This is a genomic window from Kitasatospora sp. NPDC059648, from assembly GCF_042734825.1.
GTDB lineage: Bacteria > Actinomycetota > Actinomycetes > Streptomycetales > Streptomycetaceae > Kitasatospora.
In genome coordinates this window covers 1-56111 of sequence record NZ_JBHWDU010000032.1, presented here as the reverse complement: position 1 = coordinate 56111, position 56111 = coordinate 1, and the positions used below count along the sequence as shown (strand labels likewise).

Annotated in this window: 51 protein-coding genes and 2 pseudogenes (1 of these 53 running past the window's edge); 26 read left to right on the top strand and 27 right to left on the bottom strand. The window is 74.3% G+C overall.

The genetic code is table 11. The annotated features are described in order from the left end of the window. Window positions 1–1310, bottom strand: partial view of a hypothetical protein gene (locus ACFV1W_RS20510; protein ID WP_380418500.1) — the 5' portion only. The gene continues 226 nt to the left of window position 1, outside the view; only the first 1310 of its 1536 coding nucleotides appear in the window; it begins with the start codon at window positions 1308–1310; its stop codon lies off the left edge, out of view. 194 nt (window positions 1311–1504) lie between these two features. Here ACFV1W_RS20510 and ACFV1W_RS20505 point away from each other — a divergent pair, with 194 nt between their 5' ends. The 3 genes from ACFV1W_RS20505 to ACFV1W_RS20495 all read left to right on the top strand — a co-directional run bounded on the left by ACFV1W_RS20505 (window position 1505) and on the right by ACFV1W_RS20495 (window position 4191). Further along, on the top strand, window positions 1505–2539 hold the full coding sequence (locus ACFV1W_RS20505; protein WP_380418457.1) for an IPT/TIG domain-containing protein: 1035 nt from the start codon (window positions 1505–1507) through the stop codon (window positions 2537–2539). Window positions 2540–2746: 207 nt separating this feature from the next. Then, a complete protein-coding gene (locus ACFV1W_RS20500) occupies window positions 2747–3271 on the top strand; it encodes a hypothetical protein (protein ID WP_380418455.1) in 525 nt (174 codons plus the stop codon). 143 nt (window positions 3272–3414) lie between these two features. After that, entirely contained in the window at window positions 3415–4191 is a 777-nt protein-coding gene (locus ACFV1W_RS20495; protein ID WP_380418454.1) for a LamB/YcsF family protein, read from the top strand. Window positions 4192–4423: 232 nt separating this feature from the next. Here ACFV1W_RS20495 and ACFV1W_RS20490 read toward each other — a convergent pair whose 3' ends face one another. Continuing rightward, a complete protein-coding gene (locus ACFV1W_RS20490) occupies window positions 4424–5191 on the bottom strand; it encodes an alpha/beta fold hydrolase (protein ID WP_380418452.1) in 768 nt (255 codons plus the stop codon). Window positions 5192–5309: 118 nt separating this feature from the next. On the opposite strand from ACFV1W_RS20490, the gene ACFV1W_RS20485 reads away from it, so the two are divergent. The 3 genes and pseudogenes from ACFV1W_RS20485 (at window position 5310) to ACFV1W_RS20475 (ending at window position 7390) form a co-directional block, all read left to right on the top strand. Beyond that, entirely contained in the window at window positions 5310–5843 is a 534-nt protein-coding gene (locus ACFV1W_RS20485) for a PadR family transcriptional regulator (protein ID WP_380418450.1), read from the top strand. Window positions 5844–6035: 192 nt separating this feature from the next. Further along, window positions 6036–6758, top strand: coding sequence for a class I SAM-dependent methyltransferase (locus ACFV1W_RS20480; protein WP_380418499.1), 723 nt, complete (start codon window positions 6036–6038; stop codon window positions 6756–6758). Between the two features lie 15 nt (window positions 6759–6773). Beyond that, window positions 6774–7390: pseudogene (locus tag ACFV1W_RS20475) on the top strand (undecaprenyl-diphosphate phosphatase). Window positions 7391–7494: 104 nt separating this feature from the next. Here the strand turns inward: ACFV1W_RS20475 and ACFV1W_RS20470 are convergent. After that, window positions 7495–8994, bottom strand: coding sequence for a HEAT repeat domain-containing protein (locus ACFV1W_RS20470; protein ID WP_380418449.1), 1500 nt, complete (start codon window positions 8992–8994; stop codon window positions 7495–7497). Window positions 8995–9408: 414 nt separating this feature from the next. On the opposite strand from ACFV1W_RS20470, the gene ACFV1W_RS20465 reads away from it, so the two are divergent. Then, window positions 9409–9816 (top strand): hypothetical protein, encoded by a 408-nt coding sequence (locus tag ACFV1W_RS20465; RefSeq protein WP_380418447.1) that lies wholly within the window; start codon window positions 9409–9411, stop codon window positions 9814–9816. Window positions 9817–9883: 67 nt separating this feature from the next. On the opposite strand, the gene ACFV1W_RS20460 is transcribed toward ACFV1W_RS20465, so the two are convergent. Next, window positions 9884–11365, bottom strand: a complete 1482-nt coding sequence (locus ACFV1W_RS20460; protein WP_380418446.1) for a hypothetical protein — start codon at window positions 11363–11365, stop codon at window positions 9884–9886. 472 nt (window positions 11366–11837) lie between these two features. Between ACFV1W_RS20460 and ACFV1W_RS20455 the strand changes: the two genes are divergently transcribed. Continuing rightward, on the top strand, window positions 11838–13049 hold the full coding sequence (locus tag ACFV1W_RS20455; RefSeq protein WP_380418444.1) for a phosphotransferase: 1212 nt from the start codon (window positions 11838–11840) through the stop codon (window positions 13047–13049). A gap of 94 nt (window positions 13050–13143) precedes the next feature. Here ACFV1W_RS20455 and ACFV1W_RS20450 read toward each other — a convergent pair whose 3' ends face one another. The 4 genes from ACFV1W_RS20450 to ACFV1W_RS20435 form a co-directional block, all read right to left on the bottom strand. Then, on the bottom strand, window positions 13144–14454 hold the full coding sequence (locus ACFV1W_RS20450) for an acyl-CoA dehydrogenase family protein (RefSeq protein ID WP_380418442.1): 1311 nt from the start codon (window positions 14452–14454) through the stop codon (window positions 13144–13146). Window positions 14455–14624: 170 nt separating this feature from the next. Further along, entirely contained in the window at window positions 14625–14708 is an 84-nt protein-coding gene (locus tag ACFV1W_RS20445) for a putative leader peptide (RefSeq protein WP_380418497.1), read from the bottom strand. Window positions 14709–14773: 65 nt separating this feature from the next. Continuing rightward, window positions 14774–15268 (bottom strand): hypothetical protein, encoded by a 495-nt coding sequence (locus tag ACFV1W_RS20440; RefSeq protein ID WP_030288620.1) that lies wholly within the window; start codon window positions 15266–15268, stop codon window positions 14774–14776. A gap of 851 nt (window positions 15269–16119) precedes the next feature. Continuing rightward, complete coding sequence (locus ACFV1W_RS20435; RefSeq protein WP_380418495.1) at window positions 16120–16365, bottom strand: DUF397 domain-containing protein; 246 nt, start codon at window positions 16363–16365, stop codon at window positions 16120–16122. Between the two features lie 340 nt (window positions 16366–16705). On the opposite strand from ACFV1W_RS20435, the gene ACFV1W_RS20430 reads away from it, so the two are divergent. Beyond that, a complete protein-coding gene (locus ACFV1W_RS20430) occupies window positions 16706–17251 on the top strand; it encodes a PTS-dependent dihydroxyacetone kinase phosphotransferase subunit DhaM (protein ID WP_380418440.1) in 546 nt (181 codons plus the stop codon). Window positions 17252–17258: 7 nt separating this feature from the next. Here ACFV1W_RS20430 and ACFV1W_RS20425 read toward each other — a convergent pair whose 3' ends face one another. Both ACFV1W_RS20425 and ACFV1W_RS20420 read right to left on the bottom strand, forming a co-directional pair. Further along, on the bottom strand, window positions 17259–17747 hold the full coding sequence (locus ACFV1W_RS20425; RefSeq protein ID WP_380418438.1) for an NUDIX domain-containing protein: 489 nt from the start codon (window positions 17745–17747) through the stop codon (window positions 17259–17261). 211 nt (window positions 17748–17958) lie between these two features. Beyond that, window positions 17959–18228 carry a hypothetical protein gene (locus tag ACFV1W_RS20420; protein WP_380418436.1) on the bottom strand — a complete coding sequence of 90 codons (270 nt, stop codon included), beginning with the start codon at window positions 18226–18228 and terminating at the stop codon, window positions 17959–17961. Between the two features lie 342 nt (window positions 18229–18570). On the opposite strand from ACFV1W_RS20420, the gene ACFV1W_RS20415 reads away from it, so the two are divergent. Beyond that, a complete protein-coding gene (locus tag ACFV1W_RS20415; RefSeq protein WP_380418435.1) occupies window positions 18571–19851 on the top strand; it encodes a polysaccharide deacetylase family protein in 1281 nt (426 codons plus the stop codon). Window positions 19852–20217: 366 nt separating this feature from the next. Here ACFV1W_RS20415 and ACFV1W_RS20410 read toward each other — a convergent pair whose 3' ends face one another. Then, window positions 20218–20988: a glutamate racemase gene (locus ACFV1W_RS20410; RefSeq protein WP_380418433.1), complete on the bottom strand. Its 771-nt coding sequence runs from the start codon at window positions 20986–20988 to the stop codon at window positions 20218–20220. Window positions 20989–21045: 57 nt separating this feature from the next. Here ACFV1W_RS20410 and ACFV1W_RS20405 point away from each other — a divergent pair, with 57 nt between their 5' ends. Next, complete coding sequence (locus ACFV1W_RS20405; protein ID WP_380418431.1) at window positions 21046–22194, top strand: glycosyltransferase; 1149 nt, start codon at window positions 21046–21048, stop codon at window positions 22192–22194. 161 nt (window positions 22195–22355) lie between these two features. Then, complete coding sequence (locus ACFV1W_RS20400) at window positions 22356–23102, top strand: SAM-dependent methyltransferase (protein WP_380418430.1); 747 nt, start codon at window positions 22356–22358, stop codon at window positions 23100–23102. 18 nt (window positions 23103–23120) lie between these two features. Here ACFV1W_RS20400 and ACFV1W_RS20395 read toward each other — a convergent pair whose 3' ends face one another. From ACFV1W_RS20395 to ACFV1W_RS20385, 3 genes are all read right to left on the bottom strand, one after another. Beyond that, complete coding sequence (locus ACFV1W_RS20395) at window positions 23121–23996, bottom strand: alpha/beta fold hydrolase (protein ID WP_380418428.1); 876 nt, start codon at window positions 23994–23996, stop codon at window positions 23121–23123. Window positions 23997–24076: 80 nt separating this feature from the next. Next, window positions 24077–24751: a thiol:disulfide interchange protein DsbA/DsbL gene (locus ACFV1W_RS20390; protein WP_380418426.1), complete on the bottom strand. Its 675-nt coding sequence runs from the start codon at window positions 24749–24751 to the stop codon at window positions 24077–24079. 185 nt (window positions 24752–24936) lie between these two features. After that, window positions 24937–26139 (bottom strand): glycosyltransferase family 4 protein, encoded by a 1203-nt coding sequence (locus ACFV1W_RS20385; protein ID WP_380418424.1) that lies wholly within the window; start codon window positions 26137–26139, stop codon window positions 24937–24939. A 445-nt stretch (window positions 26140–26584) separates the two neighbouring features. Between ACFV1W_RS20385 and mscL the strand changes: the two genes are divergently transcribed. The 5 genes from mscL to ACFV1W_RS20360 all read left to right on the top strand — a co-directional run bounded on the left by mscL (window position 26585) and on the right by ACFV1W_RS20360 (window position 32506). Continuing rightward, window positions 26585–27034: a large conductance mechanosensitive channel protein MscL gene (mscL, locus tag ACFV1W_RS20380; protein WP_380418423.1), complete on the top strand. Its 450-nt coding sequence runs from the start codon at window positions 26585–26587 to the stop codon at window positions 27032–27034. A 388-nt stretch (window positions 27035–27422) separates the two neighbouring features. After that, complete coding sequence (locus ACFV1W_RS20375; RefSeq protein WP_380418421.1) at window positions 27423–28220, top strand: DUF6643 family protein; 798 nt, start codon at window positions 27423–27425, stop codon at window positions 28218–28220. Window positions 28221–28470: 250 nt separating this feature from the next. Then, window positions 28471–29346: an MOSC domain-containing protein gene (locus ACFV1W_RS20370; protein WP_380418419.1), complete on the top strand. Its 876-nt coding sequence runs from the start codon at window positions 28471–28473 to the stop codon at window positions 29344–29346. Between the two features lie 277 nt (window positions 29347–29623). After that, window positions 29624–32119: a right-handed parallel beta-helix repeat-containing protein gene (locus tag ACFV1W_RS20365; protein ID WP_380418417.1), complete on the top strand. Its 2496-nt coding sequence runs from the start codon at window positions 29624–29626 to the stop codon at window positions 32117–32119. Window positions 32120–32155: 36 nt separating this feature from the next. After that, window positions 32156–32506 (top strand): DUF6191 domain-containing protein, encoded by a 351-nt coding sequence (locus tag ACFV1W_RS20360; RefSeq protein ID WP_380418416.1) that lies wholly within the window; start codon window positions 32156–32158, stop codon window positions 32504–32506. A 58-nt stretch (window positions 32507–32564) separates the two neighbouring features. Here ACFV1W_RS20360 and ACFV1W_RS20355 read toward each other — a convergent pair whose 3' ends face one another. Both ACFV1W_RS20355 and ACFV1W_RS20350 read right to left on the bottom strand, forming a co-directional pair. Continuing rightward, window positions 32565–33695, bottom strand: a complete 1131-nt coding sequence (locus tag ACFV1W_RS20355) for a PLP-dependent cysteine synthase family protein (protein WP_380418414.1) — start codon at window positions 33693–33695, stop codon at window positions 32565–32567. A gap of 128 nt (window positions 33696–33823) precedes the next feature. Further along, window positions 33824–35098, bottom strand: a complete 1275-nt coding sequence (locus ACFV1W_RS20350; protein WP_380418412.1) for an ROK family protein — start codon at window positions 35096–35098, stop codon at window positions 33824–33826. Window positions 35099–35115: 17 nt separating this feature from the next. Between ACFV1W_RS20350 and ACFV1W_RS20345 the strand changes: the two genes are divergently transcribed. Together ACFV1W_RS20345 and ACFV1W_RS20340 are read left to right on the top strand one after the other, a co-directional pair. Then, window positions 35116–36396 carry an MFS transporter gene (locus tag ACFV1W_RS20345; protein ID WP_380418411.1) on the top strand — a complete coding sequence of 427 codons (1281 nt, stop codon included), beginning with the start codon at window positions 35116–35118 and terminating at the stop codon, window positions 36394–36396. 123 nt (window positions 36397–36519) lie between these two features. Further along, on the top strand, window positions 36520–37110 hold the full coding sequence (locus ACFV1W_RS20340; RefSeq protein WP_380418409.1) for a HutD family protein: 591 nt from the start codon (window positions 36520–36522) through the stop codon (window positions 37108–37110). A 116-nt stretch (window positions 37111–37226) separates the two neighbouring features. Here ACFV1W_RS20340 and ACFV1W_RS20335 read toward each other — a convergent pair whose 3' ends face one another. Then, entirely contained in the window at window positions 37227–38186 is a 960-nt protein-coding gene (locus tag ACFV1W_RS20335) for an esterase/lipase family protein (RefSeq protein WP_380418408.1), read from the bottom strand. 147 nt (window positions 38187–38333) lie between these two features. Here ACFV1W_RS20335 and ACFV1W_RS20330 point away from each other — a divergent pair, with 147 nt between their 5' ends. Then, complete coding sequence (locus tag ACFV1W_RS20330) at window positions 38334–39800, top strand: PucR family transcriptional regulator (protein WP_380418406.1); 1467 nt, start codon at window positions 38334–38336, stop codon at window positions 39798–39800. A gap of 60 nt (window positions 39801–39860) precedes the next feature. On the opposite strand, the gene ACFV1W_RS20325 is transcribed toward ACFV1W_RS20330, so the two are convergent. Then, complete coding sequence (locus ACFV1W_RS20325; protein WP_380418494.1) at window positions 39861–40082, bottom strand: peptidoglycan-binding protein; 222 nt, start codon at window positions 40080–40082, stop codon at window positions 39861–39863. 19 nt (window positions 40083–40101) lie between these two features. Next, window positions 40102–40857, bottom strand: a complete 756-nt coding sequence (locus ACFV1W_RS20320) for an acyltransferase (RefSeq protein ID WP_380418404.1) — start codon at window positions 40855–40857, stop codon at window positions 40102–40104. 174 nt (window positions 40858–41031) lie between these two features. On the opposite strand from ACFV1W_RS20320, the gene ACFV1W_RS20315 reads away from it, so the two are divergent. Next, window positions 41032–41814: a maleylpyruvate isomerase family mycothiol-dependent enzyme gene (locus ACFV1W_RS20315; protein ID WP_380418402.1), complete on the top strand. Its 783-nt coding sequence runs from the start codon at window positions 41032–41034 to the stop codon at window positions 41812–41814. A gap of 135 nt (window positions 41815–41949) precedes the next feature. Here ACFV1W_RS20315 and ACFV1W_RS20310 read toward each other — a convergent pair whose 3' ends face one another. Next, the gene (locus ACFV1W_RS20310; RefSeq protein WP_380418401.1) at window positions 41950–42723 is read right to left on the bottom strand and encodes an enoyl-CoA hydratase family protein; all 774 of its coding nucleotides are present in this window, start codon (window positions 42721–42723) and stop codon (window positions 41950–41952) included. A gap of 197 nt (window positions 42724–42920) precedes the next feature. On the opposite strand from ACFV1W_RS20310, the gene ACFV1W_RS20305 reads away from it, so the two are divergent. Further along, window positions 42921–43718 carry an ATP-grasp domain-containing protein gene (locus ACFV1W_RS20305; RefSeq protein WP_380418399.1) on the top strand — a complete coding sequence of 266 codons (798 nt, stop codon included), beginning with the start codon at window positions 42921–42923 and terminating at the stop codon, window positions 43716–43718. A gap of 82 nt (window positions 43719–43800) precedes the next feature. Continuing rightward, complete coding sequence (locus ACFV1W_RS20300; RefSeq protein WP_380418397.1) at window positions 43801–44205, top strand: RidA family protein; 405 nt, start codon at window positions 43801–43803, stop codon at window positions 44203–44205. A gap of 28 nt (window positions 44206–44233) precedes the next feature. On the opposite strand, the gene ACFV1W_RS20295 is transcribed toward ACFV1W_RS20300, so the two are convergent. Continuing rightward, window positions 44234–45640 (bottom strand): MFS transporter, encoded by a 1407-nt coding sequence (locus tag ACFV1W_RS20295; protein ID WP_380418396.1) that lies wholly within the window; start codon window positions 45638–45640, stop codon window positions 44234–44236. A 145-nt stretch (window positions 45641–45785) separates the two neighbouring features. Here ACFV1W_RS20295 and ACFV1W_RS20290 point away from each other — a divergent pair, with 145 nt between their 5' ends. After that, a complete protein-coding gene (locus tag ACFV1W_RS20290) occupies window positions 45786–46769 on the top strand; it encodes an ArsR/SmtB family transcription factor (RefSeq protein ID WP_380418394.1) in 984 nt (327 codons plus the stop codon). Window positions 46770–46856: 87 nt separating this feature from the next. After that, window positions 46857–47079, top strand: a pseudogene (locus ACFV1W_RS20285) (hypothetical protein); the annotation flags it as partial. A gap of 116 nt (window positions 47080–47195) precedes the next feature. Here the strand turns inward: ACFV1W_RS20285 and ACFV1W_RS20280 are convergent. Continuing rightward, window positions 47196–48437, bottom strand: a complete 1242-nt coding sequence (locus ACFV1W_RS20280) for a geranylgeranyl reductase family protein (protein WP_380418392.1) — start codon at window positions 48435–48437, stop codon at window positions 47196–47198. A gap of 167 nt (window positions 48438–48604) precedes the next feature. On the opposite strand from ACFV1W_RS20280, the gene ACFV1W_RS20275 reads away from it, so the two are divergent. Continuing rightward, window positions 48605–49969: a dipeptidase gene (locus ACFV1W_RS20275; RefSeq protein ID WP_380418391.1), complete on the top strand. Its 1365-nt coding sequence runs from the start codon at window positions 48605–48607 to the stop codon at window positions 49967–49969. On the opposite strand, the gene ACFV1W_RS20270 is transcribed toward ACFV1W_RS20275, so the two are convergent. From ACFV1W_RS20270 to ACFV1W_RS20250, 5 genes are all read right to left on the bottom strand, one after another. Further along, window positions 49945–50772: a DUF4184 family protein gene (locus tag ACFV1W_RS20270; protein WP_380418389.1), complete on the bottom strand. Its 828-nt coding sequence runs from the start codon at window positions 50770–50772 to the stop codon at window positions 49945–49947. The genes ACFV1W_RS20275 and ACFV1W_RS20270 overlap by 25 nt on opposite strands. A 203-nt stretch (window positions 50773–50975) precedes the next feature. After that, window positions 50976–52043: an NUDIX domain-containing protein gene (locus ACFV1W_RS20265; protein ID WP_380418388.1), complete on the bottom strand. Its 1068-nt coding sequence runs from the start codon at window positions 52041–52043 to the stop codon at window positions 50976–50978. A gap of 824 nt (window positions 52044–52867) precedes the next feature. Continuing rightward, the gene (locus ACFV1W_RS20260) at window positions 52868–53797 is read right to left on the bottom strand and encodes a C40 family peptidase (protein WP_380418386.1); all 930 of its coding nucleotides are present in this window, start codon (window positions 53795–53797) and stop codon (window positions 52868–52870) included. Between the two features lie 330 nt (window positions 53798–54127). Continuing rightward, window positions 54128–55549 (bottom strand): acyl-CoA synthetase, encoded by a 1422-nt coding sequence (locus tag ACFV1W_RS20255; RefSeq protein ID WP_380418385.1) that lies wholly within the window; start codon window positions 55547–55549, stop codon window positions 54128–54130. A 178-nt stretch (window positions 55550–55727) separates the two neighbouring features. Beyond that, window positions 55728–56111, bottom strand: a 384-nt coding sequence (locus tag ACFV1W_RS20250; RefSeq protein ID WP_380418383.1) for an electron transfer flavoprotein subunit alpha/FixB family protein, incomplete at its 5' end; no start/stop codon positions are given.

Here is a 56111-nt window from a genome sequence, read left to right as displayed (position 1 = left end):
GCGTCGGCGAGCAGGCCGGAGAGCCGGCGGGGGGCGTCCGGGGGCAGGTCGAGCAGTTCCAGGGCGGATTCGAGCTGGGCCTCGGAGAAGCGGCTGTCGTCCGGGGTGGCGACGAGGTCCGGGTCGGGCAGTTCGGCGCCGAGGTGCTCGCGCTCGACCGGCGGGGTGAGCAGCAGGTCGACCAGGTCGGCGACCCGGACCGAGACGGGCGTGCGCAGGCCGGCGCCGTGGGCGAAGAAGGCGCCGGTGGGGCGGACGGCCTGCTCCACCGGCAGCCGGAGCACGGGGGCGAGCAGCTGCCCGTAGAGGTCGATGCCGCTGCGGGCACCGGGGGTGGCGAAGGCCTGCCGGTCCTGTTCGGCGCGGAACAGCGGGCCGGCCTCCAGCAGCCGGGTCTGCAGCTGGGTGTGGCGGCGGATGCAGTCCTTGACGATGTCGACCAGTTCGGCGGCGCGGCGCTTGTGCTCGGGGTCCTCGGCCTCGTCGCGGGCCTTGCGGATGTTGGTGAGAATCGCGTTCTCGTGCCGGTAGCGGTCGGCGATGTGGTCCAGCGCCTCGTCGATGAGATCCGGGACCGCCTTCATCCAGTCGACCGCGCGGACGTTGCGGCGGGTGGCGTCGAGGGCGCGGCGCAGCGTCTCGGCGTACTGGACGGTGCGGTAGCGGGCCTGTTCGGCGGCCAGCTGGGCGTCGGCCAGGCGGCCGCGGCGGATCAGTACCTCCAGCTTGACCTCGGCGGCGATCTGGGCCGAGGTGACGTCGGTGTCGAGCGCGCCGACCAGGACGTTGACCGCCTCGTCGGTGGTGCGAAGGTAGACGCCGCCGTCGGGGCCGGGGACCTCCTCGATCAGCTTGAAGTCGTAGTCGCGGCGGACGTACTCGCCGTCCGCGCCGAAGGTGCCGTAGACGGCGCGGAAGCCGCGGTCCACGCTGCCTACGTTGATCAGCGACTCCAGCACCCAACGGGCGACCCGCTCGTGCTCGGGGGCGTGCCGGTGCGGCGCCTGGGCGGCGACCCGGGGCAGCATCCGGGCGAGCACCGTCTCGCGGTCGGCCCCGGTGTCGAAGTCCATGTTCAGGGTGACCAGGTCGATCGCGGCGAGGCCGACCTCGGCCATCGCGTAGCCGCCGTACTCGCCGGCCAGGTTGACCTTGCGGTTGTCCAGGTCGTGCAGCGGGGCGGTGCAGGCCAGCGCCTTGAGCCGGCGGGCGAGGCCCTCGTCGGCGGCGGGGCCGGGCGCGGGCCGCGGCGCGGGCACGGCGGCGCCGGCGGCCGGCCGGAGGCCGGGCTCGGTGGGCTGGGCAGCGATGGCGGTCACGGTGGACAAGATTAGAGGTTCGCACGGACATCGACCGAAACGGACCTTGCGGGTGGAGCGAGCGGCAGGCCGGGGGGCGTGTCCGGTGCGGATGCGGAACGCGGTTTCGACGGGATTCCGCCATTCCCGAACCGGTATTCGACAAACCCGCGAGGGCCGCGGGACGGTTCGGTGATGATCGACACATGATCACCCGACTGGCCGCAGCGGCCCTCGGCGCCGCCCTGTCCCTGACCGTCCTCACCACCGGCGCCGCCGCGGCCGCGCCGACCGACACGCCGTCGACCTCCGCCCAGCACGTGACCGTCTCGCAGGCCGGGAACTACCCCGGCGGCTTCTTCACCTCGGGAAACATGGCGGCGAGCTGGGTCTCCTCAGGCACCGCGGACCTCACCGGCCCGACGCACTTCACCGTCGACCTGCCGCCCGGCGTCACCACCGACGGCGCGATGTTCTACTCCACGCCGTACGACTACACCTTCACCGAGACCCTCTCCCCCGACGGCCGCCACCTGGAGGCCGTGCTCACCGGCACCCGGGTGGTCGGGAAGAGCGAGTTCATGAAGCTCAGCCTGCGCACCACCCCCGGAGTGCACGTCGCCGGGGTGATCACGGTGACGGCCGCCAACCCGAACGACACCGACCCGACCGGGCACGTCTCCCGCTACGACCTCGGCAGCGGCAGCTACCTGCCGGCGACCGTCCAGGCCGCCCCGGCCGTCTCCGGTCTCGACACCGTCACCGGTCCGGGCGCGGGCGGCACCTCGGTGACCGTCAGCGGCAGCAACCTGGCCCACGGCATGGTGCTGGTCGGCGGCGTCCCGGCGGCGGGCAGCTGCACCGACACCGCCTGCACGGTGACCACGCCGGGCGGCTCGGGCAGCGCTCCCATCAGCGTGGTCACCCCGGGCGGCACGGCCGCCGCCCCGGCCGCCTTCGACTACACCGGCGCCGCGCCGCCAGCCCCGCCCGCGCCGGTGGTCAGCAGCCTGACCACCACCAGCGGACCGGTGGCCGGCGGCACCCGGGTGTACGTCCAGGGCAGCAACCTGACGTACGGCTCGATCGCCTTCGGCGGGGTGCCGGCCGCGCACGTCTCCTGCGGGCCCTCCTTCTGTTCGGCCACCGCACCCGCGGGCGCCGCGCCGGGGCCGGTGGACGTCACGGTCACCGCGGCGGGCGGCACCAGCGCGCCGGTCACGTACACCTATACGGCGTAGCGCCTGCCGGTCTACGGCGCAGCGCCTGCCGGCGATGCCCGGGTGTCCTGTGCGGCGCCCGGGCATCGGTGCGTCCAGACCCGGCCCAACGGCGTGTTGAACATGTTCAAAAGATGGGTCTAGAGTCGGTTCCGCGCAGGTGGAGCGAGGCTCCGCCTGCTCCTCGGCGCGCCCGGCAGGGGTGCGCTCGACATGGAGGTGTGCGAGATGGACGGCGACCCCGCGGTCATCCTGCGGCGGGTCCGGCGGTGGCTGCGGCTCTTCCTGGTCTGCCTGGTGCTGAGCGGTCTGACCGCCTTCCCGCTGGAGACCGAGACCCGCTGGCTGGTCGATTTCGCCTCCGGCCCGGCGGCACCGTTGACCGACCGCTTCCCGGCCGCGCTCGCCTGGTTCCAACGGGTGCACACCGGTCTCGTCGAGACCGACGAGCGCTACCCGTTCCTGGCGTACGGCACCGACTGGCTGGCCTTCGCCCACCTGGTGATCGGCGCCGCCTTCTGGGGGCCGCTCAAGGACCCGGTCCGCAACATCTGGGTGATCCGCTGGGCGGTGCTCGCCTGCGGCGCGGTGATCCCGCTGGCGCTGATCTGCGGGCCGCTTCGGGGGATCCCGCTGGCATGGCGATTCATCGACATGTCGTTCGGCGTCTTCGGCGCCGTTCCGCTGCTGATCGTGCTGCGGGCACTGCGTCCGCTGGAACGTTCCTTCCAGCAACACCCGGCCGCACACTGAGTCGACGGCCCCCCGGCGCCGCCCCGGGGCGCGCAAAAGTGGGCCGCGCGCCGGAGGGCCCTGCGGGCGCCCGGGTCACGGTCATCGGGCTTCACCGCCAGGCCCTACCATCTGGCTCAACAGCTGCTGGGAGGCGGACGGACGTGGCCGATGCGGTGATCGATCTCAATGCGGACCTCGGCGAGGGGTTCGGGCGCTGGAGCCTGACCGACGACGAGGCGCTGCTGTCCGTCGTGACAAGCGCCAACGTCGCCTGCGGCTACCACGCCGGGGACCCGTCGACCATGCGCCGGGTCTGCGCGCTCGCCGCCGAACGCGGCGTCCGGATCGGCGCCCAGGTCTCCTACCACGACCTGGCCGGCTTCGGACGCCGCGCGATGGACGTGCCCCCGGAGGAACTGGCCGACGAGATCGCCTACCAGATCGGCGCCCTCCAGGTCTTCGCCCGCGCCGCCGGCTCCCGGGTGTCCTACGTCAAACCGCACGGCGCCCTCTACAACCAAGTGGTCGCCGACTCCGAGCAGGCCGAGGCCGTGGTGGCCGGGGTGCTCCGCGCCGGGGCGGTCTGCGACGGGCCACTGCCCGTCCTCGGACTGCCCGGCTCCCGGCTGCTCTCGGTCGCCGAGGGGGTCGGGCTGCCGGTCGTCACCGAGGCCTTCGCCGACCGCGCCTACACCTGGGCCGGCACCCTCGTCCCGCGCCGTGAACCCGACGCGGTGGTGCACGACCCCGAATCGGTGATCACCCGCGCCGTCGGCATCGCCCGGGACGGCACGGTCGAAGCCGTCGGCGGCGACCGCATCGCCGTCGAGGCCCGCTCGCTGTGCGTCCACGGCGACACACCGGGCGCCGCCCAGCTCGCCTGGCGGATCCGCGGCGCCCTCGCCTCGGCCGGGGTCCGGGTCGAGGCGTTCACCTGACGGCGGACGGACGCGAGGAGGCGTTCACCTGACGGCCGGCCGACGCGACGGGACGCCGGTGTGCGGACGTGGGACGAGAAGCGCCCAGGCCCAGCCCGACAGCAGCTCCGCGATGACCCGTTGGGCCGGATCGAACGCGCCCTCCCCCTCCTCCGCGGCCCAGGGCACGTCAGGGCGGCGTCCGGCCCGGTGCGGCGACCGGCCCGGTGCGGCGGTCGGTCCGGTGCGGGGCTCAGCCGGCGCCCAGCGCCCGCGCGGCCGCCACCGCGAAGCCGTCCGGGTTGTCGAGCATGATGTTGTGGCCGCAGTCCGGCACCTCCACCACCCTCACCCCCGCCGCGCGAAGCCCCTCCGCGCCCGCCGGCTCCTCCCCCTCCGGATGGAGGAAGGTGCGCGGCAGGTCGAGACCGAGCAGCAGCTCGCGCATGGGCGGTTCGCTCCCCCGGGCCAGGTGCACGGCACTGCGGTACAGGGCCTCGGGCCCGGCCAGTCGCATGGTGGACCACCAGAACGGGCCGACCCTCCGGGCGACTTCCTCCCGTCCGCCGGCCAGGAACTCCACCTCGGTGTAGCTCGCGATCCCACTGCTGCCGATCCGGCGGCGGCCGGGGTCGATCGGGTCCAGGTTGGCGTCCACCAGGAGCAGCCGCGAGACCAGTCCGGGGTTCCGGTGCGCCAGGACGATCGCGACCGCGCCGCCCATGCTGTGGCCGACCACCTCGACCCGGTCGAGCCCGGCGGCCGCGACCGCCGCCGCGACGGCATCCGCGTGCGCCTCAAGGGTGTAGTCGAAGTCGGCGGGCCGGTCGCTGATCCCGAAGCCGAGCAGGTCCAGCAGCAGCGAGCGGCGCCCGGTGAGCAGCGGGTGGGCGGCGGCGGCCGCGAAGTAGACGGGCGAGCTGGCGCCGAGCCCGTGCAGATGGAGCCGGGCGGGCTCGGCGCCGGGCAGCTCCACCCAGCGGATCCGGTCGCCGTTCGGGGTGACGGGGGCTTCGCGCATGCGCGCACACTCCTGTGTCGGTCGGGGACTGCCGAGAGGACGGGACTATACCTCGAAGTCGATGTATCGCGATTCGATATACCAAAACGCCGAGACACCGATCTGAGAGAGTGGGCCCATGCTGAAGCTCGCGATCCTCGGGTTCCTGTACGACCGGCCGCTGCACGGCTACGAGCTGCGCCGCCACCTCGCCGCCCTCACCGGCCACGTCCGCCCGATCAGCGACGGCTCCCTCTACCCCGCGATCAAGCGACTGGAGGCCGACGGCCTGCTGGTCCGCGAGACCGAGCCCGGCAGCGCCGCCGCACCCCGGCACACCCTGCACCTGACCGAGGCCGGCCGCACCGCGCTGCTCGACCGGCTGCGCGAGCCCGAGCCGCTCGACATCACCGACGGGAACCGCTGGGCCGCCCTGGCCTCCTTCCTGCGCCACCTCGACGACCCGGCCGCCCAGGCCGCCGTGCTGCGCCGCCGGATCGCCTTCCTGTCCGAGCCGGCCAGCTTCTTCTACGAAGGCGACCGCCCGCGCGCGGCCGAGGAGTTCGCCGATCCGTTCCGACGCGGCCTGCTGCTGACCGCCCGCGCCACCACCGAGGCCGAACTCTCCTGGCTTCGCGCCGCCCTCGGGGAACTGAAGGAACCGACGAACTGACGGACGGACGAACTGGCGGACCGGCGGACCGGCGGACCGGCGGACTCATTTCTCCACGACCTGACGGCCTGACGGCCTGACGCACCGACAGGAGGAAGAGGGGAATCGCCCGCGTTGACCGAAAGGCGCCGAACCGCCCTTCCCTCCGCACCCCACCCGTGTTCCGATGGCCCCATGGGCAACGACACACACATGAGCGACGAGCGACGCGAGGGCTACGACGGCACGGGCCCCGGCGCCATCACCCCGGACGGCTGCGCGGTCGAGGTGTGGACCCGCCTCCCGGTGGGCGACGCCCCGGACGTGATCGAGGCCGCGGTGCCACCCGGCGCCAAGATCCTCGAACTGGGTTGCGGCGTCGGCCGGATGACCCACCCGCTGGTCGACCGCGGCTTCGCCGTCACGGCCGTGGACGAGTCCGCCGAGATGCTGGCCCGGGTGCGCGCGGACGTCCGCACGGTGCGCAGCCCGATCGAGCGGCTGGACCTCGGCGAGCGCTTCGACGTCGTCGTGCTGGCCTCCTTCCTGGTGCACGCCGGCGACCCCGCCGTCCGCCAGGGCCTGTTGGAGACCTGCCGGCGGCACGTCACCGGGGACGGCTGCGTGCTGGTGCAGCGGGAGGGCGAGGACTGGCACCGGAACGTCCCGCGGGAGAGCCGGATCGCCGGGACGGACGGGGTGGCCAGGATCCTCTCCGCGACACCGGTCGGTTCCGGGGTGAACTCCGTCCACGCGGAGTACGTCTTCCCGGACGGCACCTGGACCCAGACCTTCCTGTCCCGCCCGCTCAGCACGGAGGCCTTCGAACAGGCCCTGACGGACGCCGGACTGCGGGTCGAGGCGTACCTGACGGAGGACCGCACCTGGGTCCGGGCCCGGCCCTTCAACCGGTCCCGGAGCGGCCCGGCGCGCTAGTTCCGGGTCGGGCCGGTGCGCAAAGTCCGATTAAAGGATGAACAAAGACCTGTCGCTTTCACCCCGTACCATCGGCCGCGCGCCGGGGTCCTCGGCAAGCTGTTCCAGGACACCATCGAGACCCATCTGCGCGACCTCCGGACCATCGGCCCCACGCTGATCGTCTTCGGTCTGCTGCTGGCCCTCGCCGACCGCACCCGCGCCGTCCGCCACGCCCGTCCGATCACCGACCTGCCCCTGCCGCACGCGGCCGCCTACGGCTTCACCCAGGCACTGGCGCTGATCCCGGGCGTCTCCCGCTCCGGCGGCACGATCAGTGCGGGCCTGCTGCTCGGCTACAGCCGGGAGGCGGCGCCCGCTACTCGTTCCTGCTCGCGATCCCGGCGGTGCTCGCCTCGGGGACGCTGGAGCTGTTCGAGATCGGCGAGGGACCGGCCCCGGCCTGGGGGCCGACGGTCCTGGCCACCGTGATCGCCTTCGCGGGCGGCTACGCGGCGATCACCTGGTTCCTCCGGTACATCTCGCACAACAGCTTCCTGCCGTTCGTGGTGTACCGGGTGCCGCTCGGCGTCCTGATCACCGGCCTGGTGGCGGGCGGCGTGCTGGCCCCGGACGCGGGTTCGGTCAAGTAGAACGGCGTTCCACCCGGCGGCGCCCGAAAGGGCAGTGGGCCGGGACACCCGCACGGTGTCCCGGCCCACTGAACGTTGAGGCCCTCGGGCCCGAGGACACGCCCCTAACGCCCGAACTCCCGGGCGGCGGTCAATCGGCCGCGGACGGCGGCGTGGACCTCGGCCTCCTCGGCCGGGTCGGCGGCGAGCCTCCGCAGCCGCTCCAGCACACGCGCGTCGCCCGTGGTGGCGACGTGGCGCGCGGCGAGCTCGCGCGTGGACTCCTCGCAGTCCCAGAGGCACTCGACGGCGGGCCCCTCGGGGAAGTGCACATCGGTCACGGCGAGCGCCCGGGCGGCGCGACCGCGCAGTTCGGAGGAGGCGGCCTCCCCGTAGATGTGGCGCAGGACGGGGACGGCGTCTGCGGCGGCCAGCCGCCCCGCACCGTCGACCAGCGATCCCAGGCCGGTACCGCTGACACCGCGCACGGAGATCCAGCGGCGCAGCCCGGCGACCACCAGCGGCGCGTCGACCGGCTCCCCGGCGTCGGCGAGCAGGCGGACGGCCGTCTCGCCGAGCGCACTGTCGGCTCCGCCGCTGGCCGGGTCCGCCCAGCGGCGGGCCTGGGCCAGCACCTCGGGGCCGCGCATCCGGCCGAGCAGCTCCAGCGCTGCCCGGACGATCCGGTCGTCCACGTCAGCTGCGGCAGCCTCGATCAGTTCGAGGGCGGCCGGGTCGCGCTGGTCGACCAGGTAGCGCAGCGCGGCGCGCCGGGCGCCGCGCAGGCCACCGCGGGCGGTCTCCAGCAGGAGGGGGCGGTCCTCGGGCCGGACGACGGCCGTCAGACAGCGGGCGGCGGCGGCGGCGCGGCGGTCCACGGCGTCCGGGCCGGACGGGTCCTCGTCGACGCGCTCCGGCTCGGGGCGGCCCAGGAAGGCACCGGCGTTGAGGTCACCCAGCTGCCCCTGGTCGGCCCAGGCCAGGACGTCGGCAGTGGACCAGCCAGGGGTGACGCCGCTGCGGTTGAGCTGGCGCTGCCAGAGGTCGAAGGGCGACTGCTCGCTGGCCGCGGCCACTCTCGGGTGGTAGGCCGCCCAGAGCCGCCAGGGCCGGGGCTCGTAGGCGTTGCGGATGAACTCGCGCAGCTCGGCGTCGCCCTCGGGGCCCGGTGCGAAGCGGTCCAGCACGGCGGTGCCGAGCAGCAGCAGACCCCGGTCGTCGTCGCGCAGGGCGAGCTCGTCCAGGGCCCAGGTCCAGTTGGCACCGGTGGCGGCGTACTCGCGCAGCATCAGCAGCGCGTCGCGCCGGCCGTACGCGGCGAGGTGGCCCAGGACGGAGAGGGCGAGGCCGGTGCGGCTCTCGTCATCGCTGACGAGGTCCTCGGCGGAGTGGAGGTGGTCCTCGATGCCGTCGAGGGGCGCCTCCAGCTCCATGTAGAGGCGGGCGTAGTAGAGGGAGCGGCTCTCGACCTGCCAGTCGGCCCGCGGATCCCTGGTGACGCACTCCTCCAGCGCGGCGATGGCCTCGGCACGGTCGGCGGCCAGCGCGTGGAGCTGCCCGTCACCGCGGCCTCGCTGCAGGAGGCCTAGGAGGCTGGCACTAGGTGCTATCACTGGCTCGAACATGAGGTCAGCATCCGTTGCGGCGGTCGTAGTGGCAACGGGATTTCCGTCGCCGGGGGTCTCTGGTCGGTACTGCGGTGGGCGCCCGGGCGCCGGAATCACCGAAGGTTACCGCCTCGGACCCTCTTCCGCACACAGGGCGACGAGGGCCGCTGCCACAGTGGCATATGCCAGGGGAATTTTGCCTGCGTTATGTCCAAATCGCCCACACCGGCGTGGACGCTGTGCGACAGTCTTGTCACCACCCCCGAGGACCCGCACGGGGGCCGCGCCGACCGATGGACCCGTCATGAGCATGCCCTTGGGCGCCGCCCGCCCGCCGGCCACCGCCACGGTGGACGGCGCCCCGGCGGGCACCCGGAAGGCAGCGCGGACGACGGCTCCGTCGGCGGGTCCGACAGCGGAACGGAGGGCGGAGTGGACGGCACGACGCAGGGGCCGTCCGGCCCTTCCCTCGACAGCGGCGGCCACCCCGGCCGCCGCGACCACGACGACAAGCCGATCATCGGCTCGGCGGAGTGGGACCTGCTCACCGACGGCGTCCGCTGGAACGCCGAGACCTACCTCCTCCTCGGCTGCGACCCGGGCCACGGCCCGCTCAGCCTCGACCGGCTGCCCGACCGCCTCCCCGAGGCGGACCGGCCGCTGCTGCGCCGGATGATGACCGACGCCCTGGTGCACGGCCGTCCGGCCGCCGGCACGCTGCGGATCCGCCGCCCCTGCGGACGGCACGACAGCGTCGAGTGCGCGGGCGAGCCCGTACTCGGCGCGGACGGCACGGTCACCGCGCTGCGCATGCTGCTCCGGCCGGCCCCGTCGGCCTGATCGGGAGTCCCGCCGCCGGCCCGAACCCCCGCCTGTTGCCCGGTCGGCGCCCCGCCGGCCGGGCGTCTCACGACGGCCGCGGCCGGTTCTTGGCGTCCGCCGCCCGCAACTCCCGGCCGAGCTCCGCCCGCAGCTCGTCCACCACCGGCAGCCCCCGGTACCGCGCCGTCAGCCGGTACATCTCGCGCAGCCGGTCCCAGGTCCGGTGCGAGGAGTTCTGGCCGATCAGGTTCATCACCATCTTGGCCTGGAACGCCGCCGCGTCCGGCTCCCCGGCGATCCACTGCACCGACGCCAGGGTGATCCGGTCGAACAGCGCCGAGCGCAGCTGCCCGGTGCCCTCCCGCAGGGCGATCACCCGCTCCGCGTGCCGCCGGGCCCGGGGGGCGGCCGCCTCGTCGTGCTCGGCCAGGGTGCGCAGCACCAGCCCCTGCATGCCGCGCAGTTCGGCCTCGTCGAAGACCTGCATCCAGGACGGCGCGGGTTCCGGCGACTCCTCGGTGAACAGGTCCTCCGCCTCGCCGAGCAGCCGGTAGGTGTCCTGGGAGTGCCCGATCGAGGCGTGCGCCCAGGCCTCGACGGTGTTGAACATCGCACGGGTTCTGGGCAGCAGCAGACCACCGCCCGCCTTGGCCGCCGACATCAGGTCGATCGCGTCGTCGGCCCGGCCCAGGTGCACCATCTGCCGGGCGGCCCGGGAGATCGCCTCGCCGGCCCGCGGCCGGTCGCCCGCCTCCTTGGCCGCCTCGGCCGCGATCATGAAGTACCGCTGGGCGGTGGGCTCCAGGCCCACGTCGTGCGACATCCAGCCTGCCAGCACCGCCAGGTTGGCCGCGACCAGCCACAACCGCTGCTCCACCGCCGGTGCGTGGCGGTGGGTCAACAGGCCGCCCACCTCGTTCAGTTGACCGACCACCGCCTTGCGCTGGAGCCCGCCGCCGCGAGCGGCGTCCCAGGCCCGGAACACCTGCACCGAGCGCTCCAGCGACTCCACCTCGTCGAGCCCGACCGGGCCCGCGTCGTACACGTCCACCACCGGGCGCGCGCCGCCCCCGGTGACCACCTGGCGGGGCCCGGGCACCGAGGCCGCGTACGCCACCGCGTCCCCGCCCAGCCAGCCCTTCAGCGAGTCGGCGATGACCGCCCCGGTCGTGAGCGCGGCTCCGGCGCCCACCAATCCACGTCGGTTCAGCATGAGGTCCATTCCCGTGAACTCGGTGAGGACCACGGCTGTTCGATCCGGCGACCACGGCGCTGCTGCGGAGGGCTCCGCTCCGGACCTGGTGGGCCGGTGTCGTTCCAGACCGAGGTCCTCAGTGGTGACGACACGGCCGAGCCGCTCCGTGAACACGGCTGCCAGCACCCTCGGCACCGGATCGCGCGGGATCTCCCCATGCTCGATCCACCGCCGTACCCTCGACGTGTCGGTGGACAGCTGCTGCTGCCCCAGCGCGGCACCCCGACGGTTGACCAGCCGCGCCAACTCGCCCTTGGACCATCCGGTCAGGACGAACAGATCGGCGAGTCGGGTGTTGGGTTCCCTGCTCAAATGAAGCCCCCAGGTTCCTCGGCACTTCGAGGCTAGAGGCTCCGGCAAGTGCCAGGCGAGCATTCGCCACCGTTCGCCAGGGCCCGCCAGACTACTAAGCCAGTGCCCGACGGGTGTGTTGTAGGGGTGCGCCACCTCGCCCCTCGGGTCGGGCGGCGTCCCACCAGGGCCGGGGCAGTCCCCCGACCGTGGCACGGGGCGCTCCCGGTCCTCACCCGAGGGGGTGGCGCGGCCGGGTGGCGCGGGGACGCCGGGCACGGCCACGGCAGTCCGGCCGACCGCATTCCCCAGGGTGCGGACGGCCGGAGCACTGCCGAACAGGGGTTCCCGACCCCGCGTCCGTGCCCGGCGCCCGCGCTCCACCCACCGACCGCAGCAGGGCCGCCGTCGCGCCAGGAAGCACCCGGCGGCGGCCCTCCCCGCCCCCGCGGGGCGCACCCGCCGACGGACCGGAAGGGACCACCCCCAGCCCATGTACTCCTCAGCGACGACCCCCACGCCGACCGCGACCCGCACCGCGCTGCGCCCCCCCACCGCAGCCGCCGGCCGTCCCGGGCCCAAGCAGGTGCCCCCGGCGAGCCGTCCGGTCGCCCCGCGCGGCACCGAGGGCCGGTCCACGGACGCCCGGGTCCCGGCCGGCCGTACCGCGCTGGGGCTGCGCACCCCCGAGGCCGCCCCGCCCGTCGGCCACCGCCTGCCGCTGGCCCGCCAGGCCGACGGCCAGGTGCTGCGGGCCCGGCGGCCCGGCCAGCCGCTCGGACCGGAGCGGATCGATCCATCGGCGCTCCAGACCCCGGCGGTGCGGGCGGCGCTGGGCAGCGTCGCGCGGATATGTCCCGCGTTCACCCCGCGCCAGGTCCTGCGCGAGGGCAGCCGCCACATCCTGGTGGCGGGCACCATCGGGCGGGCTCCGGTGGTCGCCAAGTGCCTGGCGCCGCAGGCGGTGCGGAGTGAGTACTTCGAGCAGCTGGTGGCCGACTTCCACCACGAGGTCGCGGTCTACCGGGCGTTCGTCCGGCACCGCCCGCCGGTGCGGCTGCCCCGGCTGGTCGCGGCCGACCACGACCGGTGCGTGCTCGTCATGGAGCGCGTTCCCGGGCGGCCGGCCGCCCGGGAACGCCACCCGGTCAACGCGCCCACCCCGGGCGAGGTCCGGGCGCTGCTCGGCGCCGTCCGGACGCTGAACCTCTGGCGGCCGCCGGGCGACGTCTTCCAGCCGCGCCTGGACTACCAGTTGGAGATCGCCCGCTACCACTCGGTGGGCCAGCTCACCGACCGGGACGCCGGCGACCTGCGCGGCCTCCTGCACGGCCTGGGCCACACCCCGCTGCAGCTGTGCCACGGCGACGCCCTGCTCAGCAACATGCTGCTGGCGCCGTCCGGTCCGGTGCTGGTCGACTGGGAGCAGGCAGGCTGGTACCTGCCGGGCTACGACCTGGCGGTGCTGTGGAGCGTCCTGTCCGGCGACACCGCCGCCCGCCGCCAGATCAGCCAACTCGCCCAGAACGGCGGCACGCTGGCCCGGGACGCGTTCCTGGTGAACCTGGTGCTGGTGCTGATGCGGGAGATCCGGCTGTACGACGTGCCGGGCGCCGGCGAGGAGCAGCGGATCATGATCCGCCGGCTCTACGACGACGCCGCGCTGGCCCGCCGCGCGGTCCGGGCCGCGGTCGGCACGCGCTGAACGACGGCGCCCCGCCCAACCGCAGGGCCCTGCCCGACCGCCGGGCATGGCCGAACCGCCCCGCCCACGGGGGTGGTGGTGAACCGCAGGGCCGCTACGGCCGGGCGCCACGTTCCAGGGCGGCCCGGCCGGCGGCGTCCAGGACGGCCTCCTCGGGCGCCAGGTGCACCCGGCTGCTGAGCACGTCCCGCAGGTAGCGCTCCAGCGGGTGACGTCGGCTCAGTCCCGGGTTGCCGGTGAGCGTGACGGCCTGCTGGACGGCCGCCGTGGCGGCCCGGGTGGCCAGCAGTTGGGCGGCCCCGGTCCGGGCCACGGCGTCCGGCTCGCCCCGGTCCACCCGGGGCGCCAGGCCGTGGACCAGTTCCTCGGCGCCGATCAGCTGGGCCTCGATCTCACCGAGGGCGCAGCGGTAGCGCGGCAGGGTGCCGAGCGGTTCGGTGAGGTTGGCCGGAGTGCGCTGGTTCAGGAAGCGGACCAGCCAGCCCTCAGCGGCCCGTGCGACGCCGATCGCCACCGCGCCGAGCGCCAGGTCCTGCCAGGCGCGGGCGAGCTCGGCCTCCGCACCGTCCTCCCGGCCGGGTGTGCGCAGGCCGAGGGCGAGTTCGGCCGGGACGCGCACCCCGTCGAGCACGACGTCGTGGCTGGCGCTGGCCCGGAGGCCGAGCTGGTCCCAGGTCGGGTCGATCTCCAGGCCCTCGCTCTCGCCGCGGACCAGGAACGTGCCGACCCTGGGCTCGGGTTCGTCGGTCCGCGCGGTGACGGCCATCCAGGCCAGCGCCTCGGCGCCGGTGCAGTAGGTCTTCCGGCCGGTCAGCACCCAGCCTGCGTCGTCCCGCCGGGCCACCGTCCCGGGCAGCGCGTCCGGTCGACCGCCGGGCTCCACCCGGAGCGTGTTGACCAGCGCGGGTCCGCGGCGCGACTCGGTGAGCAGCCGCCGGTAGCCGGCCGTCGGCCAGCCGGCGCGGCGGCCCTGCTCGGCGTGCTGGAGCAGCGTGAAGGCGGTGACCACGGCCACCGAGGCGTCCCCGCGGCCGAGTTGGGCCAGCACCCGGACGGTGTCGGCGAGCGTGCCGCCCGGTCCGCCGTACCGCGGGGCGACGGTCAGGGTGAGCAGTCCGGCCTCGTGGACGGCCTCGATGCCCTGGTACGGGAAGGTGGCGTCGCGGTCGTGCTCCTCGGCACGGGCGGCGAGCAGGTCGACGACCCGGGGCAGGCCGGCCAGTGCGGCCTCGATCGCGGAGCGGTCGGGTGCGGGCTCGGGTGCGGCGGCTCTGGCGGGGGCCTTCGGTCGCGCGGGCGACGCGGGCGGTACCGGCGGGCCGGGCGGCGTGGTGTGGCCGGAATCCGACGATTCGGTTCGATGGCGATCGTTCCGTGAACGATCGTCGGCGGCGGTGGTCGTCATGGGACTGGTGCCTCCGGGCGGCAGCGTGGCTCAGCGAGTGCGGGCGGCACGCCGTACGGGCGCGCGGAACCGGCCGGCGGCCCCGGAGGCGGGCACCCGACCCTCCCCCGGGATGTCGGCGCCGACCCGGTCCGGCCGGTCGCCCGCCGCCACGGGGGCGGAATCCCCCCTCAACGGCCCGGACAGACCGCGCTGGCGGTCCGGCGCAGGTCCAGATGCCTGCGGCGGGTCAACAGCAGGAGACGGCACGGCATGCCCGCGACTGTACGAACCGGTGATCGATACCGTCAAGCAGCGTCCGGGCCCCGGGCGGGCCCGGTCAGCCCTGCTGGAACATGTCGGCCGGAAGCGGCTTCAGCAGCTGATACAGGTCGTCCGAAATCGGTCGGTCCCAGGACGCGATGGTGACCAGCACGCCGTCGCTGCGGCCGAACTGGGCGCAGAACACGCGCTCCTCGCTGACCTTGACCTTCTTCACGATCAGCAGGTCGTCCCCGAGCATGACCGGGAAGTCCTCGGCGGAGACGAACTCGACCGGCTCGTCGTTCTCCAGCGCCGCGAGCAGCTGCCGCACCTCGAAGGGCACCTCGTCGCCGGTCTCCCGGGCGGGCGAGCCCTCGGGGAGGTTGCCGATGAACATCGCCGGGCCTCTGCCGCCGAACAGGTCGTAGCGCAGGAAAATGCCCTGGCAGGAGCCGTCCGGGCCGGTCATCATGGCCGCACCGAAGTCGCCGGGCCAGTCGCCCGGGTCCATCGCGAGCACGTCGAAGTCCGGGCCGGCGGGCTGTCCGGAGCGACGGCGGAGAAAAGACATGGGAACATCGTACGTGTCCGGCACACCACACTCGCGAGGCGGGTGGGGCCCCGACGGAGGACGGGCGGGAGGTCGACGCTCAGAGACCAATGTTGACTCTGAGCAACCGTCCGGGCTACGTTCGGTTCAGCACGACAGCCGTTCTGGGGTTCACCCTCCGGGGGGACGGCATGTCGCAACGCGGCCCTACACGCGTATCCCTCACTGTGCACTTGTCGTGCCGAACTGCCGAGCACCCAGCTTCGTCGTCGCACACAGCACAAACACACAAGCCAACAGTTCCACTGCAGTTCCGTGCAACAAGAGCCAGATCCGCGGGGCCCCGGCCCGTCGCTCCCGTGGATCTGCTCGGGACGCCGCCGCGTGGGGGCGTGCGGGTCCCGAGCAAAAGGTGCCGTTGTCCGAGTCGCTCTCGGCTTCGGCGCCAGCCTCCCGGCGACTGCCGGCCCCTCGTGGGCCGGGACCGGCCGACGCACCCCGGTGCGCAGGGGATGACTGGGAGGTATGGCCTGGCAGTGCTGCCGGGCCGCACAGCAGGCGCCGTGTCTGGCCGCGTGGGGGCGGTGGGCACGGCGTCTGCCTGTGCTCATACTCTGAGCTGCGTTTGTCTAACAGTCAACAGAAATGATGACGGGGCACGCTCAAAAGATCATCAGTTGTGATGTTCGGCGCCGGAATCAGCGTCCGCGCCCGCTCCGGAACCCGCCCGGAACCACCCGCGGAGCGGCCCGGACGCTGCACGTGTCCCTGCAGCTCGGACCGCTCCGCGGGCGCCGGCTTCGGTGAGGCCGACCCCGGTGAGGCCGACCCCGGTGGGGTCGGCTCAGGTGCCGCGGCTCAGGTGAGACGGCTCAGGTGAGGTCGAACTCGCCGTCCCGGGCACCGAGCACGAAGGCCCGCCACTCGGCCGGGGTGAAGACCAGGACCGGCCCGTCCTCCTGACGGCCGTCCCGCATCCCGATGTAGCCGTCCACGAACGCGATCTGGACGTCGCCCACCCCCTGGCTGCTGCACAGCCACTCGGCCCCGGTGAAGTCCACCTTCGGCTTCCCGTTCGGCGCGAGCTCCGGCTCCGCCCCGGCCGCACCGGCGTTCACCCCGGTGTCCGTCCCGCTGTTCACTGCCACTGACCGATCTCCTCCCGACGGCGTTCCACGATCAGCCTAGTCACACCCCCCGGCCCCGGTCAGCGGGTTGACGAGGTCTCCGCCGGACGGGAAGGAGGGCCGGTGGAGGAGCGGTCGGGGCGCGGTGGGGCGTGTCCCGACCGGCGAGGGCCCCGGGCAGCTGCCAGAGTGCTGCCAGGACGCGCACGGACCCGCCCGCCGGGCAGGGGTCGGTCGGCGGTGTCGTACGGGCCCCGAGCCGTCACCGCGCCACCCCGGCGCTCCTGGCCCGTTCACGACCCGCCCACGACCCCGCCCTAGGGAGCAGCCGATGAGCCGCCGGGACGGCACCCGCACCCGCGCCGACGTCATCCCCATCTCCGACGCCCCCTCGGCCCACCCGCCGGCGCCCCGCACCCCGACCTCGCCCACCCCGCTGCCCCGGCCCACCCCGGCCCGGACCGCCGTGCACGGCCGGGTAGGGATCGTCCTGGTCTCGCACAGCCAGGAACTGGCCACCGCCGTACGCTCCCTGGCGCTCACTCTGACCGGATCCGACTCCCCCGCGCCGGTCGCCGCGACCGGCGGCGACCCCGCCGACGGGCCGGGCATCAGCGCGGTGCTGGTGGCCGCCGCCACCCGGCGGGTCGACCAGGGCCACGGCGTGGTGGTGCTCGCCGACCTCGGCGGAGCGGTCACCACAGTACGGACCCTGCTGTCCGACGCCGACGAGCACGGCCTGCCGTTCCCGGTCCGCTTCGCGAACGCGCCGTTCGTGGAGGGCGCGGTGGCCGCCGCCGCGACCGCCACGGCGGGCGGGGACCTGACCGCCGTGCTGGACGCGGCGGAGGAGGCCTACCGGCAGCAGAAGGGCTGACCGGGCGCTACGGGTACTCCTTGCCCGCCCGGCTGAAGACCGCCGGGCCACTGCACTGCAGCGCGTGGCGCAGCCGCTCGTGCTCGAAGTCGAGCATCGGCGGCAGCCCGTCCAGCGCGAACCAGCCCACCTCCAGCGACTCGTCGTCGTTCACCCGGGCCTCGCCGCCGACCGCCCGGCAGCGGAAGGTCAGCACCAGGTACTGCGTCACGTCGCCGTTCGGGTAGGTGACCGGCCCGGTGACGGTCACCGAGGCGAGCAGCTCGGGCACGACCACCACACCGGTCTCCTCCAGGCACTCGCGCACCACGCCGTCGGCCGGCTGCTCACCGGGGTCGAGGATGCCGCCGACCGAGGCCCACCGGCCGTCGTCGACCCGACGGGCGAGCAGCACCCGCTCCCGGTCGTCCACGACGACGGCGCAGACGGCGCTCAGCCAGAGCGGACGGTTGCCCACGAGGGAGCGGAGTTCCAGGAGGAAGGGGGGAATCGCCATGCGGCGCAGCCTACCGAGGCGGCTGACCGCTCCCTTCGGGAAGGCATTCACGGGAGAGGAGGATGAAGCCATTGTCCGAAAATGGTGAAAGAAGAGAGCGCGCGATTGTCGGAAGAGATGAAATTCGGTCGTTCTGACCAATTTCGCTCGATCTGTTGATCAATCACGCCGGGTCGGCCGGTGGAGTGACCCGCAATTTGTCAGAACGCCGTCAAAGCGCGGCGCCCCGCCGCCGGAGCACCCCGAAGACGATCCGGCCGAGCAGCAGCACCCCCGCCGCCAGGCAGCCGGCCACTGCCATCGCCCACGCCGGACCGTCACTGTCCGGGACGATCACGGCCACGACGATGCCCAGCACGAGGCAGGCCACACCTGCCACGGCCAGCGGAATCCGGTGGGTGACCAGGGCTCCACCGCTGCACGCGCGGCCCCACCGGGTCGCACCGTGCGGGTGGAAGGGATCACGGTCCGCATCTGCCATGAGCCCAAGGTACCCCGGGCGGGCCGGCCGGGCAGCCCGCGGGAAGTGAGCCGCCGGGCACCCTGCACGACTGCCCGTACGGGAGTTCCAGTGCCCCTGCGGAGGCGTGTGCATGCTCCACAATCAGTCCACGAAAAATCCTCGCCATCCCGGTACAACCATCCGTCCGGTGCAGCGGTCTCAATGGCATCGAGTGATCCAGGAGCCGTTCACGGGACGGGTGAGAACCCCCCACCGAGAACCGGAATACCCAGGGGGCGGAGCCGCCGCCCCCTGGAGCCGGAGGCCGGGCTCCGTCCTCCGGCGGTACCGCCACGCCGCTCGGCGACCAAGGGGGAACCGTTGCCGCAGACCCAGTCCACCCCACCGACCTCCCCGGCCCGCGCCAGGCCCGTGCCCGGCGTGCGGGCACTGCCACCTCCCACCGGCTGCGCGTCCGACCACCACGGCGCCGGCCGAACCCGACCGGCCGTCGAGGCGAAGCGCTTCGAGACCACGCACCTCGACGCCAAGCGCCTCGACACCAAGCGACTCGATACGACGCTCCTCGGCGGGAGGCACCTCGGCACGAGGCCCGTCGACGCGGGGACCGTCGACACGAGGAACGTCGGCGCCGGGGACGCCGACGCGAGGAACGTCGGCACGGGGAACGCCGACGCGAGGAACGTCGGCACGGGGAACGCCGACGCGAAGCGGACCGAGACGGAACAACAGGACGCACGGGGCGAATGGCTGCGGTTCGCCCCCGTACAGCCGCTGTTCCGGGCCCGGGCCGCCCAGCGACTCGCCGTCCTCGCCTACCACGGGGTCACCGACCACCGCTCCTTCGGCGCCCAGCTCGACCGGCTGCGGCGACTCGCCACCCCGGTCTCGCTGGAAGCCGTCCTCCAGGCCGTCACCGAGCGGCGGCCGCTGCCGCCGCGCAGCGTCCTGGTCACCTTCGACGACGCCGACCGGAGTGTCCTCACCCACGCCCTGCCCGCCCTTGACGCGCGTGGCATCCCAGCCACCGCCTTCGTCATCTCCGAACTCATCGGCACCGAGCGCCCCTTCTGGTGGCACGAGGCCGACTTCCTCGCCCGCCACGGCGGCCGCGCCCGCTCACTCGACTGCGGCCACCCCTCCCAACTGCTCCCCCGGCTCAAGGCCATGCCCGACCCGGACCGGCGCCGGAGCCTGCACGAACTGCGGATCAGCGCCGACCGACGGCCACCGCGTCAGGAACAGCTCACCCCCGCCGACCTGCTCGCCCTGCGGGACGGCGGCGTCGCCATCGGCAACCACACCCAGGGGCACCCCTGCCTCGGTCGCTGCGACGACGCCACCGTCCGCACCGAGATCACGGGCGCCCACGAAGCCCTCACCCACTGGCTCGGCGAACCCCCGATCGCCTTCGCCTACCCCGACGGCGGCCACGACCCCCGTGCCGAAACCGTTCTGCAGGAACTCGGCTACCGCCTCGGCTTCCTCTCCGACCACCGACTCGGCCCCCGACTCCCCACCCACCCCCTCCAGATCAGCCGCCTCCAGGTCGACTCCACCACCAGCACCCGCCGCTTCGACACCATCCTCTCCGGCCTCGAACCCGCCTACCGCCGCTGGCGCCGCCGAGAAGTCGCCTGACCCCCGACGGCGCTGTGCGGGGGCCGCTCCCCGCGCAGCGCCGTCCGGTTCAGGCCGTTCCCGCGTGCCGACGCACTGCCCACCAGGCACACGCCCTGCCTGCCCGGCACGCCCAGGCACCCGATCCAGCCACTTCACGCGGCTGGTCGGTCTCGAAGACCACCCACGTCCCACGGCAACCTCAGGCCCTCCCGTTGTCCTCCCGCACGAGAAGGCGGCCCGGTCGGCTTCCGCCGCAGAGCCTGCGCCAGGCTCCCGGCCGTGGCTCGGGCCGGTGGCACGGGAGCCAAATCGTCTGCTTCCGCGCCCGCAATGGGCGGGGAGTCGGCCTGGCCGGCGTGTGACGCGGAGCCCGGGTTGGTGGGATCAGGCGGTGACGGGGGCGAGGGTGAGGCCCTGCGCGTAGAGGGTGGCGGTCGGCGGGAGGGCGGCGGGGAGGCCGGCGTGGAGGACAGTGAGGCTGCCGGTGCCGGTGCGGGTGGGGTCGGCGACGCGGCGGATGGCCTGGGCGGCGACGGCGTCGGCGGAGCCGAGGAGGGCGAGGGCCGGGGAGGCGGTGGGGGCGACGGCGGCGCGGATGCGGTCGGCGACGAGTTCGTAGTGGGTGCAGCCGAGGACGATCACGTCGGTGCCGTGCGGGGTACGGGCGGCTGCGTCGGCGATGGCCGCGGTGGTGGCGTCGTCGTCACCGTGCTCGACGGCGTCCGCGAGGCCGGGGCAGGCGACCTCGGTGATGTCGGCGGTGCCGCCGAAGTCGCGGATCAGCCCGCGCTGGTAGTCGCTGCCGGTGGTGGCCGGGGTGGCCCAGATGGCGACGCGGCCGCCGAGCGCGGCGGCGGGCTTGATCGCCGGGACGGTGCCGATGACCGGCAGGCCGGGTTCGAGTTCGGCACGCAGGGCGGCGAGCGCGTGGACCGAGGCCGTGTTGCAGGCGATCACCAGGGCGTCGGGTTCGAGGGCGGCCGCGGCCCGGCAGCAGCCGAGGGCCAGTTCGGTGACCTCTTCGGGCGTGCGCGGCCCCCACGGCATCGAGGCCGGGTTGGAAGAGAGCACCAGGTCGACGTCCGGGCGCAGCTTCCGAAGGGCGTCGGCGGCGGCCAGGAGGCCGATTCCGGAGTCCATCAGTGCGATCTTCACGAGGCAAGACTTTAGTCGATCCCCCCGTCCCGGCCGGTTCTGCGGCAGACTGCCGGGGTGACCGTCCTGCTGTGGATCGCCGCGTTCTCCCTGCTGGTCTGGCTCTGGCTGGCGTGCTGCCACGGTCTGTTCTGGCGCACCGACGTGCGGCTGCCGCCGCGTCGTCCGCCGGTGCGGTGGCCCGAGGCGGTGATCGTGGTACCGGCCCGGGACGAGGCGGCGGTGCTGCCGGTGAGCCTGCCGACGCTGCTGGCGCAGAAGTACCCGGGGCGGGCGCGGGTGATCCTGGTGGACGACCACAGTTCTGACGAGACCGGGGCACTGGCCGCGGAGCTTCGGACGATCGACGGACTGGAGCTGACCGTCACCACTCCTCCCCCGCTGCCGCCGGGCTGGACGGGCAAGCTGTGGGCGCTGCGGCACGGCGTGGAGCTGGCCGGTCCGGACGCCGAGTACCTGCTGCTGACGGACGCGGACATCGCGCACGGCCCGGATTCGCTGGCCGAGCTGGTGGCCGCGGCCGAGGGCAACGGGCTGGACCTGGTGTCGCAGATGGCCCGGCTGCGGGTGGAGACCGGTTGGGAGCGGCTGATCGTTCCGGCATTCGTGTACTTCTTCGCCCAGCTGTACCCGTTCCGCCGGAGCAACCGTCCCGGTTCCCGGACGGCGGCCGCGGCGGGAGGCTGCTCGCTGGTGCGGCGGGAGGCGCTGGAGCGCGCGGGCGGGGTGGCGGCGATCCGGGGGGCGGTGATCGACGACGTGTCGCTGGCCCGGGCGGTGAAGTCCTCGGGCGGGCGCACCTGGCTGGGCCTGGCCGGGGAGGTGGACAGCGTCCGCCCGTACCCGCGGCTGGAGCAGTTGTGGCGGATGGTGTCGCGCAGCGCGTACGCGCAGTTGCGGCACTCGCCGCTGCTGCTGCTCGGGACGGTGCTGGGGCTGGCGCTGGTGTACCTGGTCCCGCCGGTGGCCACGGTGGCCGGGCTGGTGGCGGAGGTGCCTCCGGTGGCGGTGGCGGGCGGGGCGGCGTGGGCGCTGATGGCGGGCACCTACCTGCCGATGGTCCGGTACTACGGGCAGCCGGCCGCGGCCGTGCTGCTGCTGCCGTTCACGGCTTCGCTGTACCTGCTGATGACGGTGGACTCGGCGGTGCAGCACTGGCGCGGCCGGGGCGCTGCCTGGAAGGGCCGGACGTACTCCGGGGCGTGACCGGGCACGGGCGGGCACGGGCAGGCGGGACCGGGGACGGGCGAGCCCGGGCAAGCGGGGCCGGGCACGGGCGGCCGCGAGCGGGCACCGACGGACGCGGGCGGGCAAGGCGGGCGCGGAAAACCCGGGCGCGCCGGGCCGGTCCGATCCATACTGCTCGGATGGACCGTCAGCGGATCTCCCGGCTCGCCCATGCCCACCACCCGATCGCGGCACCGTTGTCGGACGGGTCGGTGGCCCGTCTGCTGGACCGCGCGCTGGCCGGGCAGGAGGCCGGCCGGGTGCTGGACCTCGGCTGCGGCGAGGGTGCCTGGCTGCTGCGGGCGCTGGCCGCGCGGCCGGGCTGGCGGGCGGTGGGGGTGGACGTGGACACGGCGGCGCTGACCCTGGCCCGGGAGACCGCGACCGCGCTCGGTGTGGAGCGCCGGATCGGCCTGCACCACCGGGACGCCCGGGAGTTCACCGACCGGGAACCCTTCGACCTGGTGCTGTGCGTGGGCGCCACCCACGCCTTCGGCGGGCTGTTGCCCACGCTCGCCGCGGCCCGTGGACTCCTCGCCCCGGGCGGGCGGTTGCTGGTCGGCGAGGGGTTCTGGGAGCGCGAGCCGTCCCGGGCCGCGCTGGACGGGCTGGGCGCCGCCCCGGAGGACTTCGCGGACCTGGCCACGACCACCGACCGAGTGCTCGCGGACGGCTGGACCCCGGTGTACGGGCACGTCAGCACGCCTCGGGAGTGGGATGACTACGAGTTCTCCTGGACGGGCTCACTGGCCGGGTGGGCGCTGGACCACCCGGCCCACGCCGACGCGGCGGCCGCCCGCGAGGCCGCGGACCGCCACCGCGCCGAATGGCTGCACGGCTACCGGGAAACGCTCGGTTTCGTCACCTACCTGCTGCGTCGCGACTGAACTCACCGATGCGAACGGCTACTTCTGCGTCCGAGCGAGGAAGTCGTCGATCAGCGGGGCTATTTCGGGCAGCTTCTCCTCCAGCGCGAAGTGCCCGGTGTCGAAGACGTGCAGTTCGGCCCCGGGCAGGTCGCGCAGGTAGGCGCGGGCACCGGCCTCGGTGAAGAAGGGGTCGTTCCGGCCCCAGACCACCAGCGTGGGCGGCTGGTCGGCGCGCAGCCAGTCCTGCCAGTCCGGGTAGAGCTCGACGTTGGAGAAGTAGTCGAGGGCCAGCTCGACCTGGATGTCCTTGCGGCCGGGCAGGTCGAGGAAGTGCTGGTCGAGGGTCCAGCCGTCGGGGGCGACCAGGCTGGGATCGCCGGTGCCCCCCTCGTACTGGCTGCGGGTGACGTCCAGGGTGAGGATCGACCTGGCGGCCTCCTCGGCGCCGGGGACGCCGCGTCGTTGGGCGATGAACTCCCGTGCCTGGCCGGAGAGCCCCTCCTCGTAGGCGTTGCCGTTCTGGACCACCAGGCCGGTGATCCACTCCGGCCGGCGGGTGGCCAGCCGCAGGCCGACGGGTGCGCCGAAGTCGAAGACGTACAGCGCGAAGCGGTCCAGGCCGAGGGCGAGGCAGAAACGCTCGATCACGTCGGCGAGGGTGTCGAAGCGGTACGGGAAGGCGTCGGGCGCGGGGCTGTCGCTGTTGCCGAAGCCGGGGTAGTCGGGGGCTATCAGCCGGTAGCGGGTGCCGAGGGCGTCGAGCAGCCTGGCGTACTGGTGCGAGGCGGAGGGGAAGCCGTGCAGCAGCAGGAGGACGGGCGCGTCGGCCGGGCCGGTTTCGCGGTAGAAGACGCGCAGGCCGTCGAGGTCGACGTGGCGGTGGTGGACGTGCGGGATCGTCAGCTCGCTCATGCTAACCATTAAACAGCAATTGAATGGTTAGGCAAGGGATCTCGGAGCGAGCTGATCGACCGTCACCCGCTCGTGGGCGCTCAGTGCTTCTGCAGCTGCTCCCGCTGCACCAGGTAGTCCAGCACCTCGGGCATCCCCTCGACGCCGCCGGCCTTGGTCGGCGAGGTGCGGTACTCGCCCTGGACGACCACCGTCGGCAGCTCGCTGATGCCGTAGCGGACGAACTGGGCGGCCGCGTCGTCCACCGACCGCGCGACCTCGGCGGAGCGGTAGGCGGTGCCGAAGCGCACGGGGTCGACGCCGTGGCGCACCGCCCAGTCGGTGGCGGCGGCCTCGGTGGTGAGGTCGGCCCGGTCGGTGTGGATCGAGCGGAACGCGCTGGTCTGCAGCCGCTCGACCAGGCCCAGGCGCTCCAGGGTGTAGTACAGGCGCGCATGGGCACGCTGCACGCCCTCGTCCGGGCTGCCCTGCCAGATCGCCGGCACCCGGCGCAGGTCGACGTCGACACGGTGCTTCTCGGCCCAGACCTGCAGCGGCTGCTCCAGCGCCTGGGAGTGGCTGCAGTCGTACCAGAAGAACTCGACCGCCTCGGTGCGGGCGCTCTCACGCACCGGCTGCGGCTGGTCGAGCCTGACGAACTGGGCACCCTCGGAGGGGGGTTGGTGGGAGACCGCACCGGCCTGGACGGGGGATGCGGCGATCCCGGCGGCGACGGCGAGCAGGACGGTGGACCGCAGCAGCGACTTCGACTTCACACCGGGCAGTCTGCTGGTGACGGCCCGTTACCGGCGAGTCGGGGCGGGACGGCGGGCCCGGGTTCACCCGGACGGCGCAGTCGGGCCCGCACCGGAGGCACCGTCCGGAAGGCACCGTCCGGAAGGCGCCGTCCGAAAGGCGCCGTCCGGAAGTCGCCGAGGCAGCCCACACCGGGCAGGGCCCGTCAGTGCGCGGGGCCGGCCGCCCACACCTCGGCGACCAGCCGCTGCCAGTCGTCCACCACCGCGCCCAGCTCGAAGTGCTCCAGCGCGTGCGCCCGGGCGGCCGCGCCGAGGCCCGCGCGGTTGCAGGCCAGGACCTTGGCCAGCGCCTCGGCCAGCGCGAGCGGGTCACCCGGGGCGACCAGCGCTCCGGTGGCACCGTCCCGGACCACCTCGCGCACCCAGCCGACGTCGGTGGCCACGGCCGGCACCCCGGCCAGGGCCGCTTCGATCAGCGCGCCGGGCACGCCTTCGTTGTCGCTGGTGAGCAGCAGCGCGTCGGCGGCCCGGTAGAGCGGCGCCGGGTCGGGCAGCGGGCCGAGGAAGTGGGCACGGGCTGCGGCCGGGTGGCGGGCCAGTGCCTCCAGCAGCGGGCCCTCCCCGGCGACGGCCATCCGGACGTCGGGCAGCCGGTCGAGCACGTCGAGGGCGAGGTCGAGCCGCTTCTCGGGGGATATCGCACCGATCCAGGCGACCAGCAGCACGTCGGCGGGCAGGCCCAGGGCCTGCCGGGCGGCGCGCCGGTCGGCCCGGCCGTCGGCGGGCGGATAGCTCTCGGCCGCCCGGGAGTTGGGGATCACCCGGACCTTGCCCTCGGGCAGCCCGAACTGCTCCTCCAGCACCTCGCGCGCCTCGTCGGTGAGCGTGGTGACGGCGGCTGCGCGGTGCATCAGGGCGCCGCCGCGCAGTCTGCGCAGCCGGGTGGCGGTCCAGTAGCGGGGGTGGCCGACGGAGACGTAGACGAAGGGGGTGCGGGTGCCGGCCAGGGCGAGGGCGCAGGCGGCCAGGGTGTCGGAGCCGTGGGCGAGCACCACGTCGGCCGCGCGGGCGGCGGAGCGCAGCCCCAGCAGGGTGCCGGGGCGCAGGCGGCCGGGGCCGAGGACGGCGGCGGCGCGCAGCCGGGCGGTGTCCGGACACCCCTCGCCGCAGGTTCCGGGAACGGCCGTCCCCGCGGTGCACACCCCCGACGCGGCCGCACCCGGCCGCGCGGGTGGCACGGCCGGGTGCGGGGCGAGGGCGCACAGCGCGGAGGCCTGGCCCCGGCGGCGCAGTTCCCGGTGGAGGTCACGGGCGAAGTTCTGGGCGCCGCCCCGGCGTTCGTCGCTGATCAGGTGCAGGACACACGGGCGGGCTCCGGCCGAATCGGCCGCCGTAGGGTCGGGCATGGACCGACCTTGGCACAGCGCTCCGCCCGGTACAGCCCCTTCGCGCAACCTGGCGGTGGCCCGCACGCCCGCGCCCGTACACCCGGTGTGCGCTGAAGACCCGCCGTCGTGCGCCGGTTGCGACCGCCGTGCGCCCCGTCTCGCCCCCGCAGCTCCGCGGTGCCGCTCTCCGCTCCCTCGTACGCCGCGACAAGTACCGGCTCACACCATCGGGTGGGGAACGAGCCGCGCGACGCCGATGGACCGGTACGCGGAGGGCCCGCCCGCCGCCCGGGCGCATCGGGTACGGGCCGGGGCGGGGGCACTGCCAGCACCCTCGGCCGGTTACGCGGATCGGGTGAACGCGGGTTGGACCTCGGCCCCGGCCGCTGGGCAGGATGTCCGGCCGGGGCGCCCCTCACGCCGCCTCATCCGCCCCTACCCCGTTCGGATTTGGAGTCACCCGGTGTTCAAGGGATTCCGCAGCTTCCTGCTGCGCGGAAACGTGGTGGACCTCGCGGTCGGCATCGTGATCGGCGCGGCCTTCACCGCCGTCGTCACCGGGTTCGTCAGCGCCTTCCTCACCCCGCTGGTCGGGGTCGCCACCGGTGCGGTCGGCGACTTCACCCAGAAGACCTTCGAGGTGGGCGGCACCAAGTTCCCGTACGGCCTGTTCGTCAACGCCGTGATCGGGTTCGTGCTGGTCAGCGCGGTCATCTACTTCGCCGTGGTGGTACCGGTCGGCAAGCTGCAGGACCGCTTCGAGAAGTCCAAGCCCGCGCCGGCCGCCAAGGTGGACTGCCCGGAGTGCCTGAGCTCGATCCCGGCCGCCGCGATCCGCTGCTCGTTCTGCACCACCGAGGTCGCCGCCCGGCCCGGCCTGCCGGCGCAGTCGCAGGCGCTGCAGTCGCACTGACACCCCGACGGCGGCCTGCGCCGTGCTCGCGCCGGGCGTCCGGATCGCCCGCTCTGAGCACTGACGGGAAATTTATTCCCGAAACATTCACGAGCCCCCGTCGCACCGTCGGTGGGGGCTCGAATGCGCCGGGCGCACGCCCCGTCCGCAAAAGTTTCTCCATGGGACCCCGGGCATCGAGCGGCCGGTCACCTCCAGGCCTCCCGATCGCCGCGTCCGGGTGCTGTTCGATCACTGACGGGGTGCCAGGGTTGTCCGGAACTGAGCGCCGTTATGTCCGTTCTTCCTACTTTCGAAACCTTTGTGCGAGCGAAGACTGTGTAAACACTCGAACTGCTCCCCCTCCCGCTCTCCTCAGCAGGCGCATTGTGGGCTTACCGTATGCCCCATGACCTCGCCCCGCTCCTACGACGGAGTCGGCTACCCCTCTCCGTCCTTCTCCTCCGGCACGCCGATCTACGACAGCCTCGTGGCTGAGCGCGGCGTCCCCCAGATCGCGCCCATCAACGTGCCGGCCGCCCTGCCGCCGGCGCTGTCCTCCGGTTACGGATCCGGCCTCGGCCCGTCCTACGAGAACCGGTACGGCAACGGGTACGAGAATGCCGGCAGCAACCTCCCCGCGCTGCCGCCCGCCCGCCTCGCCCTGGGCCCCGGCCCGAGCAGCGGCCCCTCCGCCGGCCCGGCCACGGCGTACATCCCCGCGCAGTCCGCGCCGGCGTACGCCTCCGCACCGCAGCCGCCCGCCCCCGCTTACGGCGCCCCCCAGCCGTACCAGCGGCCGCAGCCCGCCGCCCCGACCTTCGCCCAGACCGCCAGCGGCGGCTACCAGCCGACCGGCGGCCAGAGCTTCGGCGGCCAGAACACCTTCATCGGCCAGGGCGGCCAGCAGACCTTCGGCGCGCAGCCGACCGGCGGACCGGCCGGTTTCGGCCAGGGCCAGCCCGGCACCCTCCCGCAGGGCGGTCCGCAGAGCTTCGGCGGCCAGCAGTCCTTCGGCGGCCCGAACCCGGCCGGCCCCGGCTTCCAGGGCCAGGGCGGCGACCAGGGCTTCGGCGGTGCCCAGCTGCGCCCGGCCATGGCGCCGGTCGCGCCGGTCCGCCCGATGCAGCCGCAGCGCCCGGGCTCGTACGGCGAACCCGGCGGCTTCCAGCAGGGCGGCTACCAGCCGCAGGGCCAGGGCTACTGAGCACTGCCACCGAGGGGCCGACCCCACCGGCCCGCACCCGCACCACCTGAGCACCACCCGGCGACCCCTGAACGCCGGGCGAACGGAGAAACGGGTCATCCACGGACCGCCCGGTACGCCCCCCACGGCGCACCGGGCGGTCCGTGCGCGTACCGGCCCCCGCAGGCGGCGCGGCTGTGCGGGCCCGCGGCGACCGGAGCGGTTCCGGGGGCCGTACGTCCGGCCGCACCGCTGCTGGCAGGATGGGGGAATGCACCTCACCGGACTCCACGTCTACCCCGTCAAGTCGATGTACCGCCTGAGCCCCGACACCGCCGCGGTCCACCCCTGGGGTCTGGCCGGAGACCGCCGATGGATGCTCGCCGACCCCGCCGGACGCTTCGTCAGCCAGCGCGAGAACGCCGCCCTCGGACAGATCCGGGCTCTCCCCCTGCCCGACGGCACGCTCGTGCTGACCGCCCCCGACGGCTCCCGGATCGAGGTCGCCGCCCCCACCGCCACCACCGGGGACCCGGTCGCCGAGGTCGAGGTCTGGGGCACCCGCTTCCGCGCCGTCGAGGCCGCCAAGGAGGCGCACCTGTGGATCGGCGAACACCTCGGCGACTACCGCCTGGTGCACCTGGAGGACCCGCGCGCCCGGCCCGTCGACCCCGAGTACGGCGAGCCCGGCGACACCGTCTCGATGGCCGACGGCTTCCCGCTGCTGCTCACCACCACCGCCTCACTGGACCGGCTCAACGAGCTGATCGCCGCCGAGCACCCGGACGGCCACGAGACCCTGCCGATGGAGCGCTTCCGCCCCAACGTGGTGGTCGGCGGCTCCGAGCCCTGGGCCGAGGACGGTTGGCGCCGGATCCGGATCGGCGCGCTCACCTTCAAGGTGGTCAAGCCCTGCGGCCGCTGCGTGGTCACCACCACCGACCAGGAGAGCGGCGAGCGGCGCGGGCCCGAGCCGCTGCGCACCCTGGCCCGGCACCACAAGCTGATGCGCAGGGCCGCGTTCGGACAGAACCTGATCCCCGAGCGTCCGGCCGGCGTCGAGGACGACGTCCTGGGCGCTCTGAGCCTCGGCGACGACGTCCAGGTGCTGGAGGACGGGACGCACTGGCCGGCCGACGTGCGCTGAGCCGCCGCCGTTCCCCGAGCGGGGTTCCGCGTGCGGCCCACCGGTACGGAACTCCGGCTGTGCGCGCTCGTTGAACCAAGTGGTCGGAACCTGTGACCGCGGTGGGCGCCCCCGGTGACCGTGCGGCAGCGGGCCGCCGGGCCGACTGTCCGGGCGGGCCGGGACGGCCGGACGGACCACCCGCCGGGGCGCGCTACGGTGGGCGGACGGCCCGCGCACCCCCGCGCCCACGGCCCGTTGATCGCCGGCACGACGAAGGTGGGGACGACAGACCGTCATGGCTGAGCACAGGGTCCGGGTCACCCAGGACAGCGCATCCCGCTGGCGTCGCCGCGCGGGCGATTACGACACGCTCGCGGAGGCCCTGGCGGCCGCCGAGCCGGGCGACACCGTGACCGTCCGGCCGGGCACCTTCCGGGAGAACGTACTGCTGGACAAGCCGGTGACGATCGTCCCGGCCCAGGGCCCGGGCACCGTCCGGATCGAACCGTCCTCCGGGGTGGCGATCACCGTCACCGCCGCCGCGACCGTGAAGGATCTGGTGGTCGAGGGCGGCGACAGCTCCGCCCCGGCCGTCCTGGTCACCGGGCCGCAGGCGACGCCCGCTTTCAGCGGCTGCCGGATCGAGACCCGCTCCGCCACCGGGATCGAGATCGGCGGCGGGGCCCGGCCGACCCTGCGCGGCTGCGTGGTCGCCAACCCGGGCGGGCTGGGGCTGCGGCTGCGCGGCGAGGGAACGGCCGCCGCCTTCGAGGACTGCGAGGTCGCCGCGGCCGGCCAGGCCGGGCTGGCCGTCCTCGACGGGGCGACTGCCGCGCTGGACCGCTGCCGGGTGCACCACGCCTCCGGCGCCGGGGTGCTGCTCTCCGACCCGGGCAGCGCGGCCGAACTCACCGGCTGCGAGATCTACGAGATCCGCGGCAGCGGCGTGCAGGCCGAGGCACAGGCGGGCGGACGGCTGGTCGACTGCGACATCCACCGGGTCACCGGCAACGGCCTGACCCTGGACGGCGAGGCCGAACTGGTGCTCACCGGCTGCCGGGTGCACGACCTGCCGGAGAACGGCGCCGACCTGCGCGGGCGTGCCAGGCTCAGCCTCGTCAACAGCACCGTGCGGGACTTCGGGCGCGGGGCGCTGTCGGTCTGGGACCAGGGCACCGAGGCGGTCGCCGAGTCCTGCCAGCTCCACGGCTCCACCGGCGAGTACCCGGCGCTGTGGGTCAGCGACGGCGCCCGGCTCACCCTCACCGACTGCTCGCTGCACGACCTGCCGGACGCGCTGTTCGTCCTCGACCGGGACTCCGCCGCCGCCGCCCGGGACTGCTCGTTCAGCCGGATCCGCAGCTCGGCGGTCTCGGTCAGCGGTGGAGCTACGGTCACCCTGGCCTCCTGCCGGGTCCAGGAGGCCGGGACCGGGCTCTGGTTCCGCGACCACGGCAGCGGGGGGCTGCTCACCGACTGCGAGATCTCCGACGTCGCCACCGGGGTGATCGTCACCAAGGGCGCCGACCCGGTGCTGCGCGAATGCACCGTACGGGCCAGCACCGACGCCGGGGTGTACGTCTCGGCGCAGGGGCGGGGCACCTTCGAGGACTGCCGGGTCTCGCACGGCAAGGGCTTCGGCTTCCACATCATCGACGGGTGCCGTACCCAGCTCACCCGGTGCCGGGCGGAGCAGAACGAGCGGGCCGGGTTCGAGTTCTCCGAACCGGGGCCGGTCGCCGAGGGGTGCACCTCGGACGACGTGGCACCGGCCGCACCGACGGGCGCGAAGCCCTCCGGACGACCGGACCTGCCGAGCCCGAGGGGCGGACAACTGCCGTCCGGCACGCCCGCGTTGACGGCTGCCTCGATCTCCTCGGCCGGCTCCCCCGCCGGTTCGGCGGCTTCGGCTCCAGCGGTCTCAGCGGCGGCGGCTTCGTCGGCGACCGCCGCGATCGCGCCCATCCCGGACTGCCGGCCGGCCGACGAAGCGCTCGCCGAGCTGGACTCGCTGGTCGGGCTCGCCACGGTGAAGCAGGAGGTGCGCACGCTGATCGACCTGATCTCGGTCGGCCGGCGCCGCCGCCAGGCCGGGCTCAAGGCGCCCTCGCTGCGCCGGCACCTGGTCTTCACCGGCGCCCCCGGCACCGGCAAGACCACCGTCGCCCGGCTGTACGGCGAGATCCTCGCCTCGCTCGGGGTGCTCCAGCGCGGACACCTGGTCGAGGTGGCCCGGGTCGACCTGGTCGGCGAGCACATCGGCTCCACCGCGATCCGCACCGCCGCCGCCTTCGACCGGGCGCGCGGCGGGGTGCTCTTCATCGACGAGGCGTACGCGCTCGCACCCGAGGACGGCGCACGGGACTTCGGGCGCGAGGCGATCGACACCCTGGTCAAGCTGATGGAGGACCACCGGGACGAGGTGGTCGTCATCGTGGCGGGCTACACCGCCGAGATGGAGCGCTTCCTGTCCGCCAACCCCGGTGTCTCGTCCCGGTTCTCACGCACCATCAGCTTCCCCGACTACACGGCGGACGAGCTGCTGGAGATCGCCCGGGCGCAGTGCGCGGAGCACGAGTACGCGCTCTCCGAGGAGGCCGAGGGGGCACTGCTGGAGCACTTCGCCCGGCTGGAGCGCGGCCCCAACTTCGGCAACGGGCGCACCGCGCGGCAGGTCTTCGAGACCATGGTCGAGCGACACGCGGTGCGGGTGGCGGCCCTGGCCGACCCGTCCACGGAGGAGCTGCAGCTGCTGGTCCGGGTCGACCTGCCGGCGGGGCCGCTGCCGTAGCGGAACTCCACTGCGGCTGCGGGACGTTGGGTGCACATGGGCGTGCTGTTGACGGGCGCGGCGGGCGGACTGCTGCTGCCGGCCGGACTGGTGGTGCTGTTCTTCCTCGGCGCGGTGGTGCGGCGGCTCCGCGGCCGGCCGGCCGCGGGCGGAGCGGGCGCCCCGTCGGGCGGCCGGGGCGCGGGGGCGACCGCGACGGAGGAGCTGCACGCGCTGCTCTACCTGAGCAAACGGGTGCAGCTGGAGCAGCGGCGGGTCGAGCTGGTGCTGCGGGACAACGAGCACGACGGCGCGCCGCAGCGCACGGGGATCGACCTCGGGGGCGGTCGGGCGGGGATTCGGCGGGGGCCGGGGGCTGTCAGGTGTCAGCACACGGCTGACGGATGACAGAATCTGAAATCTGTTATCCGTCAGCCGTCGGCTGTCACCTGTCAGCCCTTACCTGTCAGCCCGTCCAGGCGCCGCCCGCCAGGAAGGACTCCATGACGGACCGGTACGGCGCGATGTCGATCCGCTCTCCGGCCAGCCACTCGTCCGAGTAGTACTTGTCCAGGTAGCGGTCCCCCGGGTCGCAGATCAGGGTGACTACGCTGCCCGTCCGGCCGGCCGCCCGCATCTCGGCGACGATCCGCAGCGCGCTCCACAGCCCCGTCCCGGTGGAGGCCCCGGCCCTCTTCCCGAGCACCTGCTCCAGCACCCGCACCGCGGCGATCGAGGCCGCGTCCGGCACCTTCATCATCCGGTCGACCGCCCCCGGCACGAAGCTCGGCTCCATCCGGGGCCGCCCGATGCCCTCGATCCGGGAGCCGCTCCCGCACACGGCGTCCGGATCGTGGTTGACCCAGCCGTCGAAGAAACAGGAGTTCTCCGGGTCCGCCACGCAGATCCGGGTGTCGTACTGCATGTAGTGCACGTAGCGGGCGATGGTCGCCGAGGTGCCGCCCGTACCGGCGGTGGCGACGATCCAGGCCGGCTCGGGGTGCGGCTCCAGGCGGAGCTGGGCGAAGACCGACTCGGCGATGTTGTTGTTGCCGCGCCAGTCGGTGGCCCGCTCGGCGTAGGTGAACTGGTCCATGTAGTGCCCGCCGGTCTGCTCGGCGAGCCGCGCGGAAGCCTCGTACACCTCGTCCGGACGCTCGACCAGGTGGCACTCACCGCCGTGGAACTGGATCAGGTCGATCTTGGCCTGGCTGGTGCTCTTGGCCATGACCGCGATGAACGGCACCCCGATCAACTGGGCGAAGTACGCCTCGGACACCGCGGTGGACCCGCTGGACGCCTCGATCACCGGCTTTCCGGGGCGGATCCAGCCGTTGCAGAGCCCGTGCAGGAACAGCGAGCGGGCGAGGCGGTGCTTGAGCGAGCCGGTCGGGTGGGTGGACTCGTCCTTGAGGTAGAGGTCGATCCCCCACTCGGCCGGCAGCGAGAAGCGCAGCAGGTGGGTGTCGGCGGAGCGGTTGGCGTCGGCCTGGACCTTGCGCACCGCTTCCTTGAGCCAGGCGCGGTAGTTCGGGTCCGAGCGGTCGACGTCGACGGTCGGCTCGATGCCGAGGCTCACACCGGACTGGGTGCTCATGGTCACTACTCCCTCGTTGCGGCCCCCCGCTGCTCACTACGAGTGTACGAGGGTCACGATAAGTGACCGTTTTCAAAGGCCCAGCTTCCGCTTATCGCCCACAGTCGCGGCCCCGCCGTCACCCGTCGTCACACCGGCACCGACTGCGGATCGGCCAGATAGGGACCCCAGCCGAGCTCGGCCGCGCCCGCCAACGCACCGTGCGCCAGCTCCGCGCCGACGATCGGCACCCGGCCGCTGCGCCCCCACAGGCTGCGCTCGGCGACCACCGCGCGCAGCCGGTCGGGGGCGGCCTCCAGGAGGTCGAGGTGGAGTCCGCTGAGCACCACGCGGTCCGGGTTGAGGATGTTGGCGACCCCGGCCAGCCCGAGTCCGAGCCGGTCGATCACGTGCTCCACCGCCACCCGCGCCCGCTCGTCGGTCGCGGCCGCCCAGCACAGTTCGCGTGCCTGGTCGAGCAGCGGGCGCCCCGGGTCCGGGGTGAGGCCGGCGGCGGCGAACAGCGCGTCCGGGTCGGTCTCGGAGTTCAGGCAGCCCCGGTTGCCGCACACGCAGGGACGGCCCTGCGGGTCGACGGTGAGGTGACCGACCTCCAGGGCGAGCCCGGCGCTGCCGGTGTGCAGGTGGCCGTCGATCACCAGGGCGCCGCCGACGCCGCGGTGGCCCGAGGTGACGAAGAGCAGGTGACGGGCTCCGCGTCCGGCGCCGTGCCGGTACTCGGCGAGCGCGGCGAGGTTGGCGTCGTTGGCGATGGCCGTGGGCAGCGGATGCACCGCCAGCAGGCCGTGGTCGGCGCGGCCGACCTCGACGTCGTACAGGTCGGCGACCGGGGTGCCGCTGGGCCAGGCGAAGTGCAGTGCGGCGAGCGCGGTGCCGTCCGGTTCGGTGACCGGGTTGGGCAGCGCGAGCGCGGCCGCGAGGCAGCGGCGGCTGGTCGAACGGGCCAGTTCGGCACCGGCCTGGGCGACGGCGCGCAGCATCCGCACCGGGTCGGTGGCGGCGGGCAGCGGCAGGTGGACCGGCGGGTCGAGGAGTCCGCCGAGGCCGGCCAGGGTGACGCTCAGCCCGTCGGCGTGGATCTGGCCGGCGACCACGACCGGGCCCTGGGGGTCGATCGCCAGCCGGTGCGACGGGCGGCCGCGGCCGCCACCAGCCGGGCGCGAGTCCACGGTGATCAGCCCGAGCGCCTCCAGCTCCGCCGTGACCGCGCCGGCGGTGGCCCTGGTGACGTCCAGCGCGCGGGTGAGCGCGGAACGGGTGGGCGTCTGACCGGTGTGGATCAGCGAGAGCGCAGGGCCGAGCAGCGTCCGGCCGCGGTCGGGGGCCGCGCGGCGGTGGGCGTCGCGCTGCGCGTCGGGGTCGGTCCCGGAGCGGGGCCGCGGGCTTGATGGTGAGAGCTGCACGCCCCTATTGTGACTTTGTGCCGCTTCGAAACAAAATCCGTGCCCACCGCCACGCCGACGAATCCTCCCCCCAGTCTCGCAGCACACGCCCGGCGCCTGACGGAACCTGGGGCGCCGCACGACTCGCACTCACCGCCTTCTTCGCCGTCGACGGCTTCCTGTTCGCCGCCTGGGTCGTCCGGATCCCGGACGTCCGGAGTCAGGTCAGCGCCTCGCACGGCGCCCTCGGGCTCGCCCTGCTCTGCCTCTCCGTCGGCGCCGTGCTGACCATGCCGATGGTCGGACGGCTCTGCCTCCGGTACGGCTCGCGGCCGGTCACCATCGGCTCGCTCGCCCTGCTCGGCCTCGCCGTGCCGCTGCCCGCGCACGCCCACTCGGTGCTGTCGCTCGGCGCCGTGCTGCTGCTGTTCGGCGCGGGGTACGGCGGCGCCAACGTCGCCATGAACAGCGCTGCCGTCGACCTGGTGGCGCAGCTGCGGCGGCCCGTCATGCCCAGCTTCCACGCCGGGTACAGCCTGGGCGGGCTGGTCGGCGCCGGATTCGGCGGGCTGCTCGCCGACCGACTGACCACCGCGTGGGCGCTCGCGCTCGGCGGGCTGCTCGGACTGGCCGTCACCGTCGGCGCGGGCGTGGTGCTGCTGCGCAGCCCGGCGGCTCCGATGGTCGCGCCGGAGCGCGGCGGGGCCGGGGCCGGGGCCGGCGAAGCCGGCGGCGCCACGGGAACCACCGAGGTCTCCGCGGTCCGCCCGGCCGGGGCGCCCGTCCGACTGCTGGTGCTGGTGCTCGGCCTCACGGCGCTGTGCACGGCGTACGGCGAGGGCGCCATCGCCGACTGGACCACCCTCCACCTCACCGACGACGTGCACGCGAGCGCGGGGACGGCCGCCGCCGGATACGCCGCGTACGCCTTCGCCATGACCAGCGGGCGGGTGGGCGGCACCTGGCTGTCCATACGGCTCGGCCAGAACCGGCTGATGCTGCTCGGCGGACTGACCGCGGCGGCCGGGATGCTGGTGGCCGCGCTGGCCCCGGCAGTGCCGGTGGCCATCGGCGGGTTCATCCTGGTCGGCCTGGGGCTGGCCAACCTGTTCCCGCTCGCGATCGCGCGCGCCGGCGCGGCGGGCGGACCGCAGGGCGTCGCGCTGGCCTCGACGCTCGGGTACGGGGGCATGCTGATCGGGCCGGTGGTGATCGGCTTCCTCGCCGACGCGGCCGGTCTGCCGCTGGCCCTCACCACGGTCGCGGTCGCGGCGACGACGGCGGCCCTGCTGCCGTTCGCGGTCGCGCGGCGCGGCTGACAAGTGACGGATGACAGATGACAGATGACAGATGACAGCGAACGGATAACAGATTTCATCATCTGTCATCCGTTTGCCGTCGCGTGTTCCCTGTGCGCCGCGCAAATGGCAGAATGCGACCCCATGACCACCGGACGCATCCAGGTACTGCGGGCGAGCGAGCGCCCGGCCTCCCCGTGGCTCAACGGGGGCGGGGTGACCAGGGAGGTCGCCGGGTTCCCCGCCGGGGCCGGGCTGAACGACTTCGACTGGCGGGTGAGCCTCGCCGACGTGGCCTCGGTCGGGCCCTTCTCGCCGTTCCCCGGGATCGACCGAGTGATCACCCTGGTCGAGGGCTCCGGCATGGTGCTCACCGTGGACGGCGTCGAGCGGTCGGTCGACACCCCGTTCCGCCCGTTCGCCTTTCCCGGCGACGCCACCACCGACTGCCGACTGCTGGGCGGTGAGGTGGTGGACTTCAACGTGATGACCCGCCGCGGCCGGACCGAGGCCGCCGTGGACCTGGTCACCGAGCCCGGCGCCGTCCAGGTCCCGCCCGCCGCGACCGTACTGCTGGTCTGCCTCACCGGTTCAGCCGCCGTCGACGGCACCGAACTGAGCCGCTACGACGCCGCGTTGCTCGACACGCCCGGCACCCACCGGCTGCGGCCCGACGGCGTCACGGCCGTCATCACCTTCCGCACCGCCACCACGACCTCCGCCACCACGAGCTGAGCGACGCGCCGCCCGTGCCCCCGGAACAGCCGGGGACACGGGCGGCGCCACCCGTCGTGCGGGCCGCGAGCAAGTCAGCCATCAGCCGCGAACCGTCAGCCGTCAGCCGTCAGCCGTCAGCCGCAGAACACCGGCGTGGCGTGCGCCGGGTCCAAGGCGTTGGTCACCAGGTGCAGCGCCGTCGGCGAGAAGGCGATCGCCACGTGCTCGGCCAGCGTGACCGGGCAGTGGTCCTGCAGCACCTCGTTGTCCACGTCCGGTCCGTTCAGGAACTGGGTCCGCCACGGGGTGACGACCTCGTCGTACACGGTCGAGATCACCGTGTAGTGCACGCCCGGCACGGTGTCCGGCCGCGAGGCCATGGTGGCGTTGAAGTCGGAGCCCACCGCCTGGTCACGGCAGGCCTGGCAGACCGTGTAGATCAGGTCGGCCACCCCGGGGAAGTACGGCGCCAGATTGGTGATCCCGTCGAGGGTCGTGCCGTGGTTGGACGGCGCCAGACCGATCAGCTTGTCCACCTTCGAGGCCCCGCCGAGGAACTTCAGGTAGTAGTTGGGCAGCATGCCGCCCTGCGAATGGCCGACGATGTCGACCTTCGCCGCACCGGTCGCGGTCCTCACCAGGTCGACGAAGTGGGCGAGTTGGGCCGCCGAAGCGGGCACCGCCCCGAGACCGCCGATCGGCAGCAGCAGGCCACTGCCGGTGGAGGTGACACCGGGGACGGTGCCGTAGTCGAGGGCGAAGACGCAGTACCCGAGGCCCTTCAGCAGCGGGGAGAGCGCCAGCCAGTTCTCGTAGCGGTTGGCGAAGGTGCCGTGCACCAGCACCACCGGATCGGGGTGCGCGGCGGACGGACGGCAGCTCCAGTCGTTGGCGCCGGGCGGCGAGGCCACCGTGTCGCCATCGGGCGGGAGCTCGGTCGCGGCGACGGCGGCCGGGGCCGCCGCCGGGGCCGCCGAAGCGGGCACCGCCGCCGCACCGACCAGCAGCGCGCCGGCCAGTACGGCCGCGCCGAGGGCTCCTCCGAGCCGACAGCGCAAGGGAGTTGCGGAGAAGCGGAGAAGTGGGGTTCTCAACTGTTGCCTCCACGGCGGAAGTTTGTTACCAACAGGTAACCCGAGTGGCTCAATGATGCGGTCGCCCCTCCGGCCCGGCCCTTGGGCGTTCACCAGACCTGGACGGTGTTCTCTGTGACCGGTCACAACGCACCCCGATGCACCCCCATGACCCGCTCCGCCGCAGTGCCCACGACTCACCTCGCCGAGCCCTCCACCGACTCCCCCACGGACGCCGGCTCCCCCACCGACACCGACCACCGCACCAACCACCGCACCGACACGGACAGGGACACCGGCACCGGCACCGGCACCGGCCACCAAGCCCGGTGGCGCGTCCCCGTGATCGGCGGACTCCCGGCCGATCAGCGACTCCTCGGCGGCGCCCGCGAGTTGGCCACGAACGTGGTCGCCGCCCTGCTGGACCGCGTACCGGTCTACCGCCGCCTCCCCCGGGAACAGCTCACCGGCGAGCTCACCCGGGACACCGAACGCCGTATCCGCGCCCTCGCCCACGCCGTGCGCACCGGATCGCCGGCCCCCGCAGAGGAGTTCACCGACGTACGGGAGGCCGCCGCCCGCCGCGCCGAGGAGGGCCTGCCACTGGACGCGGTCCTGCTCGCCCACCACCTCGGCCTGGAGGTCTGCTGGGAGTTCCTCACCCGGGACGCCCACGCCGGTGACGCCGCCGACCTGCTGCTGCTCAACCGCCTGCTGCTCGACCAGCTCCGCCGGGCCGCCATCGCCGCCGGTGCCGGCTACCTGGACGGCCGGCGCTCGGCCGGCGACCGACGCTCCACCGCCCGGCAGTCGCTGCTCACCGCGCTGCTCGCCGGCACCCCCACCGAGGAGGCCGCCGCCCGGGCCGGGACGGAGCTTCCGGCGGGCTACGCCGTACTCTGCCTGTCCCTCGCCGACCACCCGGACGAGCACTCGCCCGGCATCGACCCGGGCATCGCCGCCCGGCGCAAGCTCCGCCGCTTCGGCGCCGAACTCGACCACCGCACGCGGCGGTCGGCACTCACCTCGCTCACCCCCTCGGGCGGACTGGTGCTCGTCCCGCTCGACACCGCGCCGGACCGGTCCGCCGATCCGGCGGACGGGCGAGTGGCGGACGAGCCGTGGCCCCAGCTCTCCACCGCCCTCGCCGCCGCGGCCCGCGCCGCCGGCGTGCCCGTCCTGGCCGGAGCGGCCGCTGCGGCACCGGAGGAGGTGCCCGGCGCCGCCGCCCTCGCATACGAAGTCCTGGATGTCGCAAGGGCGTTCGGTCGACCGCCGGGGCTGCACCGGCTGGACGACGTCCTGCTGGAGTACCAGCTGACCCGGCCCAGCCGGGCCCGCTCCCGGCTCGCCGCCCTGCTCGAACCGCTCGCCGACGGCGGGGAGTTGCTCACCACCTTGCGCACCCACCTGGCCGGCGGTCTCAACCGCCGCCACACCGCGAGCGCCCTGCACCTGCACCCGAACACCGTCGACTACCGGCTGCGCCGGATCGCCGTCCTCACCGGCCTGGACCCGGCCCGCCCGGCCGACCTCCTGCGGATCACCGCCGCCATCGCCGCACGGACCGCGGAACGGTCGGCCTCGGCCCGCCGGTCACCGACCGACCAGCCCTCCCCAGCGGTTCAGTTGTGACATGATGCGGCCCGCGCCACCGGGTACGGGGTGGCGCGGGCCGCGGTGACGCGCCGGTGCTCAGCAGTTCAGGTGGGAGTGCGCTCCCATCCAGCTGTCCAGCTTGGACCAGGTCCGCGGCCCGACGACGCCGTCCTGTCCGATGCCCGCACAGCGCTGGAAGGTCCGGACGGCGGCGTTGGTCGCCGGGCCCCAGACACCGTCCACGTCCAGGTTCGGGCTCCCGAACGAGTACGGGACGTGGTTCAGTTCGCACTGGAGCTGCTTGACCGGTCCGTCCAGAAGATTGACAGAACGATCTTCAGGCCTGCTCCCCCGGCAGCCGCAGGTCCCACCCGACCAGGGCGCGCAGCTGCTCCGCCGTCACCCCGTCCGGCACCGGCCGGGGCGGTTCGTGGCGCAGCGGCGGCTGCCAGCCCTCCTCCTCGCTCCAGCGGCGGACCACCTTGGCCGGGGCGCCGGCGACCACGCTGTGGTCGGGCACCTCGCCGCGCACCACGGCTCCCGCCGCGACCACCACGTTGCGCCCGATCCGCGCCCCGGGCATGATCACCGCGCCGGTGCCGATCCAGCTGCCCGCGCCGATCTCCACCGGCTCGTTGCGCGGCCACTGCTTGCCGATCGGCAGCTCGGTGTCGCGGTACTCGTGCGCCTGGTCGCTGACGTACACGCCGGGGCCGGTCCAGACGTCGTCGCCGATGACGATCGACTGGTGGCCCACGATGTGGCTGTCCCGGCCGATCACGCAGCCGCCGCCGATCCGCACGATCGGCTCCGGACCGAGGTCGAGCCCGGGCAGGAAGCCCGCGCTGATGGTGACCCGCTCGCCGATGATCGAGAACGGCCCGATGGTGATCCACTGCTCGTTGAACACCGCCCCGAGCGGGAAGGCGAGGGTCGTGCCGTCACCCAGTTCGCCGAACCGGTACGGGCCGGGGTTCCGGTTGGTGACCGCACCGGTCCGCTGCATCCAGCGCCAGCCCCCGTGGACGAGGCGTCCGGCGGCCCGGCGGCCACCGGCCCGGACGGCGGAGAGGAGGGAACGGGTTATCGGCATGCGCTCACGTTACCGGCCCGTAGGGTCCGCCCGGCCGCCGGGAGGTCGACATCACACCCGTCCCGGCCGCACCCCGGCCGCATTCGCGCACCGGTCGCACCGGCCTCCGCACACGGGTCCACGACCGTCCGAAATCCGCCACCACTGTCGGACCCGGGTGAGAGACTCCGCCCCATGGAGATCTCCGAGCACATCGACGCGCTGCGCCGCGAGGGCGCCCTGCTGGCCGACGCCGCCTCCCGCGCCGGCCTCGCAACCCCCGTCCCGACCTGCCCGGACTGGCGGCTGGGCGACCTGGTGCGGCACGTCGGCCAGGTCCACCGCTGGGCCGCCGCCTACCCGGCGAAGGGTCTGGGGGCGGTGCTGGACGAGGTCGGCGCGAAGGCCGTCATCGGCCCGGACCCCTCCGACGCCGCGCTGCTCGACTGGTTCCGCGAAGGCCACACGGCGCTGGTGACGACGCTGTCGCAGGCCCCGGCCGACATCGGGTGCTGGACCTTCCTGCCCGCGCCCAGCCCGTTGGCCTTCTGGGCCCGCCGCCAGGCCCACGAGACCGCCGTCCACCGCTTCGACGCCGACGCGGCGGCCGGCTCGCCGGGCCCGGCCGTGGACACCGCGCTCGCCCTGGACGGCATCGACGAGCTGCTGCGCGGCTTCATGGCCCGCGGCCGGGCGAAGGTGCACAGCGACAGCCCCCGCACCGTCCGGATCCGAACCACCGACGGCCCGGGCTCCTGGCGCCTGGCCGTCTCCCGCGAGCCGCTCGTCGTCACCACCGAGGAGAGCCCCGAGCCGGCTGACCTGACCGTCACCGGCCCGGCCCGCGAGCTCTACCTGCTGCTCTGGAACCGGCTGACGGTCGAACAGGCCGAGCGGCAGGCGCAGCCGGGGGAGGTCAAGCTCAGCGGGGACCGGAGCCTGCTCGACCTCTGGCGGGACGGGGCGGCGATCCGCTGACCCGGCGCCGATCGGCCCGGTCACCGGCCGGGCGGCTCGGGCCCCGAACCGCGGGCCCCGGTCTCCGAGCCCGCCAACCGGCCGTCCCGTCGTCCCGCCAGCCGGGCCAGCCGGGCCAGCCTCGGCTCACCGGCATCAGCGCACCCAGGCGGCCGGCCGCTTCTCCAGGAACGCCCGCATCCCCTCCTGAGCCTCCGCCGACCCGAAGAGCCGCGCCGACAGCTGCACCAGCTCGTCCGCGTCACGCTGGAAGGACCGCACCACCTCGGCGTTCGCCAGCCGCTTCGACTCCGCCAGCCCCTGCGGCGAGCCCTGGCGCAGCGCGTCCAGCAGGCCCTTCAGCGCCACCCCGGTGTCCTCGGTGGATCCGGCGGCCTGGGTGACCAGCCCGATCCGGGCCGCCTCGGCGGCGCCGAAGACCTCGCCGGTGAGGTAGTAGCGGGAGGCGGCGCGCGGCTCCAGCTTGGGGCGCAGCGGCAGCGAGATGACGGCGGGCGCGAGGCCGAGGCGGACCTCGGTGAAGGCGAAGGTCGCGGCCGGTCCGGCGACGGCGAGGTCCGCCGCGCCGATCAGGCCGAGGCCGCCGGCCCGGGCGTGCCCGTCGACCACGGCGATCACCGGCTTGGTGCAGTCCACGATCGCCTTCTGGAGCTCGACCAGGCCCCGCGGGCCCACCGTCGGGTCCGCGCCGGTCGCCTCGGAGAGGTCCGCGCCCGCGCAGAACACCTTGCCGGTGTGGGTCAGCACCACCGCGCGGACGTCCCGGTCCGCCGCGGCCACCGCGAGTCCGGCGTGCAGCTCGGACATCAGGCGCGAGGAGAGCGCGTTGCGGTTGTGAGGCGAGTCGAGGGTGAGCGTGGTGACGGCGTCGGCGGTGGTGACGCGGACGAGGGGCTCTGCGCTGGTCATCGGCGTGGGCCTGCCTTCCGGCTGAGGGTGGGTCGGACTGCGGGCGCGGTCCGGGGTGCCCGGACCGCGCCCGCACGACTCTGGCACGCCCACCCGCCCCTCGGCCAGAGTCAACCGCGGCCCGGCGGACCGCATCGGGCGGCGGCCGGACGGAAAACCGCTGGTCGCGGCTTCCGCCGCCCGGCAGCATGGGCGCCATGACCACCGACGCCTCCGTCCTGCTGCTCGCCCCGCGCATCAACGACACCGGCCTCCGGCTGCGCACCGCCGCCGGGCTGCGCGGCCTGCGGGCGTTCACCGCCGCCTCCTGGCGGGCGCCGCGCGAACTGCTCGGGACTCCGGTGCACGTGTACGGCGGGCCGCTGTTCGCCGACGCGGTCGGCCGGGAGCTCGGTCTCGCCCTGCTGGAGCCCGCCGAGGACTGGCTGGCCCGGCTGCCGCTCGCGCTGACCGGTCGGCGGGTGTCCGCGACCACGCTGGCCGAGGCCCGCACGCTGCGCGGCCCGGCCTTCGTGAAGCCCCCGGCGGACAAGCTGTTCGCCGCGCGGGTCTACCCCGACGGCGGCGCGCTGCCCGGTCCCGACCTGCTGGACGGTGACACGCCGGTGCTGGTGAGCGAGGTGGTGCGATTCCGCGTCGAGTACCGGCTGTTCGTCCTGGACGGCGCGCTGCGGGCCGGTTCGCGCTACGCGGTGGACGGCGACCTGTCCGTGGCGCCGCTCGGGCGGGACGCCTCCGAGGTGCTGGCCTTCGCCCGCGACGTGCTGGCCGCCTCGGCCACGCACGCCCCGCTGCCGAGCGCGGTGGTGGTGGACGTCGGACGGACGGACCGCGGCTGGGCGGTGGTCGAGGCCAACGCGGCCTGGGCGAGCGGGGGTTACGCCGCCGAGCCGGTGGACGTCCTGGACGTGGTGCTGCGCTCCTCCGGCCCGGCCTCCCGACTAGCGGGCGCCGACGGGCCGTTCCGGCGCGAACTGCCCGAAGTGGTGCACTGAGGGGGCGGGTTGGGCCCGTCCGGCCGACCGGCCGGCGTCACTGCTTGCGACACCGGCGGGCGATGGCGCACGATCGTGCGCCATGACCACCAAGCACCTCACCCACATCACCGAGCCGCCCGGCGTCGCCCCCGGGACCGGCTACACCCAGGTCGTCACCGGCAGCGGCCGACTGGTCCAGGTCTCCGGGCAGGTCGCCTTCGACGAGCAGCGGAACCTGGTCGGTGCGGGTGACCCGAAGGCCCAGGCCCGCCAGGTCTTCGAGAACCTGCGCCGCTGCCTGGCCGCCGCCGGGGCCGACTTCTCGGACGTCGTCAAGTTCACCTTCTTCATGACCGACATCGCCCACCTCGCGGCGATCCGGGAGGCCCGCGACGAGTACCTGGGCGACCTGCCGCTCCCGGCGGCCTCCGCGATGCAGGTCGCGGCGCTGTTCCGGCCGGACGTGCTGATCGAGATCGAAGCGATGGCGATCGTCCGGGAGTAGCGGCGGCTCAGCGCAGGGGCGCGGCGCGTCACGCCGCCCGCAGCCGCGCCTCCCGCCGTCCGGCCCACCTGACGGCGGGGCCCATCGCCAGGCCCGCCGCCGCGAGCACCGCGCCCAGGACGGCCCATCCGGCCAGCCCGAAGCCGATCACCGCGGTGCTGACCAGCGCCGGACCGGCCATCATCGCAGCCGCGCTCCCGGCGTTGAACACGCCCTGGTAGGCGCCGTGGCCGCGCTCACCCGCGAGGTCGTAGCTCAGCGCCCAGCCGCCCGCCTGGCCCATCACCTCGGCGAGCGACTGCAGCGCGATCCCGGCCAGCGCCACCACCGCCGCGACGAACCCGGGCAGTCCGTGAGCGAGGGCGATGACCAGGCAGGAGGCGGCGAGCAGCAGCCCGGCCCGACGGCACGCCCGGGCGGCGGCCGTCCGCTCCTCGGTGCCGCGGGTGGCCCGCACCTGCAGGGCGATCACCATCAGGGTGTTGACGATCAGGCTGCCCGCGACGGTGATCCGCGGCGCGTCAGTCTGCTGGACGATCCACAGGGGCACGCCCACCTCCAGGACGGCGAACTGCAGGCCGAGCACCGAGCACAGCAGGGTCACGACCAGGAACGGCCCGTCGCGCAGTGCCGGATTGCCCCGGCGGCCCTGCTTGCCGCCCCTGTCGGCGGGGTCCGGCGGGTTCGCCGTGCCGGACCCCGCCACCGCACCGGCCTCGACAGCGGTACCGGACCCCGTCGCCGTACCGGCCTCGGCCCGGGGTTCGACCCCCGCCGGAGCCGTCACCACAGGCAGGCGGTGGAGCAGGAACGCGACGGCCACGTAGGACACGGCGTCGGCCAGGATCGCCGTCAGATAGACCGCCCGGGTGTCCAGTTGGAGTGCGATCGCGCCGAATCCCGTCCCCAGGCAGATGCCGATGTTGGTCACCACCCGCAGGTGGGCCCGGCCTGCCACCCGGCGGTCGGCGGGCAGCACCTCGGCGTAGAGCGCGTTCCGGACGGCGGACGATCCCCGGTCGACGGCGGAGACGGCGCAGGCCAGGGCCGCGAAAGCCGGATAGCTGTGCACGAACGCGTACCCCGCGGTGCCGACCGCCTCCGCCGAGACCAGCGCCACCAGGACCCTCCGGGCGCCCCAGCGGTCGGCGGCCCGGCCGGCCGGCACGCTGGCGACGACCCCGCAGAGGCCGGCCGCGGTCATCCCGAACCCCAGCTGGGCGGCGCTCAGGCCGAGGACCCGGGTGAAGAACAGCACCGCGACGGACAACGAGAGGCCGTTTCCCACGGTGTTGACCAGGGTGATCCCGGCCAGCCGGCGGACCGTCGGATCGGGGTGCAGGCGGCGGCGGAGGGCCTCGGACAGGCGGCCGGACCGGGCGGGTTCGGGCATGGCGAAGGACGGTGCGGAGGACTCCGCCGGTGAGGTGGTCATGCCGCCGATTCCACCGCCGGACGGGGTTGGCCAGGTACTCCTTTAGGCTCTGGCTAAACTCCGCGGATCGGCAGCCAGCAGTCGGCGGTCGGACATCGGCCGTCCGGCGTCGGCCTCGGACGTCGGCATCGGAAGGGGAACGCCCGTGCACCGCTTCACCCTCCGCCTGGCTGACCTCGCCACCACCTGGTTCGCCTACTCCCCGATCCTGGAGGCCACGCTCAGCCTGCGGATGTGGACCCACCCGGGCGTGTACCGGCTGCAGAGCCGCGCCTTCGAACGGCTCCGGCCCTCGTTCGAGCGCCTGGACTCCCGGCTGCTGCTGTCGCTGGTCGCCGACAACCGCTGGGTCCCCGACTTCCTGACGCCCCGCCCGTCCGCTCCCGCCCCCGAGTTCCGCACCGAGCTCGCCACCGTGCGCGGGCTGCCGCCGGAGCTGCTGCGCGGCGAACTGGAGCAGACCTTCCTGCCGAACGGGCAGCCGCTGCCCGCCCTGCTCGAAGCCGGACTGGCGGACCCGGAGCGGCTGTTGGGGCGGATCTGCGACGCGATGGAGGAGTACTGGGAGGCGTGCCTGGCGCCCACCTGGTGGCCGCAGGCCCGCGCGGTGCTGGAGGCCGACCTGGTGTACCGGGCGCGGGTGCTCGCCCAGCACGGCGCCGCGGCCCTGTTCACGGACCTGGACCACCGGCTGCAGTGGACGGACGGCGTGCTGTCGATCAACCGGCACTGGACCGACAGGGACGTGGAGACCGCCGTCGACGGGCGCGGGCTCGTCCTCTGCCCGACGTTCTTCGTCCGGGGCGCGATCACCATGATCGACAGCAACCGCGCGCCGCAGATCAGCTACCCGGCGCGCGGGCAGGCCGGCATGACCGGGCAGGGCTCACCGGTGCCGCCGCAGGCCCTGGAGGCGCTGGTCGGCGCACCGAAGGCACGGCTGCTCTCGCTGCTCGCCGAACCGGCCTCCACCACGGAGCTCGCCTACCGCCTCGGCGTCACCCCGGGCGCGGTCAGCCAGCACCTCTCCGTCCTGGCGGCCACCGGCCTGGTCACCCGGGCCCGGCACGGCCGCTCGGTGCTGTACCGGCGCAGCGTGCTCGGGGACGAACTGACGGGCGGCAGGTGACAGCGAACAGGGAACAGGTTTCAGATGACAGCTTTCAACATCTGTTCGCTGAAAGCCGTCATCCGTCAGCCAACGCCCGCCCACGTGGACGCCGCCGTCCAGACGTACCTGGGCGCCGGGGTCAATCCGGGCAAACTGGCCATCGGCTTCCCGTTCTACGGACGCGGCTGGCAGAGCGTGGTGGACGGCGGGGCCCGCGGCGCCTGGCAGTCCGCGAACGGCGGCCCCGGGCCAGTGCGCCGAGGAGGCCGACACCCGCGGGTACGCCAACCTCATCACCGGCCTCCCCGGGCTGACCGTCTCAACTGACCGCCTCCGCAAGGAAAGCAGGACCGGCGCTCCTCCCTGGACGGAGGAGCGCCGACCCGGCCCACGCCGTGAGGACCGCAGCCAGGAGGACCGGACCGCCGTGAGGACCGGGAACCGCTACCGCGCGGCCATCGCCATCAGCTTGCGCGCCGCCCGGTTCTGCCGCAGCAACTGCGCGAAGGTCGTGTGCCCCTGGGTGGTCCGGGCGAACGCCCGCCAGGCCGCCGGCACCAGGCAGACCGCCGCGTGGAACAGGTACGGCCGCCGCTCGAAGGCGCCCAGCAGCTGCTTGCCCGCGCGCATCTCCACCCCCAGCCCGGCCTTGACCGCGAACGCGTAGTTCAGCGCCTCGCGCCGCACCGACGCCGCGTCGCCCGCCTCCGCGACCCGCACCGCCCACTCGCCGGCCAGCCGGCCCGAGCGCAGCGCGTACGAGATGCCCTCGCGGGTCCAGGGCTCCAGCAGCCCGGCCGCGTCCCCGGCGACCAGCACCCGGCCGCGGGAGAGCGGCGAGTCCTCGGCCCGGCAGCGGGTCAGGTGCCCGGACTCGACCCGCGGGGTGAAGCCGGACAGGCCCAGCCGCCGGATGTAGTCGGCGAGGTACTGCTTGGTCCGCTCGCCGTCGCCACGCGCCGAGATGACCCCCACGGTCAGGCTGCTGGTCTCGGTCTTCGGGAACACCCAGCCGTAACTGCCGGGCAGCGGGCCCCAGTCGAGGTGGATCCGACCCGACCAGTCGGCGGCGACCTGCGGCGGCACCGGGATCTCGGCCTCCAGGCCGAGGTCGATCTGGTCGAAGGTCACGCCCACGTGGCGGCCGATCCGGCTGGCGCTGCCGTCCGCGCCGACCACCGCACGGGCCTCGAAGCTGCGCCCGTCGGCCGCCGTCACCAGCGCCGTCCGGTGCCCGCCGCCGCGCTGCTCGACCCCCGTGACCGTCACCCCGGTGACCAGCACCGCCCCGGCCTGCTTGGCCGCCTGCACCAGGCGCAGGTCGAACTCGTCCCGGTTGACCAGCCCGAACAGCATCCGCCGGCTCCGGCGCGTCCGGGTGTACCGCCCGTCGTAGGCGAAGGTGACGGCGGACACCCGGTCCTGCAGCGGCAGTTCGAAGTTCGGCGGCAGGCTGTCCCGGGAGGGGCCGATGATGCCGCCTCCGCAGGTCTTGTAGCGGGGGTGCTCGGCCTTGTCGAGCAGCAGCACTCGGCGGCCCTGCGCAGCGGCGGCGTACGCGGCCGAGGCCCCGGCCGGTCCGGCGCCGACCACCACGACGTCCCAGACGCCGTCGGGCGGCAGCGGCACCTCGTCGAGCGGGCTGTTGAGCGGGCTGCGGGAATCAGGGCTTCCGGAGTCAGTCACGTCGAGCAATCCTATGCGTCCGGTCACCGGCCCGGACGCCGCACCACCCGCCGGTCCCGAAGCTCCCCGGAAGCTCCCGGGCGCCTCCGCCTATGATCGGCGGTACCCCAACCGACCTCCTCCGTCCGAACCACCCCCCGGACGGACCGCCCCCCCTCGGAGCACCGATGCCACAGCCCCTGGCCGACGCCGTCCGGTCCCTGATGGACCGTGCCCGCACCGACCTCGCCGAGCTGGTCGCCTTCCCGTCGGTCGCCGACCCGCGCCAGTTCCCGGTTGAGGAGTGCCAGAAGGCCGCCCAATGGGTCGCCGACGCCTTCGCCGCCGAGGGCCTGGGCAACATCCAGCTGCTGGACACCCCGGACGGCACCCAGTCCGTCTACGGCGAACTGCCCGGCCCGGAGGGCGCCCCCACCGTCCTGCTCTACTCGCACTACGACGTCCAGCCCCCGCTCGACGAGAGCGCCTGGCTCAGTCCCGCCTTCGAACTGACCGAGCGTGACGGCCGCTGGTACGGGCGCGGCGCCGCCGACTGCAAGGGCAACATCCTGATGCACCTGACCGCCCTGCGGGCGCTGCGCCAGGTGTACGGGGACGGCTACCCGGTCGGCCTGAAGATCATCGTGGAGGGCTCGGAGGAGCAGGGCACCGGCGGCCTGGAGCGCTACGCCGAGGCCCACCCCGAGCTGCTCGCCGCCGACGTGATCGTGATCGGCGACACCGGCAACTTCGCCCCCGGCCTGCCCACCGTCACCGCCTCGCTGCGCGGCATGACGGTGGTCGAGGCCTCGATCACCACCCTGGCCGGCAACCTCCACTCCGGTGCCTTCGGCGGCGCCGCCCCGGACGCGCTGCAGTCCCTGGTCCGGGTGCTCGCCTCGCTGCACGACGAGAACGGCGACGTCGCCGTCGCCGGGCTGGCCTCCGACCAGACCTGGGAGGGCGTGCAGTACCCGGAGGAGCAGTTCCGCGCCGACGCCAAGGTGGTCGACGGCGTCGAGCTGACCGGCACCGGCACCGTCGCCGACCGCCTCTGGGCCCGCCCGTCCGTGACCGTCCTCGGCATCGACGCCCCACCGGTGATCGGCGCCACCTCCTCGGTGCAGGCCACCGCCAAGGCGCTGATCAGCCTGCGCGTCCCGCCGGGCATGAGCTCGGACGCCGCCCAGGACGCCCTGGTCGCCCACCTGGAGGCGCAGGTCCCGCTCGGTGCCCGGCTGACGATCCAGCGCCAGGGCAACGGCGCCCCGTTCCTCGCCGACACCGACGGCCCGGCCTACGAAGCGATGGGCGAGGCGATGGCCGAGGCCTTCGGCACCCCGATGGTCACGGCCGGCGAGGGCGGCTCGATCCCGCTCTGCAACACCCTGCGCTCGCTCTACCCGCAGGCCGAGATCGTGCTGATCGGCGTCGAGGAGCCGACCACCCAGATCCACGCCGTCAACGAGAGCGTCGACCCGCAGGAGCTGGAGCGGATGGCCCTCACCGAGGCTCTCTTCCTCCGCCGCTACGCGGAACTGCGTTCCAGCTGACGCCGGTTCGCAGCGGTCCCGGGCCGCCCGCCACGCCACCGGCGGGCGGCCGCGACCACCGCCGCGTAGCCGACCGCGCCCACCGCGAGTCCGGCCCCGGCACCGAAGCACACCTCCGGGACGAGGTTGCGCCGTAGCGGGCTCAGCCGGTGGAGTACCCCAGCCGCCGTCGCCGCGCCCAGCGCCGCGGTGGCCAGCCGCCGGGTCCGCGGCGCGAGCCGCACGGCCGGGCGCACCGGCTCGACGGCCCGTACCGCGCGCGACGCCCAACCGCCCATCGCGGCCAGCGCGAGCGCCGAACTCCCGTACTGCAACGCCTCGTAGACCGGGACGCCGGCCACCTTCCGGTCCAGCACGGGCAGCAGCCGCACGCCCAGCCGGCCGCCGTGGGTGAAGGCGTCCCAGCCGACGTGGGTCGCCGCTCCGACGGCCGCCGAGGCCAGGAACCACGCCGCGTCGACGCCCCGCGGGCCCGCACCCACGCCCCCGGGCCGACGGACCGTCAGCGCCTCCGCGCCGCCCGCCCAGCGCTCGGGCACCAGCCCCACCAGCGGCGCCCGCAGCAGCCCGTGCCAACCCGCCACCAGCGCACCGGCGATCGCCACGTCCAGTGTCGGCACCGCCCACCAGGCGTGCGTCAGGCCGCCGTGCCGGTACACCCCGGGCAGCAGCGACTCGGCGAAGAACGGCACGTCGGGCGCCATCGACCCGGCCACCAGCGCCGAGGCCACCAACGGGCCGCGCTCCCCGGCGGCGCGCAGCAGGGGCAGGACGGCGGCGGGGTGGCTCAACGTGAACGGCATGCCTCCATCCTGACGCCCCCACCGCCCGCCCGACCAACCAGGGGCCGCCCGACCGACCACGGCTGCCCTTCCCGCTGGGCCGGCCCCTGTCCGCCGCAGAGGCCGCAGAGACCGCAGAGGCCGCCCCGCCTCTCCGGCTCCTTCCCGCGTCGGCCGCCCAGCCGCACCGGCCGTCCCCGCCCAACCGGCCGTCCCCGCCGCGCCTACACGGCCTCCGCCGTGCTGGCCAGGCCGAGCGCCACCCGGCACCCCGCCTCCAGGTACCGCAGCTCCCCACTGCGTCGGGCGTCCAGCGCGGCCGCGAGCCGCCGGTAGCGGCTCGGCGGCAGGAGCTCGGCCGCCTCGTCCAGCGTGACGAACCGGCAGCCGCGCAGTTCCTCCTGCTGGAGCAGCAGGTCCTGTCGGCCCGCGTCGTCCAGCAGCCCGCCGTCGTACATCAGCCGCAGGCCGCCACGGCGCGGGCCGGTGCGCGGCTCCCAGTCGACGACGAGCAGGCGCAGCACCGAGGGGTCGAGCCGCAGCCCCAGCTCCTCGGCCGTCTCGCGCAGGGCGGCGTCGGTGGGGGCCTCACCGCGTTCGACCACGCCGCCGGGGAAGTCCCAGTCGGGCTTGTAGACCGGGTCGACGAGCAGCACCCGGTCCTGCTCGTCGAAGAACAGCACGGCCGAGGCGACGGTGTCCCCGGTCGGGTCCGGGGCCTGGACGATCGGGCAGCGCGCGTCGCCGATCCGGACCAGCTCGGCTATCCGGTGCGCGGTCTCGCGCGGGGTGAGCGCGCTGGTGTCGAGCATCCGGGCGTCACCGACCAGCCAGCGGCGGGCGGCCCGGTAACGGGGCAGGTGTTCGAAGCACCAGGTACGGACCCGCTCGCTGGCCTCCGGGTCGCCGGGGCACTCCTCGCGGCGCGCGATGCGGTCACGCAGGATCGTTTCTTCTGGGTCCAGGACGAAATGGTGCACCGCGATCCCGTGCGCGGCGAGGTCGCCGAAGATCTCGTCCCGGTAGTCCTCTCTGAGCAACGTCATCGGCACCACCAGCGGGCCGCCGACCTCGCCGATCAGCGCGGCCGCCGTCTCGGGCACGAGCCGGCGCCAGGCCGCGAGGTCCTGGAAGTCCGACACCGTGGCCAGCCGGTCGGCCGGGAGCATCCGGCGCAGTCCGAAGCCCACCAGCTCGGGATCGAAGAGCACGCTCCCGGGCAGCAGTTCCACCAGCTCGCGGCAGGCGCTCGTCTTGCCCGCCCCGAATGTGCCATTGACCCAGACGATCACAACGTCCCCTGCCCTCGACTTGCCCCGGTGCCGTTCGCACCGGGCAGCGCCCCCGTCGGCCGAACCAGCGCCACCCGTGGTGGTACCCGCGCCATGCCGCTCCCCAAAACTGCTCGCCGCGCCCGCCCGCGCGCCCCGGCCCGCCTCTTGACAGCGGCATGTGCCCAGGCCACGGACCCGGTACGGATGTTTGCGGACCGGCCGACGTGAAAGCCGCACCCCACGCCCGCCCATCGCGCACAGGAAGTCGGACCGGCCCACTTCCCGCGCGCGCCCCACCCGTACGCCGCTCGCGCCGCCCCTGCGCCGCCCCGCGCCCTTCCCGGCCACCCTCCGCCCCCGCTACGGCGCATACCCCTTGCGCCGCCCGCACCCCGGCACGTACGGAGGAACGATGGAGCTGCTCCCCACCGGCCGGGTCGTCGTCACCGGCTCTGTCTACACCGACCGGCTCCTCCGCTGCCGCGTGCTACGCGCCCCCTACGAGACCGTTCTCGCCACCGACGCCAACCGGCGGTCGGCGGCAACCGGCTTTGTCGGCAGTCGACCGTCGGCGGCAAGGGGCGGCGAGGCAACGCACGCCCTCGCCCGGCCGTTCGAGGGGCCAGCCGTCACCCTCGGCAGCGAGGGCGCCCTGGTCGTCACCGGGAAGGACTCACCCGGCTGCCCGCACCCGCCGTCCGGGGGCGACACCACCGGCGCCCGCGATGTCTTCTGCGGCGTGCCCGCCGCCGGCCGATCTCTGACGGACCGACGTCCGGCCGGAACGCCCGCAGGGGTGCGGGGCACCCGGCCCGCAGGCCCGGCGCCCCGCGCCGGGTGCGCTACGGCCGTCCCATGAACGCCGGGTAGTACCCCTTGCTGATCGTCGAGATCCGGATCCGCGTCCCGGGCCTCGCGGCCTCAACGTACTGGTTGTTGCCGAGGTAGATCGCCACGTGCTGGATGCCCCGCGCGGTCCCGCTCGGCGACCAGAACAGCAGATCGCCGCGGCGCAGCTGACTCGCCTTGATCGGCGTGGTGGCCGCGTACTGGTCGTTGGCGATCCGCGGCAGGGAGATGCCGCCGCGCCGGAAGGACTGCTGCACCAGGCCCGAGCAGTCGTACCCGTCAGGCCCGTTGCCCGCCGTCCGGAACGGCTTGCCGACTTGGGCGAGCGCGTACTGCACCGCCGCCTCCACGTTGTGGTCCGCCGCCACCGAGCCGCTGGAGGCACTGCCCGAGGAGCCGGACGAGGAACCGCCCGAGGATTGGGAACCGCCGGTCCGCTGCAGGTAGATGTCGTAGTGGGAGGTCCAGCGCCACTCCCCCTTGCTGTTCTTGAACCAGTACCGGGAGCCGTCCCAGCCCTGCTTGATCCCGCCGTTCGAGGAGTTCGACGAGGACTTCGACGACGAGGACGACGGCCCGGACGAGGAGGACTGCGAGGAGGGCTTCGCCCCGCCGGTCCGCGCCAGGTACACGCTGTAGTGGCTGGTCCAGCGCCACTGCCCCTGGCTGTCCTTGAACCAGTACCGCGAGCCGTCCCACCCGGCGTGTGCCGGCGCCCGCTCGGCCGCGGCGGGGCTCACGCCGGTGCCAAGGCCGATGGCCCCCACGCCGACCGCGATCACGGCCGCCATGCCCATCCCCCGGCGGATCCGCCCGGCCCACGCGGGGCGGTCGGCGGTGGCAGAACGGGCGTCGGCGGCGGGGGCGTGCTGCCCGGTCGGTTCGTCGGCGGCATCCGGCGCGCCGGTGTTGACGGTGGTCATCCTGCTGACTTCCTTCACTGCTGCGAACGCACTGCGGCGAACGGCCGCCGAACGGGCGGCTGCGGAAACTGCTGCGGACACGCGGTACGCCCCGGCACGACCGGTTCGTACGGCTCGGCAGATCCCGTCCGATGTGCCGCGGCCTCCGGCCGTGCGACCGGAAGCCGCGGCATCTCGCCCAGGATTCAGTTCTGCCTGCGTGTCACGTTAAGCACGCGTACGCTCACTGCGCGCAGCGGAGTGCGCCAAAGGAAGGTAACCGGGCGGACCGCCGACGGTGCATCAGGGTGAATACCCGTCAGCTGAGGACGCTCCTCCGACGCCCCCTCATCAGCGGCCCTCTGTCTCCGCCAGCAACTGCTTCTTCAGCACCTTCCCCAGGGCGTTCCTGGGCAGTTCGGGCACGAGCACCACCCGGCGCGGCCGCTTGTGCACCGAGAGCCGCTCCGCCACAAAGGCCGTCAGCTGTTCCCCCGTCACGGCGCCGTCCGGGATGACGTACGCGACGATCGCCTGTCCGAGGTCCTCGTCCGGTGCGCCGACCACCGCCGCGTCGGCGACCGCCGGGTGGTCGCGCAGCGCCGCCTCCACCTCGCCCGCGCCGATCCGGTAACCGCCGCTCTTGATCAGGTCCACCGAGGCGCGGCCGACGATCCGGTGGAAGCCGTCCGCCCCGATCACCGCGACGTCCCCGGTGCGGAACCAGCCGTCCGCCGTCCAGCTCTCGGCGTCGGCGTCCGGCCGGTTGAGGTAGCCGCTGAACAGCGTGGGGCCGCAGACCTGCAGCTCACCGACGCTCTCCCCGTCGTACGGCACCGGCTCGCCGTCCTCGCCGACCAGCCGGGTGCGAACTCCCTCCAGCGGTAGCCCGACGCTGCCGGGCCGCCGCTCGCCGTCCGCCCGGGTGCTGACGGTGATCAGCGACTCGGTCATCCCGTAACGCTCGATCGGGGCGTGCCCGGTGAGCGCCGTCAGCTTCTCGAAGACCGGTACGGGCAGCGGCGCGCTGCCGGAGACCAGCAGTCGGGCCGAGGACAGCCGCCCGGCCGCCTCCTGATCCGCCGCCAGCCGGGACCAGACCGTGGGCACGCCGAAGTACAGGCTGCCGCCCGCCGCCGCGTACCCCGCCGGGGTGGGCCGGCCGGTGTGCACCAGCCGACTGCCGGTGCGCAGGGCGCCGAGCACCCCGAGCAGCAGTCCGTGCACGTGGAACAGCGGTAGCCCGTGGACGAGGGTGTCCTCTGCGGTCCACTGCCATGCGGCGGCGAGGGCGTCCAGGTCGGCGGCGATCGCCGCGCGCCGGATCACCGCACCCTTGGGCGCGCCGGTGGTGCCCGAGGTGTAGAGCACGAAGCCGGTGGCGTCGGAGGCCGGCTCGGCGTACGTGGTCGACGAACGCTCGGCGGTGTCGACGGGCAGGGCCACCATCGACACGCCGTCGGGCGCGGCCTCCCCGGCCGCGTGGGCCAGCAGCGCCGCGCCCGAATCGCGCAGGATGTGCTCGCGCTCCTTGGGGCCCGAGTCGGGCGGCAGCGGCACCACCGGGACGCCGGCCAGCAGACCGCCGACCACGGCGGTGACCGTCTCCACGGTGGGCCGGGCGAGCACGGCGAGCGCGGGAGCCCCGGCCACCCGGTCGGCCACCGCGGTCGCCGCGCCGAGCAACTCCTCCCGGGAGAGCGCCCGGCCGTCGATCCGCAGCGCGTCCGCCGCGTCACCGTGGTCGCCCTGAAGCCCCGTCAGCAGTGCCATGCTTCCGTCCTCGCCCTCGTCCTCGCCCTGGTCGCGCCGCGGGCTCCCGCGCCCGGCCGCCGTCGGGCCGACTCTACGGGCCGGCGCGGCGCCGTCTCCCGCACGGGGGGCGGAAACGGCGGAGGGCGTGGCACCGAGCACCCGGCGCCACGCCCTCCGGTCCATGGGACCGCTCGGATCAGCCCTTGCGGGCCTTCACCTCGGTGGTGAGCTGCGGCAGCACCTGGAAGAGGTCGCCGACCACGCCGTAGTCGACCAGCTCGAAGATCGGGGCCTCGGGGTCCTTGTTGACGGCCACGATGGTCTTCGAGGTCTGCATGCCGGCCCGGTGCTGGATGGCACCGGAGATGCCCGCCGCGATGTAGAGCTGCGGGGAGACCTGCTTGCCGGTCTGGCCGACCTGGTTGCTGTGCGGGTACCAGCCGGCGTCGACGGCGGCGCGCGAGGCGCCGACGGCCGCGCCCAGTGCGTCCGCGAGCTCCTCGACCACGCCGAAGCCCTCGGCGGCACCGACGCCGCGGCCGCCGGAGACCACGATGGCGGCCTCGGTCAGCTCCGGGCG

Coding starts and splice junctions, on each gene's coding strand:
- ACFV1W_RS20505 (WP_380418457.1), top strand. CDS start 1,505: ATGATCACCCGACTGGCCGCAGCGGCCCTCGGCGCCGCCCTGTCCCTG.
- ACFV1W_RS20500 (WP_380418455.1), top strand. CDS start 2,747: ATGGACGGCGACCCCGCGGTCATCCTGCGGCGGGTCCGGCGGTGGCTG.
- ACFV1W_RS20490 (WP_380418452.1), bottom strand. CDS start 5,191: ATGCGCGAAGCCCCCGTCACCCCGAACGGCGACCGGATCCGCTGGGTG.
- ACFV1W_RS20485 (WP_380418450.1), top strand. CDS start 5,310: ATGCTGAAGCTCGCGATCCTCGGGTTCCTGTACGACCGGCCGCTGCAC.
- ACFV1W_RS20480 (WP_380418499.1), top strand. CDS start 6,036: ATGAGCGACGAGCGACGCGAGGGCTACGACGGCACGGGCCCCGGCGCC.
- ACFV1W_RS20470 (WP_380418449.1), bottom strand. CDS start 8,994: ATGTTCGAGCCAGTGATAGCACCTAGTGCCAGCCTCCTAGGCCTCCTG.
- ACFV1W_RS20455 (WP_380418444.1), top strand. CDS start 11,838: ATGTACTCCTCAGCGACGACCCCCACGCCGACCGCGACCCGCACCGCG.
- ACFV1W_RS20450 (WP_380418442.1), bottom strand. CDS start 14,454: ATGACGACCACCGCCGCCGACGATCGTTCACGGAACGATCGCCATCGA.
- ACFV1W_RS20445 (WP_380418497.1), bottom strand. CDS start 14,708: ATGCCGTGCCGTCTCCTGCTGTTGACCCGCCGCAGGCATCTGGACCTG.
- ACFV1W_RS20440 (WP_030288620.1), bottom strand. CDS start 15,268: ATGTCTTTTCTCCGCCGTCGCTCCGGACAGCCCGCCGGCCCGGACTTC.
- ACFV1W_RS20430 (WP_380418440.1), top strand. CDS start 16,706: ATGAGCCGCCGGGACGGCACCCGCACCCGCGCCGACGTCATCCCCATC.
- ACFV1W_RS20425 (WP_380418438.1), bottom strand. CDS start 17,747: ATGGCGATTCCCCCCTTCCTCCTGGAACTCCGCTCCCTCGTGGGCAAC.
- ACFV1W_RS20420 (WP_380418436.1), bottom strand. CDS start 18,228: ATGGCAGATGCGGACCGTGATCCCTTCCACCCGCACGGTGCGACCCGG.
- ACFV1W_RS20400 (WP_380418430.1), top strand. CDS start 22,356: ATGGACCGTCAGCGGATCTCCCGGCTCGCCCATGCCCACCACCCGATC.
- ACFV1W_RS20395 (WP_380418428.1), bottom strand. CDS start 23,996: ATGAGCGAGCTGACGATCCCGCACGTCCACCACCGCCACGTCGACCTC.
- ACFV1W_RS20385 (WP_380418424.1), bottom strand. CDS start 26,139: ATGCCCGACCCTACGGCGGCCGATTCGGCCGGAGCCCGCCCGTGTGTC.
- ACFV1W_RS20375 (WP_380418421.1), top strand. CDS start 27,423: ATGACCTCGCCCCGCTCCTACGACGGAGTCGGCTACCCCTCTCCGTCC.
- ACFV1W_RS20370 (WP_380418419.1), top strand. CDS start 28,471: ATGCACCTCACCGGACTCCACGTCTACCCCGTCAAGTCGATGTACCGC.
- ACFV1W_RS20365 (WP_380418417.1), top strand. CDS start 29,624: ATGGCTGAGCACAGGGTCCGGGTCACCCAGGACAGCGCATCCCGCTGG.
- ACFV1W_RS20360 (WP_380418416.1), top strand. CDS start 32,156: ATGGGCGTGCTGTTGACGGGCGCGGCGGGCGGACTGCTGCTGCCGGCC.
- ACFV1W_RS20355 (WP_380418414.1), bottom strand. CDS start 33,695: ATGAGCACCCAGTCCGGTGTGAGCCTCGGCATCGAGCCGACCGTCGAC.
- ACFV1W_RS20340 (WP_380418409.1), top strand. CDS start 36,520: ATGACCACCGGACGCATCCAGGTACTGCGGGCGAGCGAGCGCCCGGCC.
- ACFV1W_RS20330 (WP_380418406.1), top strand. CDS start 38,334: ATGACCCGCTCCGCCGCAGTGCCCACGACTCACCTCGCCGAGCCCTCC.
- ACFV1W_RS20320 (WP_380418404.1), bottom strand. CDS start 40,857: ATGCCGATAACCCGTTCCCTCCTCTCCGCCGTCCGGGCCGGTGGCCGC.
- ACFV1W_RS20315 (WP_380418402.1), top strand. CDS start 41,032: ATGGAGATCTCCGAGCACATCGACGCGCTGCGCCGCGAGGGCGCCCTG.
- ACFV1W_RS20310 (WP_380418401.1), bottom strand. CDS start 42,723: ATGACCAGCGCAGAGCCCCTCGTCCGCGTCACCACCGCCGACGCCGTC.
- ACFV1W_RS20305 (WP_380418399.1), top strand. CDS start 42,921: ATGACCACCGACGCCTCCGTCCTGCTGCTCGCCCCGCGCATCAACGAC.
- ACFV1W_RS20300 (WP_380418397.1), top strand. CDS start 43,801: ATGACCACCAAGCACCTCACCCACATCACCGAGCCGCCCGGCGTCGCC.
- ACFV1W_RS20295 (WP_380418396.1), bottom strand. CDS start 45,640: ATGACCACCTCACCGGCGGAGTCCTCCGCACCGTCCTTCGCCATGCCC.
- ACFV1W_RS20275 (WP_380418391.1), top strand. CDS start 48,605: ATGCCACAGCCCCTGGCCGACGCCGTCCGGTCCCTGATGGACCGTGCC.
- ACFV1W_RS20270 (WP_380418389.1), bottom strand. CDS start 50,772: ATGCCGTTCACGTTGAGCCACCCCGCCGCCGTCCTGCCCCTGCTGCGC.
- ACFV1W_RS20260 (WP_380418386.1), bottom strand. CDS start 53,797: ATGACCACCGTCAACACCGGCGCGCCGGATGCCGCCGACGAACCGACC.
- ACFV1W_RS20255 (WP_380418385.1), bottom strand. CDS start 55,549: ATGGCACTGCTGACGGGGCTTCAGGGCGACCACGGTGACGCGGCGGAC.